This is a genomic window from Methylophilus luteus (assembly GCF_042676265.1).
Lineage (GTDB): Bacteria > Pseudomonadota > Gammaproteobacteria > Burkholderiales > Methylophilaceae > Methylophilus > Methylophilus luteus.
Genome location: NZ_JBHTKB010000002.1, coordinates 1 through 56,613, shown reverse-complemented (window position 1 = coordinate 56,613; position 56,613 = coordinate 1). Strand labels below are relative to the sequence as shown.

The 56,613-nt window shown below is 52.9% G+C and carries 56 protein-coding genes (1 of these 56 only partly in view); 26 read left to right on the top strand and 30 right to left on the bottom strand.

Annotated features, from left to right (window positions below):
- Positions 1–548: the 5' portion of a YebC/PmpR family DNA-binding transcriptional regulator gene (locus tag ACFQ1Z_RS09770; protein ID WP_379057285.1), read on the bottom strand. 181 nt of this gene lie to the left of the window's left edge; only the first 548 of its 729 coding nucleotides appear in the window; its start codon is at positions 546–548; the stop codon falls past the left edge of the window.
- Positions 549–909: 361 nt separating this feature from the next.
- Between ACFQ1Z_RS09770 and ACFQ1Z_RS09765 the strand changes: the two genes are divergently transcribed.
- On the top strand, positions 910–1,971 hold the full coding sequence (locus tag ACFQ1Z_RS09765) for a hypothetical protein (RefSeq protein WP_379057284.1): 1,062 nt from the start codon (positions 910–912) through the stop codon (positions 1,969–1,971).
- A gap of 40 nt (positions 1,972–2,011) precedes the next feature.
- Here the strand turns inward: ACFQ1Z_RS09765 and ACFQ1Z_RS09760 are convergent, their stop codons facing one another.
- The 5 genes from ACFQ1Z_RS09760 to ACFQ1Z_RS09740 all read right to left on the bottom strand — a co-directional run bounded on the left by ACFQ1Z_RS09760 (position 2,012) and on the right by ACFQ1Z_RS09740 (position 5,607).
- Positions 2,012–2,920, bottom strand: coding sequence for a DMT family transporter (locus ACFQ1Z_RS09760; RefSeq protein ID WP_379057282.1), 909 nt, complete (start codon positions 2,918–2,920; stop codon positions 2,012–2,014).
- A gap of 41 nt (positions 2,921–2,961) precedes the next feature.
- On the bottom strand, positions 2,962–3,339 hold the full coding sequence (locus ACFQ1Z_RS09755) for a YybH family protein (RefSeq protein ID WP_379057280.1): 378 nt from the start codon (positions 3,337–3,339) through the stop codon (positions 2,962–2,964).
- 28 nt (positions 3,340–3,367) lie between these two features.
- Complete coding sequence (locus ACFQ1Z_RS09750) at positions 3,368–3,880, bottom strand: MarR family winged helix-turn-helix transcriptional regulator (protein ID WP_379057997.1); 513 nt, start codon at positions 3,878–3,880, stop codon at positions 3,368–3,370.
- Positions 3,881–3,972: 92 nt separating this feature from the next.
- The gene (locus tag ACFQ1Z_RS09745; RefSeq protein WP_379057279.1) at positions 3,973–4,932 is read right to left on the bottom strand and encodes an LLM class oxidoreductase; all 960 of its coding nucleotides are present in this window, start codon (positions 4,930–4,932) and stop codon (positions 3,973–3,975) included.
- A gap of 72 nt (positions 4,933–5,004) precedes the next feature.
- Complete coding sequence (locus tag ACFQ1Z_RS09740) at positions 5,005–5,607, bottom strand: short chain dehydrogenase (protein ID WP_379057277.1); 603 nt, start codon at positions 5,605–5,607, stop codon at positions 5,005–5,007.
- 108 nt (positions 5,608–5,715) lie between these two features.
- Here ACFQ1Z_RS09740 and ACFQ1Z_RS09735 point away from each other — a divergent pair, with 108 nt between their 5' ends.
- Positions 5,716–6,594, top strand: coding sequence for a LysR family transcriptional regulator (locus ACFQ1Z_RS09735; protein WP_379057275.1), 879 nt, complete (start codon positions 5,716–5,718; stop codon positions 6,592–6,594).
- A gap of 75 nt (positions 6,595–6,669) precedes the next feature.
- Complete coding sequence (locus ACFQ1Z_RS09730; RefSeq protein ID WP_379057273.1) at positions 6,670–7,101, top strand: CBS domain-containing protein; 432 nt, start codon at positions 6,670–6,672, stop codon at positions 7,099–7,101.
- A gap of 79 nt (positions 7,102–7,180) precedes the next feature.
- Here ACFQ1Z_RS09730 and ACFQ1Z_RS09725 read toward each other — a convergent pair whose 3' ends face one another.
- The 7 genes from ACFQ1Z_RS09725 to ACFQ1Z_RS09695 form a co-directional block, all read right to left on the bottom strand.
- A complete protein-coding gene (locus ACFQ1Z_RS09725) occupies positions 7,181–7,600 on the bottom strand; it encodes a secondary thiamine-phosphate synthase enzyme YjbQ (RefSeq protein WP_379057272.1) in 420 nt (139 codons plus the stop codon).
- Positions 7,601–7,722: 122 nt separating this feature from the next.
- Positions 7,723–8,523, bottom strand: coding sequence for a quinoprotein dehydrogenase-associated SoxYZ-like carrier (locus ACFQ1Z_RS09720; RefSeq protein ID WP_379057270.1), 801 nt, complete (start codon positions 8,521–8,523; stop codon positions 7,723–7,725).
- A gap of 106 nt (positions 8,524–8,629) precedes the next feature.
- Positions 8,630–9,061, bottom strand: a complete 432-nt coding sequence (locus ACFQ1Z_RS09715) for a VOC family protein (protein WP_379057268.1) — start codon at positions 9,059–9,061, stop codon at positions 8,630–8,632.
- 77 nt (positions 9,062–9,138) lie between these two features.
- Positions 9,139–9,666, bottom strand: coding sequence for an adenine phosphoribosyltransferase (locus ACFQ1Z_RS09710; protein ID WP_449288891.1), 528 nt, complete (start codon positions 9,664–9,666; stop codon positions 9,139–9,141).
- A gap of 93 nt (positions 9,667–9,759) precedes the next feature.
- The gene (aspS, locus tag ACFQ1Z_RS09705) at positions 9,760–11,550 is read right to left on the bottom strand and encodes an aspartate--tRNA ligase (protein ID WP_379057264.1); all 1,791 of its coding nucleotides are present in this window, start codon (positions 11,548–11,550) and stop codon (positions 9,760–9,762) included.
- A 31-nt stretch (positions 11,551–11,581) separates the two neighbouring features.
- Positions 11,582–12,181, bottom strand: coding sequence for a DUF502 domain-containing protein (locus ACFQ1Z_RS09700; protein WP_379057262.1), 600 nt, complete (start codon positions 12,179–12,181; stop codon positions 11,582–11,584).
- An 18-nt stretch (positions 12,182–12,199) separates the two neighbouring features.
- Positions 12,200–12,475, bottom strand: a complete 276-nt coding sequence (locus ACFQ1Z_RS09695; RefSeq protein WP_379057261.1) for an FmdB family zinc ribbon protein — start codon at positions 12,473–12,475, stop codon at positions 12,200–12,202.
- A gap of 130 nt (positions 12,476–12,605) precedes the next feature.
- Here ACFQ1Z_RS09695 and ACFQ1Z_RS09690 point away from each other — a divergent pair, with 130 nt between their 5' ends.
- Entirely contained in the window at positions 12,606–12,800 is a 195-nt protein-coding gene (locus tag ACFQ1Z_RS09690; RefSeq protein ID WP_379057260.1) for a hypothetical protein, read from the top strand.
- 37 nt (positions 12,801–12,837) lie between these two features.
- Here ACFQ1Z_RS09690 and ACFQ1Z_RS09685 read toward each other — a convergent pair whose 3' ends face one another.
- Complete coding sequence (locus ACFQ1Z_RS09685; protein WP_379057258.1) at positions 12,838–13,197, bottom strand: glycine cleavage system protein H; 360 nt, start codon at positions 13,195–13,197, stop codon at positions 12,838–12,840.
- Between the two features lie 239 nt (positions 13,198–13,436).
- Here ACFQ1Z_RS09685 and pbpG point away from each other — a divergent pair, with 239 nt between their 5' ends.
- Complete coding sequence (pbpG, locus tag ACFQ1Z_RS09680) at positions 13,437–14,510, top strand: D-alanyl-D-alanine endopeptidase (RefSeq protein WP_379057995.1); 1,074 nt, start codon at positions 13,437–13,439, stop codon at positions 14,508–14,510.
- Positions 14,511–15,200: 690 nt separating this feature from the next.
- Here pbpG and metH read toward each other — a convergent pair.
- Together metH and ACFQ1Z_RS09670 are read right to left on the bottom strand one after the other, a co-directional pair.
- Positions 15,201–18,989: a methionine synthase gene (metH, locus tag ACFQ1Z_RS09675; RefSeq protein WP_379057257.1), complete on the bottom strand. Its 3,789-nt coding sequence runs from the start codon at positions 18,987–18,989 to the stop codon at positions 15,201–15,203.
- Between the two features lie 58 nt (positions 18,990–19,047).
- A complete protein-coding gene (locus ACFQ1Z_RS09670; RefSeq protein WP_379057255.1) occupies positions 19,048–19,749 on the bottom strand; it encodes a DUF2490 domain-containing protein in 702 nt (233 codons plus the stop codon).
- Between the two features lie 85 nt (positions 19,750–19,834).
- Between ACFQ1Z_RS09670 and ACFQ1Z_RS09665 the strand changes: the two genes are divergently transcribed.
- Both ACFQ1Z_RS09665 and ACFQ1Z_RS09660 read left to right on the top strand, forming a co-directional pair.
- A complete protein-coding gene (locus ACFQ1Z_RS09665; RefSeq protein WP_379057254.1) occupies positions 19,835–20,215 on the top strand; it encodes a CidA/LrgA family protein in 381 nt (126 codons plus the stop codon).
- The gene (locus ACFQ1Z_RS09660; RefSeq protein WP_379057252.1) at positions 20,208–20,948 is read left to right on the top strand and encodes an LrgB family protein; all 741 of its coding nucleotides are present in this window, start codon (positions 20,208–20,210) and stop codon (positions 20,946–20,948) included. Before ACFQ1Z_RS09665 ends, ACFQ1Z_RS09660 begins: the two co-directional genes overlap by 8 nt.
- Before the next feature lie 89 nt (positions 20,949–21,037).
- On the opposite strand, the gene ACFQ1Z_RS09655 is transcribed toward ACFQ1Z_RS09660, so the two are convergent.
- The 3 genes from ACFQ1Z_RS09655 to ACFQ1Z_RS09645 all read right to left on the bottom strand — a co-directional run bounded on the left by ACFQ1Z_RS09655 (position 21,038) and on the right by ACFQ1Z_RS09645 (position 22,564).
- Entirely contained in the window at positions 21,038–21,433 is a 396-nt protein-coding gene (locus ACFQ1Z_RS09655) for a DUF3106 domain-containing protein (protein WP_379057994.1), read from the bottom strand.
- Positions 21,434–21,611: 178 nt separating this feature from the next.
- Positions 21,612–21,983: a DUF3619 family protein gene (locus ACFQ1Z_RS09650; protein WP_379057251.1), complete on the bottom strand. Its 372-nt coding sequence runs from the start codon at positions 21,981–21,983 to the stop codon at positions 21,612–21,614.
- Positions 21,980–22,564 (bottom strand): RNA polymerase sigma factor, encoded by a 585-nt coding sequence (locus tag ACFQ1Z_RS09645; protein WP_379057250.1) that lies wholly within the window; start codon positions 22,562–22,564, stop codon positions 21,980–21,982. The genes ACFQ1Z_RS09650 and ACFQ1Z_RS09645 overlap by 4 nt, the downstream gene beginning before the upstream one ends.
- Before the next feature lie 276 nt (positions 22,565–22,840).
- Here ACFQ1Z_RS09645 and ACFQ1Z_RS09640 point away from each other — a divergent pair, with 276 nt between their 5' ends.
- Positions 22,841–24,454 carry a two-component system sensor histidine kinase NtrB gene (locus ACFQ1Z_RS09640; protein WP_379057249.1) on the top strand — a complete coding sequence of 538 codons (1,614 nt, stop codon included), beginning with the start codon at positions 22,841–22,843 and terminating at the stop codon, positions 24,452–24,454.
- Complete coding sequence (locus ACFQ1Z_RS09635; protein WP_379057248.1) at positions 24,454–25,944, top strand: sigma-54-dependent transcriptional regulator; 1,491 nt, start codon at positions 24,454–24,456, stop codon at positions 25,942–25,944. Before ACFQ1Z_RS09640 ends, ACFQ1Z_RS09635 begins: the two co-directional genes overlap by 1 nt.
- Positions 25,945–26,014: 70 nt before the next feature.
- Here ACFQ1Z_RS09635 and ACFQ1Z_RS09630 read toward each other — a convergent pair whose 3' ends face one another.
- Positions 26,015–27,025 carry a sodium:calcium antiporter gene (locus ACFQ1Z_RS09630; RefSeq protein ID WP_379057247.1) on the bottom strand — a complete coding sequence of 337 codons (1,011 nt, stop codon included), beginning with the start codon at positions 27,023–27,025 and terminating at the stop codon, positions 26,015–26,017.
- 126 nt (positions 27,026–27,151) lie between these two features.
- Between ACFQ1Z_RS09630 and ampD the strand changes: the two genes are divergently transcribed.
- Positions 27,152–27,700, top strand: coding sequence for a 1,6-anhydro-N-acetylmuramyl-L-alanine amidase AmpD (ampD, locus tag ACFQ1Z_RS09625; protein ID WP_379057246.1), 549 nt, complete (start codon positions 27,152–27,154; stop codon positions 27,698–27,700).
- 19 nt (positions 27,701–27,719) lie between these two features.
- Here the strand turns inward: ampD and ACFQ1Z_RS09620 are convergent, their stop codons facing one another.
- The gene (locus ACFQ1Z_RS09620) at positions 27,720–28,658 is read right to left on the bottom strand and encodes a DMT family transporter (RefSeq protein WP_379057245.1); all 939 of its coding nucleotides are present in this window, start codon (positions 28,656–28,658) and stop codon (positions 27,720–27,722) included.
- 1,174 nt (positions 28,659–29,832) lie between these two features.
- Positions 29,833–30,309 carry a cyclic pyranopterin monophosphate synthase MoaC gene (moaC, locus tag ACFQ1Z_RS09615; protein WP_379057244.1) on the bottom strand — a complete coding sequence of 159 codons (477 nt, stop codon included), beginning with the start codon at positions 30,307–30,309 and terminating at the stop codon, positions 29,833–29,835.
- Between the two features lie 114 nt (positions 30,310–30,423).
- Between moaC and ACFQ1Z_RS09610 the strand changes: the two genes are divergently transcribed.
- The 4 genes from ACFQ1Z_RS09610 (at position 30,424) to ahpF (ending at position 35,333) form a co-directional block, all read left to right on the top strand.
- Complete coding sequence (locus ACFQ1Z_RS09610) at positions 30,424–31,983, top strand: beta-barrel assembly-enhancing protease (protein ID WP_379057243.1); 1,560 nt, start codon at positions 30,424–30,426, stop codon at positions 31,981–31,983.
- 18 nt (positions 31,984–32,001) lie between these two features.
- Positions 32,002–32,793: a thiosulfate oxidation carrier complex protein SoxZ gene (soxZ, locus tag ACFQ1Z_RS09605; protein ID WP_379057242.1), complete on the top strand. Its 792-nt coding sequence runs from the start codon at positions 32,002–32,004 to the stop codon at positions 32,791–32,793.
- A 201-nt stretch (positions 32,794–32,994) separates the two neighbouring features.
- Positions 32,995–33,558 carry an alkyl hydroperoxide reductase subunit C gene (gene ahpC / locus ACFQ1Z_RS09600; protein WP_055828833.1) on the top strand — a complete coding sequence of 188 codons (564 nt, stop codon included), beginning with the start codon at positions 32,995–32,997 and terminating at the stop codon, positions 33,556–33,558.
- Positions 33,559–33,767: 209 nt separating this feature from the next.
- Entirely contained in the window at positions 33,768–35,333 is a 1,566-nt protein-coding gene (ahpF, locus tag ACFQ1Z_RS09595) for an alkyl hydroperoxide reductase subunit F (protein WP_379057241.1), read from the top strand.
- A 73-nt stretch (positions 35,334–35,406) separates the two neighbouring features.
- Here ahpF and ACFQ1Z_RS09590 read toward each other — a convergent pair whose 3' ends face one another.
- Positions 35,407–37,038: an NAD(P)/FAD-dependent oxidoreductase gene (locus ACFQ1Z_RS09590; RefSeq protein WP_379057239.1), complete on the bottom strand. Its 1,632-nt coding sequence runs from the start codon at positions 37,036–37,038 to the stop codon at positions 35,407–35,409.
- Positions 37,039–37,225: 187 nt separating this feature from the next.
- Here ACFQ1Z_RS09590 and ACFQ1Z_RS09585 point away from each other — a divergent pair, with 187 nt between their 5' ends.
- Positions 37,226–38,323 (top strand): diguanylate cyclase domain-containing protein, encoded by a 1,098-nt coding sequence (locus ACFQ1Z_RS09585; protein WP_379057238.1) that lies wholly within the window; start codon positions 37,226–37,228, stop codon positions 38,321–38,323.
- Positions 38,324–38,336: 13 nt separating this feature from the next.
- Here ACFQ1Z_RS09585 and ACFQ1Z_RS09580 read toward each other — a convergent pair whose 3' ends face one another.
- On the bottom strand, positions 38,337–38,942 hold the full coding sequence (locus tag ACFQ1Z_RS09580; protein WP_379057237.1) for an HdaA/DnaA family protein: 606 nt from the start codon (positions 38,940–38,942) through the stop codon (positions 38,337–38,339).
- Between the two features lie 26 nt (positions 38,943–38,968).
- Positions 38,969–40,099 carry an AI-2E family transporter gene (locus ACFQ1Z_RS09575; protein WP_379057236.1) on the bottom strand — a complete coding sequence of 377 codons (1,131 nt, stop codon included), beginning with the start codon at positions 40,097–40,099 and terminating at the stop codon, positions 38,969–38,971.
- 175 nt (positions 40,100–40,274) lie between these two features.
- On the opposite strand from ACFQ1Z_RS09575, the gene purM reads away from it, so the two are divergent.
- From purM to ACFQ1Z_RS09555, 4 genes are read left to right on the top strand one after another with little or no spacing between them, the layout of a single operon-like run.
- On the top strand, positions 40,275–41,321 hold the full coding sequence (purM, locus tag ACFQ1Z_RS09570) for a phosphoribosylformylglycinamidine cyclo-ligase (protein WP_379057235.1): 1,047 nt from the start codon (positions 40,275–40,277) through the stop codon (positions 41,319–41,321).
- Complete coding sequence (locus ACFQ1Z_RS09565) at positions 41,321–42,019, top strand: DUF3108 domain-containing protein (RefSeq protein ID WP_379057234.1); 699 nt, start codon at positions 41,321–41,323, stop codon at positions 42,017–42,019. The genes purM and ACFQ1Z_RS09565 overlap by 1 nt, the downstream gene beginning before the upstream one ends.
- A 27-nt stretch (positions 42,020–42,046) precedes the next feature.
- A complete protein-coding gene (locus tag ACFQ1Z_RS09560) occupies positions 42,047–43,105 on the top strand; it encodes a DUF3108 domain-containing protein (protein WP_379057233.1) in 1,059 nt (352 codons plus the stop codon).
- 30 nt (positions 43,106–43,135) lie between these two features.
- Positions 43,136–44,440, top strand: coding sequence for an RsmB/NOP family class I SAM-dependent RNA methyltransferase (locus ACFQ1Z_RS09555; RefSeq protein ID WP_379057232.1), 1,305 nt, complete (start codon positions 43,136–43,138; stop codon positions 44,438–44,440).
- A gap of 28 nt (positions 44,441–44,468) precedes the next feature.
- Here ACFQ1Z_RS09555 and ACFQ1Z_RS09550 read toward each other — a convergent pair whose 3' ends face one another.
- Both ACFQ1Z_RS09550 and ACFQ1Z_RS09545 read right to left on the bottom strand, forming a co-directional pair.
- On the bottom strand, positions 44,469–44,837 hold the full coding sequence (locus ACFQ1Z_RS09550; RefSeq protein ID WP_379057231.1) for a helix-turn-helix domain-containing protein: 369 nt from the start codon (positions 44,835–44,837) through the stop codon (positions 44,469–44,471).
- A 2-nt stretch (positions 44,838–44,839) separates the two neighbouring features.
- Positions 44,840–45,142 carry a type II toxin-antitoxin system HigB family toxin gene (locus ACFQ1Z_RS09545; protein WP_379057230.1) on the bottom strand — a complete coding sequence of 101 codons (303 nt, stop codon included), beginning with the start codon at positions 45,140–45,142 and terminating at the stop codon, positions 44,840–44,842.
- Between the two features lie 98 nt (positions 45,143–45,240).
- Here ACFQ1Z_RS09545 and ACFQ1Z_RS09540 point away from each other — a divergent pair, with 98 nt between their 5' ends.
- Positions 45,241–46,482: a dicarboxylate/amino acid:cation symporter gene (locus ACFQ1Z_RS09540; protein WP_379057992.1), complete on the top strand. Its 1,242-nt coding sequence runs from the start codon at positions 45,241–45,243 to the stop codon at positions 46,480–46,482.
- Positions 46,483–46,492: 10 nt separating this feature from the next.
- A complete protein-coding gene (locus ACFQ1Z_RS09535; RefSeq protein ID WP_379057228.1) occupies positions 46,493–47,020 on the top strand; it encodes a GNAT family N-acetyltransferase in 528 nt (175 codons plus the stop codon).
- 77 nt (positions 47,021–47,097) lie between these two features.
- Here the strand turns inward: ACFQ1Z_RS09535 and ACFQ1Z_RS09530 are convergent, their stop codons facing one another.
- Both ACFQ1Z_RS09530 and ACFQ1Z_RS09525 read right to left on the bottom strand, forming a co-directional pair.
- A complete protein-coding gene (locus tag ACFQ1Z_RS09530) occupies positions 47,098–48,108 on the bottom strand; it encodes an NAD(P)/FAD-dependent oxidoreductase (RefSeq protein WP_379057226.1) in 1,011 nt (336 codons plus the stop codon).
- A 149-nt stretch (positions 48,109–48,257) separates the two neighbouring features.
- Positions 48,258–50,234, bottom strand: coding sequence for a cation:proton antiporter (locus ACFQ1Z_RS09525; RefSeq protein WP_379057225.1), 1,977 nt, complete (start codon positions 50,232–50,234; stop codon positions 48,258–48,260).
- Positions 50,235–50,455: 221 nt separating this feature from the next.
- On the opposite strand from ACFQ1Z_RS09525, the gene ACFQ1Z_RS09520 reads away from it, so the two are divergent.
- The 5 genes from ACFQ1Z_RS09520 to ACFQ1Z_RS09500 are packed head-to-tail and all read left to right on the top strand — an operon-like array spanning position 50,456 to position 55,151.
- Complete coding sequence (locus ACFQ1Z_RS09520; RefSeq protein WP_379057224.1) at positions 50,456–51,457, top strand: KpsF/GutQ family sugar-phosphate isomerase; 1,002 nt, start codon at positions 50,456–50,458, stop codon at positions 51,455–51,457.
- A gap of 20 nt (positions 51,458–51,477) precedes the next feature.
- Complete coding sequence (gene lptC / locus ACFQ1Z_RS09515) at positions 51,478–52,140, top strand: LPS export ABC transporter periplasmic protein LptC (protein ID WP_379057222.1); 663 nt, start codon at positions 51,478–51,480, stop codon at positions 52,138–52,140.
- 30 nt (positions 52,141–52,170) lie between these two features.
- On the top strand, positions 52,171–52,836 hold the full coding sequence (lptA, locus tag ACFQ1Z_RS09510; protein WP_379057220.1) for a lipopolysaccharide transport periplasmic protein LptA: 666 nt from the start codon (positions 52,171–52,173) through the stop codon (positions 52,834–52,836).
- Positions 52,837–52,847: 11 nt separating this feature from the next.
- On the top strand, positions 52,848–53,594 hold the full coding sequence (gene lptB, locus ACFQ1Z_RS09505; protein WP_379057219.1) for an LPS export ABC transporter ATP-binding protein: 747 nt from the start codon (positions 52,848–52,850) through the stop codon (positions 53,592–53,594).
- A 6-nt stretch (positions 53,595–53,600) separates the two neighbouring features.
- Positions 53,601–55,151 carry an RNA polymerase factor sigma-54 gene (locus ACFQ1Z_RS09500; RefSeq protein ID WP_379057218.1) on the top strand — a complete coding sequence of 517 codons (1,551 nt, stop codon included), beginning with the start codon at positions 53,601–53,603 and terminating at the stop codon, positions 55,149–55,151.
- 1,209 nt (positions 55,152–56,360) lie between these two features.
- On the opposite strand, the gene ACFQ1Z_RS09495 is transcribed toward ACFQ1Z_RS09500, so the two are convergent.
- Positions 56,361–56,613, bottom strand: a 253-nt coding sequence (locus ACFQ1Z_RS09495) for a hypothetical protein (RefSeq protein WP_379057143.1), incomplete at its 5' end; no start/stop codon positions are given.

Genomic DNA, 56,613 nt, shown 5'->3' with positions numbered 1-56,613 from the left:
ACTGTCACAAAATCATTCGGCGCGGTGATCACTTCTATACTGCCATCTTCATCGGTGATGATATCTTCTGCGCCGGCTTCCAGTGCGGCTTCCATCACCGCATCTTCTGACACACCCGGTTCAAATACCAGCTGGCCACAGTGCTTGAACATAAATGCCACGCTACCGTCTGTGCCCAGATTGCCGCCGTGCTTGGTTAGCGCATGACGCACATCCATCACCGCACGCTGCCGGTTATCGGTCAGGCAATCGATAATGATAGAGGCACCATTGATGCCATAACCTTCATAACGTATCTCTTCGTAGTTCACACCTTCCAGCTCACCAGTGCCTTTTTTGATGGCACGCGTGATATTGTCCGAAGGCATGTTTTCTTCTTTGGCAGCGGCAACGGCTGCCCGCAGGCGCGGGTTCATCGCGATATCACCGCCGCTCAGCCTGGCTGATACGGTGATCTCTTTAATCAACTTGGTGAATATTTTGCCGCGCTTGGCATCCTGGCGACCTTTACGGTGCTGGATATTGGCCCATTTACTATGTCCCGCCATGGAATGTCCTTATCAGTCTATGCTGCAATGGTTGTTATCTTAAAAATGGCGATTTTACCACAGCGCACGCAGCGGATTTTCATTGTTCAGCCACAATCATCCCACTGTGCAATCCTTTATATCCTGCTATTCACAAGCCCAAATAACAAACCCGGCTTGCGATTTTTCACCACGCAACTTCGGAATTTACATATGCAAAACTGGTTTTTTTGCATAATAAAGAAATGTTAGTATTTGTTTCCCCTTGTAACCAGACATCCTGATTTCGTTGCAAGGGGAATCTTTATAGCGATGTTTCTACTCACGATAAATATCGCCATAAAGCCTGGAGAAGTAAAGAAAACAAATTAAGGAGAAGTGTATGGCATTACTCAAAACCCTGACTTTTGGATTATTTGGCACCGTCAATGATGTGATTGATGGTACCCAGGCGAAGTTGAATAGCTTACTTCCGCAAGTCATCACCCCGGTGGATAACACTGTAGACCATTTGCTCGCTGGTAGCGGCAGCCTGTTAAATGTGGGAGGCTTAGTGAACACAGTGACGGGTACTGTCGGTGGTGTGGTCAATACGGTTAACCAAACCGTCGGCCATAGTGTCGCAGAAGTAGGTACGCTGGTAAACGGAACCACTGCTTTGGCTGGCGATGTGGTGGCGGGCACCGGAGATTTGCTGGAGGACGTCACCGGCGTGCTGGCCAATACCACCACGAAGCTTGGTGAGGCGGTCGGCAGTACCACCAGCCTGGTGGATGTTGAAGCCGTGGTAGGTACCGTCAACAATATCGTGGGTGACGTAGTGCATGCTACCAATACGCTGCTGGATCAGACAGCTACCACTGTCGGTGCTACTGTGAATGGCGCGACCGCTACTGTGGGCACTTTGTTGACCGATGTCACGACAGAAATCGCCGCACTCGTGAATGGCGCCGGCGATGGCGCACCAGCAGATGTCACATCTGTAGTGGGTGGCGTGGTTGGCACGGTTTCAGGTGTAGTAGCAGGTGCGCCAGAAACCGTGGGCAATTTGCTTGATAGTGCAACCGGCCTGGTGGATATCAGCGGTTTACTGGGTAGCGTCACCAATGTGGTGGACAATGTGACCAGTCAGGTGGATGTGGGTGGATTGCTCGGCAATGTCACAGGTTTGCTGGATGTGAATGGTGTGGTCAACACCGTTAGCGGCGTGACTCAAAGTGTCACCGGCGAAGTGCTGAATGTTGCGGACGTATTGTTTGAAACCACCGATGGTTTGCTGGACAGCGTGATTGCTGCTGCCGGCGACATTACTGCCACAACACCAGCCGTGACTGCCGGCTTGACACATGCAGTAGGTGATTTAACCCATGCAGTGGGCGACTTAGGTTCAGTACTCGGCAATCTGCTGGGTGGAGTAAACAACGGCTTGCACGAACTGGCTTGATAGCCAGCATGAATGGAAAAGCCCGCATCTGCGGGCTTTTTTATATGGCTTTCACCGGTTTCGGCTGCTCGCGGATAGTAACCCACGAGATCACCAGCAGCGCAAATGCAATCAATACCATACCGATAGACTCCATCGCATCGGGCACTTCACCCAGTTGTATCCAGGCAGCAATCACTCCTATCACCGGCGCCAGCATAGAACCCATGCTCGCGACACCTGCGGTTAATCGTTGCAGGGCAAACAGCCATAACAGCCAGGCAAATGCGCCACAGAGAATCACATTGAACAACACCGCACCTATCAAATAGGGCTGCCACATAATGGGCGGCGCAGGCACCAAGAAAGCAATCGCGATCATCGGTAGTGAGCCCAGCAACATCGGCCAGGCAGTGAGATTGATCAGATCCAGCTCAGGGTGGCGTCTGTGCAGTTTTTTGGTCATGATGACTGATAATGACCAGGAGATGCCGGAAATCACTGCCAGTGTCATGCTGAAAGCATCGGCCCGGATATGCAGCGGATCAAAGATAAACAGCATGCCGAGCACGGCAGAGATCACCGCCAGCCATTGCCAGCCATGCACGCGCTCACCGAGCAAGGGCCACGCGAATAATAATGTCCAGAACGGCATGGTGTAAGTGAGCACCGCTGTTTTACCTGCGCCGCCCTCCACCAATGCCCACATCAGCACGCCGGTAAAGCCTACATTCTGCAGCAGGCCCAGCACCAGCATGGTTGGGAATTCTGTCAGCCGCATTGAACGCCGCATGACATACAACACCAGAAACAGCACCAGCGCACCGAAAAAAGTGCGCATGGCGGCAAACTGGAACGGCCCGGCATAATGCAGCGCACTCTTCATCACCACCCAGTTGTAGCCCCAGATGATGGCAAGGGCTAACAAGGCGGTAAGTGCCTGTGAACGCTGTTTAACCAGTTGATCCATTTTGTTTGTCTCTGGTGGTTGTGTTTAGGAAAAGCGGGGGATCAGTTCCAGATATGCGTCACAGCCAGCCACTGACCATCGGCCTGTTTCTGGAATACTACTTGCACATTGCCGCCAAACTGCTGTTTGACACCGTCTTCACCGACCATCGCGCCTGCCCAGTTACCTGTTTGCGTAGCCAGGCTGTCAGTTACGATCGCTTCTTTCATGGTCAGCGCGTGCTCAATCACACCGGCCTGTATCAAACCGCCAAAAAAATCAGCGATCGCCTGGCGGCCTTTGACTGGCTCACCGGCCGGGGCTGGCAATGCGATGGCAGTTTCAGCATATAAAGCGGCGATCGCCTGGGTGTTTTTGCTGTTGAAAGCGGCATCAAATTGCGTGTTCAATGTTTTTAAAGTGTCTACTACTGTGGTCATGGCAAAACTCCTTGGTAAATCTTATAAATTACTGATTGAAATCCCAGGCCGATATCCCATCGTCTATCACGCCCAAAATACTTTGCAAATCACTACGCTGGCTCTCTGACAAGCCCTGCATGCACAAACGCAGACGGCTGTAATAATCCGGCATCACCGCATCCAGCTTGGCCTGCCCGGCAGCAGTCAGTTTGATCTGCACACTGCGCCTGTCCTGCAGCGCAGAAACACGTTGCACCAAACCGCCTTGTTCCAGGCCGTCAAGCAAACCGGTCATGGTGGCGCGTGTCACCCCCAGCTTTTCTGCCAGCACCGAAGGTTGTGAGGTCAGATCACGCTCACGCATCAGCAGGATCAGCACCCACCAGCGCCCCTGTAACAGCTCATGCTTGCTCAGGCAGGCATCCAGCGCTACTGACAGATCAGTTGCTACCCTGAGCAACATCAAAAAGCTGGCAATCGCAGTCACGTCAGCAGCAGGGTAACGCTCAGCAAAGCGCTGTAGTACTTCTTGCGAGGGAAGGTCTCTAAGCTGCAACATAATTAGTGACATTATAGTTAGCTTCCTAACTATGTCAAGTGCAACTAAAAGTTTGCAAGTTAACAAGTGCCTATAAAGTTTGGAAACTGGGATTACTTAAACTGCGGTAGCACGAATTCGCACAATTCCTGAAGTACTTCTTTTGCAGGGCGTTTTCCAAACTTCAAATTAAACATGATGTGATCGATACCAATCTGCTGTGTCCCTTCCAGGTATTTCATCAATAGATTTCTACCCAATCGATACCCCAAGTGGATCGGGGATGGCCCTTCGTCAGGATCATCAGCTAGGTCAACCATAAATGACTGAGAAATTGGTTTGTAAATGCCCTGGTGGCGTTTCGACAGCTCTTTCCACTGTCGAATCAGATTGGCTTGAGCTTCAAAATTTCTTGGATAGGTGATCCAGCCATCTGCATTATCAGCAACCCATTCCAGGTTTTGCTGACTGAAGCCTGTAATCAAAATTGGTGGCCTGACGGAAACAGGCTTGGGTACGACATCTGCACCGGCTAGCAGTCCGTAGCGGCTCTCAATGTTTGGGTATTGTTTTTCCCAAACGGCTTTCAATATCTCCAGATTCTCTCTAAATGCTTGGCCTCTTGATTCAAAATCTACCGCAAAAGCTGGAAATTCAACGACTCTATCGCCTGAAGCAACGCCAAGTAACAATCGACCATTGGATAATTGGTCTATACTCGCAGCCGCTTTGGCTGTATGTAATGGATGTCTTAAGGGCAGTACGATTGCTCCAGTCAGCAAAGCAATCTCTTTCGTGTGTGCTGCCATATAACCCAGGTAAGTCCATACATCGTAAATCTGGCCATTATCACCAAAGTTTGGATCTCGTAACGGCACATCTCTGAATAGCAGGCTAGAGAAACCATTTTGTTCCGCATACTGTGCAAGCTCAACCTGGCCCTGCATAGTCGGCTGATCACCGGTATAGGCTTCGATAGGCTGGAATAGCCCAAAAGTTAACTTACCTGGCATGAAAGCCTTCAGATATCCGTGGTTGGCTGTTGGTTGCTGAGACGCATTCGGGGTAAGCATGATAGGTATTCGAGAGTTTAAGAGTGGATGACCCACTTCGGGCCATCCAATCGAGGCGCTATAAAACTGGAATTACCAAACTTGGTAAGTTTGACCTGTTTGATGACCTTCAACGCTCTTCCGGTAAGCTTTAGCAACCAGAGCGGCAGGCACTGGAGTAGTCCCAGGTACACCTAAACCGTACAGGTGCCAGGACTCTTCCAACACATTTGGACTGACGGAGTTGATACGACGACCTCCTTCGAGCTCTACAGATACGCCACGGATGAAACCATCTACGGAAGAGTTAACTGTAGTGAAGCTTGCCCCACCGCGATGTGGATCATGGCTCAAGCTACCGCTGGTCAAAGTGATAGAACCACCTTCATTCAGGAATTTCTGACCTACCAGAGTCAGGTTAACCTGGCCCAGCAGTTTTTCGTTGATACCAATTTTGAATTCATCGGCTGTCATGTCTTTAAATGAACCCCAATGCACGTTACCAGCAGCGGCAATGATCGCATCGACTTTACCAACTTGATTAAACAAGTTCTCTACGCTTTGCACGCTAGTTAAATCTACATTGTGTTGGCCACTAGATTTACCAGCCGTGATAATTTCATGTTGTTGACCCAGCTCAGCAATGATTGCTTTACCGATAGTACCTGATGCGCCGACTAATAGAACTTTCATCATATTCTCCTTGAGTGAAATTGCTTGTTTGTTGCTGGAGTGAATTATGTGACTATAATTACCAATGATAAATGGCGTAATATTAAAAATATATTTTACTGGGAGTAAAAGGTGGATCGCTTATTAAGCATTGAAGTCTTTGTGACAGTAGTGGAACTCGGTAGTTTTTCAGCTGCGGCAAATGTGTTTGATATCACGCCCGCCATGGTTAGCCGTCACGTCACCAGTTTGGAGGCTCAGCTTGGTGGAACCCTGTTAGCCAGAACGACGCGTAGTATGAAGCTGACTGAACTCGGGGATAACTATTATAAAAACTGCAAACACATACTAGGTTTGCTTAATGACGCTAATGCTGGCGCTGAGGCGATGACAAGCAAGCCAAGAGGAAACCTCAAGGTTAGTGCATCGTTAGGGTTTGGGGCTTTGGAGCTCGCCCCAAAAATAGCTCAATACTTGAAGCTTTTTCCTGAGGTCAACATTGAGTTATCTTTGACTGATCGTTATGTTGATATTATTGAAGAAGGCTTTGATGTGGCTATTCGCATTGGTGAGTTGAAAGACTCCTCGCTCAAAGCAAGAAAAATAGCCAACTTTGAGCTAATCATGTGCGCTTCACCTGAATATCTTCAAGAGCATGGCACGCCTCAGACCCCAGAGGAATTAATTGATCATGAGTGCCTGGAATTCACCAGCTGGGCAAGTAATGGCGGCTGGCATCTGATTGGAAAAACAAAGTCTAATAAAGTGCCAAGATTTATTGCTAATAACGGCCATGCATTACGCTTTGCAGCACTCGATGCTATCGGACTTATTTTGCAACCGAAAGGCTTGCTGAAAGCGGATTTGGCAAGTGGCCAGTTAGTAGAGATACTCAAAGCTTATGCACCCAAACCAAGGCCAGTGTATGCCGTGTACCCAAGCGAAAAGCATTTAGCACCCAAACTGTCTTCATTCGTTGATTTCTTAAGCAACTCTTTCAACAATCAATAATGCCCGACAGACTTTATTCATTTTCATCAAACATGGGTGTATATTAGTTATCCGAGATCATGGAAGGAGGAAGCGATGAAGACTCTTCAACAAGTACTCAACCTGAAAACACACCAGGGCATTATCAGCATTGCGCCCAACCGGCCGGTGTTTGATGCATTGGTGATTCTTGCCGAATACAAGATAGGCGCGCTGGCAGTGATCAAAGACGGCGAGCTGGTCGGTATTTTTTCTGAGCGCGATTATGCGCGCGAGATCATCCTCAAAGGCCGTTCCTCCAAAACCACCGAGGTGGCTGAGGTGATGACACAAAAGGTCATTACCGGCAAACCGGATGATCTGGTGGAATCTGCGATGAACACCATGCTGGAAAAACGCTTCCGGCACTTACCGGTGGTAGATCACGGCAAAATGCTGGGCATGCTGTCTATAGGCGATATCCTGAAAGAAACCATCAGTTATCAGCAAGAACTGATCAAACAGCTGGAAAGCTATATCCATAGCTAGCGACTATGCCCTGATACAGCTTGCAGCACTTGTATCAGGGATTTAAAAGCTGGCGTGACTACTTACTCGCCTGTGATGGTTACTCACCTATGATTTTGACCAGCACGCGCTTGTTACGCCTGCCATCAAACTCGCCGTAAAAGATCTGTTCCCACGGGCCAAAATCCAGCTGGCCTTCGGTCACCGCGACCACCACTTCCCTGCCCATGATTTGGCGTTTGATATGCGCATCTGCGTTATCCTCGCCGGTGTCGTTATGGCGGTAACCACTGACCGGCTCATGCGGCGCTAACTTTTCCAGCCAGATCTTGTAATCATGGTGCAGGCCACGCTCATCATCATTGATAAAAACGCTGGCAGAAATATGCATGGCGTTGATCAATACCAGGCCTTCTTTTACGCCGCTTTCGCGCACGCACGCCACCACATCCTGCGTGATATTCTTAAAATCCATACGCGCCGGAATGTTGAACCACAACTCTTTACGAAAACTTTTCATGCTGATCTCCTATCCCCAAGTAGTGGGATTTTAACATCTGCCACCCGGTTGAGTAGCTGCTGAATTCAAATGCCATAAAAACAAAAAGGCCTCGCTTGAGGCCTTTTTTGTGTCATGCCAGATTAACTATGCACATCTACCGTTTGCGTAAATGACTTGCCTTCATTATCGGTGGCAACGACTTCCAGCTTGCCTGGTGCATCGGGGATAAAGCTGAATTTCATATACGGGTCTTCACTGGTGCCTACGCCCACATCTACTGTCATCACCTCTTTGCCATTATAGGTAAAAGTCGCCTTATTGATATAAAACGCAGGCACATAGCCTTGCGATACCAGGTCGCGCTGCAGGCCGGTACGCATCACATGCTTGATGTTAAAAGTGGTGGTGGCGGGCTCGCCAAACTTGGACGCGTCTACATTGAGTTTGATCTTGCCTGCGGCAGCGCGCACTTCGGATTCATTATTGTCTACCGTACCGCCACAGCCACCGGCAGCGCGTATCTCGCGTTTGGTCATATACAGCTTGCCTTCCGCCGTCTCGCCGATCAGGCGCACAAACGAATCAGATTCCTGGCGTATCCTGGTCGCCAGCTGAAAGCCGTTTAAACGATCGGTCAAATGGTAGGTTGAAGCCAGCTGGATAGGGTTGGCATCGACGATCACATATAGTTTCTTGATCGCCACGCCGTTGGCCGCCGCTTTATCATAGATCAGCGTCACCGGCACCTGGGCACCGCTCTCGGCACGTCGAGGCGCTTCTATCTTCAGAAAATCCACTTCCTGAATATCGCGTTTGGGAAAGAATGCTTCTTTAACCACCGTCCACAGTTTCGGGTCTGCCTCAGCCTGCGCCAGGCCACTAAAACCCAGACTACTTAAACATAAGGCAGAAATGCCTGCCCAGCTCCATATTGTTTTCATCGTTTTCCCCATCCATGTCGTCTTGTAATTATTGCTATTGCATTGCAGCCATTCTCTACCGAAAACACAAATTCAATCTGTGATTGCCATCACACATTTGCCAGACTTATGCCAGCTTGCTGGGGTCACCCGAAGGACGCATTTCGTAGCTGGGGTCGGCAAACTCTTCAAAATTCAGTTCTACACCGTTGCCTGCCGGGTCGCGCAGGTTGATCTGGCGTATGCCATTAGCCAGCGTGCGGCTGGTGTAGGCCAGGTCATGCGCTTGCAGGCGCGCTTCCATCTCCGGCATATCGGTACAGGTGAACGACACATGGTCGAAAGTGCCATGCACATGCAATTGCGGCGCTTCTGCAGTTTTATATTCGGCCAGGTGTATCACGTCGTTATCGCCTATATACAGCCAGTAGCCGTAGGTGGTGCTGGCGACACGCTTGCCAACCGTGAGCCCCAGCACATCGCAATAAAAATCACGCAGCTTGTGCATGGTGTCTCTATCGGAGCGGAAATTGACATGATTGATTTCGGTCAGTGGCATGATTACCTTATGAATTCATTGTTGCAAGTGGGCAACTATAGTACAAAACTGGTTGCGGACAAACTAATGCGTTGCTATCAATGCCCTGAAAATTGACACAAGGCAAATCCGTGTACGCCGGCGCTGGCCAATTGTTGCATGCCGCCTAGCTCTGGCAGGTTGATGACGAACGCCGCCTGCTCTACCACGCCGCCTAATTGACGTACCAGGGCCACTGCTGCCAGCGCGGTGCCGCCGGTGGCGATCAGGTCATCCACCAGCAATATGCGCTCTCCCGGCGCTATGGCGTCCTCATGCACCTCTAGCGCGTCACTGCCATATTCCAGCTGATAGGCTTGCGAAATGGTGGCCCATGGCAGCTTGCCAGGTTTGCGCGCAGGCACAAAACCGGCGCCCAGCCTGACTGCCAGCGCCGCACCTATGATAAAGCCACGGGCTTCCATGGCGACCACCTTATCGAACTGATGGCCGGCATAGGCTTGGGCCAGCGCGTCAATCGCTGCGGCAAAGCCTTGTTTGTCCTGCAACAAGGTGGTGATATCCCTGAACTGGATACCCGGTTGCGGATGGTCAGGGATAGTGCGTATCAATGCCTCAAACATAATCACCTTTATTTAATTTAAAATAAAAAAGCGCGCCCGGATGGACGCGCTTTGCATGAAGCCTGGCCAGTGCGGCCTATGCCGTTACCAGCATGCTTAGCTGGCAGCGGTATTTTGCTGACGTACGCGTATATGTAACTCGCGCAACTGTTTCTCATCTACCTCGTTAGGGGCATTGGTCATCAGGCACTGCGCGCGCTGCGTTTTCGGGAAAGCGATCACATCACGGATAGATTCAGCGCCTGTCATCAATGTCACCAGTCTATCCAGGCCAAAAGCCAGGCCGCCGTGCGGTGGTGCGCCGTATTGCAGGGCGTCGAGCAGGAAACCGAATTTCTCCTGCGCTTCTTCCTTGCTGATCTTCAATGCATCGAATACTTTGGATTGCACGTCCTGTTTGTGGATACGCACAGAACCGCCACCCACTTCCCAGCCGTTCAACACCATGTCGTAGGCTTTGGATAAGCAGGCACCAGGATTGCTGACCAACAGGTCTTCATGGCCGTCTTTAGGCGCGGTGAACGGGTGATGCAAGGCCACCCAGCGGTCATTTTCTTCATCATGCTCAAACATAGGGAAATCAACCACCCACAATGGTGCCCACTGGCGTCCATCGACATGGCCTTTTTCGTGACCGACTTTGCTGCGCAATGCGCCCAGCGCTTCGTTGACGATCTTGGCCTTGTCGGCACCAAAAAACACGATGTCGCCGTTTTGCGCACCGGTGCGCTCAATGATGGCCTGCAACGCATTGACGTGTATATTCTTGACGATAGGGCTTTGCAGACCTTCTTCGTTCAGTTTGCTGATGTCGTTGATCTTGATATAGGCCAGGCCTTTGGCACCGTAGATTTTGACAAACTCGGTGTAAGCATCGATCTCGGAACGGCTGATAGCGGCACCGTTAGGTACGCGGATCGCCGCCACGCGCCCACCGGCCATATTGGCGGCACCGGCAAACACTTTAAAATCGACATCTTTCATGACATCGCTCAGTTCGGTGATCTCCAGCGTCACGCGCATATCCGGCTTGTCCGAACCGTAACGATTCATCGCTTCGCTGAATGGCATACGCGGGAACTGGGCTGGCAGGTCTACATCCTGCACCTTTTTCAGCATGCGGCGTATCATTTCTTCCACCAGGTCCATGATGTCGTTTTCTTCAAGGAATGAAGTTTCGATATCCACCTGGGTGAATTCCGGCTGGCGGTCTGCACGCAGATCTTCGTCACGGAAACATTTGGTGATCTGGAAATAACGGTCAAAACCGGCCACCATCAACAACTGCTTGAACAATTGCGGTGATTGCGGCAAAGCAAAGAACTGGCCGTGATGCACGCGTGAAGGCACCAGGTAGTCACGGGCACCTTCTGGCGTAGAGCGCGTCAGCATCGGGGTTTCTACTTCAATGAAACCGTTTTCGTCCAGGTAATCGCGCAGGTTTTTTGCGACCTTGTAGCGCAGCATCAGGTTTTTCTGCATGGCCGGGCGACGCAGATCGATATAGCGATGCTCCAGGCGCACGGTTTCTGTCAGGTTGTCATCATCCAGCATGAATGGTGGCGTCAGTGAAGCATTCAGCACTTCGATCTCAGTGGCCAGCATCTCGACTTCGCCGGTAGGCAGATTGGTGTTCACTGTGCCTTCAGGACGGGCACGCACTTTACACACCACGCGCAGCACAAATTCGTTACGTACGGTTTCTGCAATAGAGAACGCTTCCTTGGTGTCCGGGTCGATCACGATCTGCGCCAGGCCTTCACGGTCACGCAAATCAATAAAAATCACGCCCCCGTGGTCGCGACGCCTATGGGCCCAGCCACACAGTGTCACGGTTTGTCCGATATGTTCGCGGTTCAGGTGACCGCAGTAATGTGTACGCATCATATATATTTTTATAAAGTTAAAAGGGTTGCGATTAGTGCTGTTTTGGCAAAGGCGCCACTGTACCCATGCTAATGATGTATTTCAAGGCTTGATCCACACTCATATCCAGCGTGATCACGTCTGATTTCGGCAACATCAGGAAAAAACCCGAAGTCGGGTTAGGCGTAGTCGGCACATAGACGCTGACATATTCACCCTGCAGGTGATTGGCCACATCGCCGCCCGGTGTGCCGGTGAGGAAAGCGATGGTCCATACACCTTGCCGTGGATACTCGATCAACAGTGCCTGGCGGAATGCATTGCCGGAATCCGAAAACAAGGTGTCCGACACCTGCTTGACGCTGGAATAGATGGATTTCACCACCGGCACGCGTATCAGCAGACCTTCCCACAGTTCTATCAATTGCTGGCCGAAAATATTGGTCGCCACCAGGCCGGTCGCCAGCACGATGACTACGGTCAGGATCACGCCAAAGCCAGGGATATCTATGCCGAGCAAGGCCACCGGGCGCCAGGCGGTCGGCAGCAAGAACAGGCTCTGGTCCAGCGTCTGCACTAAAGTTTTAAGCACCCATACCGTAATGAATAACGGGACCAGCACCAGTAAACCTGTAATGAAATATTTTTTCATGGTGATTGCTTTTCGCTGTTAGTGGCAGGCACAGCCGGTAGCGCACTTGGCACCGCTGGAGGCTGTTTCTGTGCTGGCAGACTCGGCGGGCTTGCTGCTTGTTGCAGAACTGCCGTTTTTAAAATCAGTCGCGTACCAGCCACTGCCGCTGAGCTGAAAGTTAGGTGCGGAGACTTTTTTAGAAAAAGTCTGCTGTTTGCATTGCGGACATTCGTCCACGCTGGGAGCAGAAACTTTGCGCATCAGCTCTTGCTGATGACCGCATTCGCTACATTGGAAATCGTAGATAGGCATATGTAAACGCAACCCGAAAGACAACTTGCTGAAAAAGATTTACTAAGCGGCAAATTATACCTGATTCGCGCTGCAAAACATCAAAACAGCGGCGATGTAATTGAATTAAAAAGACTTTAAGGACACATGCATGCAACAAACAAATGTTAAAACCGTGGCACTTTCCACCCTGTTTGTATTTTTGGGATTCGTCAGCCGCGACCTGAATGCGCACCATCAACGTTTGTCATTGCATAGCACGCCACAAAAACCGCGTTCATTTGCGGTAGCAGTCACCGACCTGCTCTACGCAGAACCTACACTGACCATACGCAAACTGAAATAAGCCACGGCGAGCAAACCATACACACTGGCAAAATGGGTCAGACTTGTGCTTCGTATGTCGCCTGGTCCAGCAATGCTTCAACACCAGTGGCATTGGCTTCAAGCTTGAATATCCACGTCGCGTAGGGGTGGTCGTTCACTTTTTCCGGTGCCGCTAAGGCCGCGTCGTTCACTTCCAGCACTGTGCCGGTCAGCGGCGCATAAATATCAGAACCGGTTTTCACCGACTCTATCAAACCGCAAACCGCAAACTGCTCTACCGCCTGGCCGACCTTGGGCGGGTCAATAAACACCACATCCCCCAGCATATTCTGCGCATATTCGCTGATGCCGACCAGCCATACCCCATCTTCTGCTTGCGCCGCCCAAGTGTGTTCTTTAGAAAAGAGGTATTTCAAGCCTGTTGACATATGAATAGAAATCAAAAAATTAGGTGATAATAATTGTGCCATAGTCTATTGGCCACACCAAAGCTTATTCCGCATTCGCTTACAGCAACAGTTGTTGTAAGGTTTAACTTGTTACACTAAAAAATTGCGATAAGTGATTGACGCTGAATAATAACTGGGCAATAATAAAACTGGTTTCTGGAAGGTGGATTATGAGTTTTTTCAAGCATTGTCTTAAAGTTTTACTGGTGAGTTCCATCGCTTTTGCGCCAGCAGGCCAGGCGATCGCAAAATCCCCATCTAAAAAACAGACTGTCTCTGCCAGCAAACATAAAAAATCCAGTGCGCGCGTGTCGTCCGAATATCGCGTTAACCCGAGCAAAACCAAATCCATGCGCCCGACCAAGGTGCATGCCAGAAAACTTGCCAAACCTGCAGCCGATGCAGAGATGTTTGATTCTTTCACTGGCAAATCAAGCAACAGCAATCTGGCCATCGCTTCAACCAAAGCGCTGGTGATGAACCAGAATACGCACGAGATCATCTACTCCAAGAATTTAGACACCCCCACCCCTATCGCCTCTGTCACCAAACTGATGACGGCCATGGTGGTGCTGGACGCCAAACTCAACCTGAATGACGAAGTCTCCATCACCGAGATGGACGTGGACTACCTGAAAGGCACCTCCTCACGTCTGCCAGTGGGCACCACCATGACACGTGAAGACCTGCTCAACCTGGCATTGATCGCTTCCGAGAACCGCGCCGCTTCCGCTCTGGCCACCCATTACCCGGGCGGCAAACAACGCTTTATCCAGGACATGAACGCCAAGGCCGCCAGCCTGGGCATGATGAACACCCACTTTGAAGACTCCACCGGTCTCAACAGCAACAACGTTTCTACCGCGATGGACCTGGCAAGAATGGTACATGCGGCTTACCAGTACCCGATGATACGTCAGATCACCACCACCTCTGACTACGACCTCAACGTACACAGAAGGCAGCCGCTGCATTTCCACAACACCAATGCACTGGTCAGGGAAAGCACCCACAGCAGCTGGGAGATAGGCTTATCAAAAACCGGCTACATCAGCGAAGCCGGACGCTGTCTGGTGATGCAGGCGACGATCGCCGGCGAACCGCTGATCCTGGTGCTGCTGGATTCTGTCGGCAAACTGACCCGTATCGGCGATGCCAAACGTATCAAAAAATGGATGGAACACAACTACAGCACCCTGTCTTCGCAGAAGAATGGCGGCGGTGATATCGTACTGACCGGCTTGTCCATGAGCAAGACCCTGAGCGAAGACGCTAACTGATCAGCTAAAATCAAAAAAAGTCCGCGAATATCGCGGACTTTTTTTTGCCCTACCAACACAATGACCCAAAGCGTGCTGAGATCAGGCAAACTCACTCTGCCAACAACGCGTAGTGCTTTTAACGGGCCCCTATCTGACGCGCCGAGTAGCGCAGTCAGCGTGGGAGGGGTCGGCCAGCGTCTGTTCGAGTTCCGCGGTGGCTTGCGCAGTGTGCAAGCCGCTAGGGCGAGTTTCGTTGGACGCCCACGTTAAGTCCGGCAAAGCAACGGACGAAAGTCCTAGGTCGAGCAACGCAGGGAAAAAGCGGATGCTAGGGTGCCCTTTCTTTTGGTTACTTATTCTTTGGGCAAGCAAAGAAAAGTAACTCGCTGAGTGGCGAAAGAAAATGCCGAAACAGATTACTGAACTCATCAAAAGAATTACCGATTAGATATTCATAGAAAGTGCAACGACGGTTCTTTATAGTAACCAAGCTAAGCATGAACCTTGCCTGGATTCCGTCCTCCGACGGAATGACGGACTCAGGAAATGCAGATCATTCGCGCATTTGTCAGCATGCTTGCAAATGTACAACCGCTGCAGCGCTTTTTTACCCCCCCGCCTACGAATGACCCAAGCCAACATCCAATAGCAAAAAAGCGTACTTCCCAGTACGCTTTTTATCCTGCCCACTACACCAACCCTGATAAATCAACCCAGGTTAGGCGCCAACCATCTCTCCAGCCAGGCTTTTTCCACCTGCCTCCGCTTGGCCATGTCTTCCAGCTGGTCATCAGCGATCTTGTCTACACTGAAATATCTGGATTCAGGATGCGCCAGGTAGAAGCCACTCACCGCCGCTGCCGGCAACATGGCGTAGCTATCCGTCAGTTGCATGTCTATCTCTTCGGCCTGCAACACCCTGAACATATCGGCTTTCACCGTGTGATCCGGGCAGGCCGGGTAGCCTGGCGCCGGGCGTATGCCCTGGTATTTCTCCTTGATCAGGGCTTCACTATCTAGCTGCTCGCTGGCGACATAGCCCCACAAGTCTTTACGCACGCGCTCGTGCATATACTCGGCAAACGCTTCCGCCAGACGGTCAGCCAGTGATTTAAACATGATGGCGTTGTAGTCATCGTGGTTCTTTTCATAGTCAGCCAGGCGTTTTTCCATGCCCAGGCCAGCGGTGACGGCAAACAGGCCTATGTAATCGTCTACCCCTTTAGGCGCAATAAAATCGGCCAGGCACTGGTTAGGCCGTGCCACACCGTCTATCACCGGCTTTTGTGTCTGCTGGCGCATGCCGTACCAGGTCAGTGCCACCTGGCTGCGGGATTCATCGGTGTAGATCTCGATATCGTCACTGTTGACCTGATTGGCCGGGAACAAGGCGATCACGCCATTCGCGGATAACCAGCGCCCATCAATGATGCGTTTCAGCATGGTCTGTGCTTCGGCAAACACTTTGCTCGCGGCTTCGCCGACCACTTCATCTTTAAGGATAGCGGGATAAGGGCCTGCCAGATCCCAGGTCTGGAAGAACGGGCCCCAGTCTATATATTGGGCAATCAGCGCGAGGTCGATATTCTTGAACACCCGCCGGCCTATGAATTTGGGTTTTACCGGCTTGCCCGCTCCGGCAAAATCGACTTTGGCAGCATTGGCGCGCGCATCGGCCAGGCTCAGCATAGGCACGCCTTTTTTATTGGCGTGCTGGTGGCGCGCTTTGGCATAATCGGCCTGTATCTCGGCCAGGTAAGCACCGCGTGTCTCCGGCGTCAGCAGGTTCTGCATGACGCTGACCGAGCGCGAGGCATCAGGCACATAAATCACCGGGCCTTCGTAATGCGGCGCAATTTTCACGGCGGTATGCGCGCGTGATGTGGTCGCACCACCGATAAGCAAAGGTGTCTGGTTTTCAACAAAGTGCGGGTCGCGCTGCATCTCCCTGGCGATATAGGCCATTTCTTCCAGCGACGGCGTGATCAGGCCGCTCAGGCCTATGATATCGGCATTCTCAGCCTTGGCCATGGCCAGGATCTCAGCGGCGGGCACCATCACTCCCATGTTCACGACTTCGAAGTTGTTGCATTGCAACACCACCGAGACGATGTTCTTGCCGATATCGTGCACATCGCCTTTTACCGTCGCGATCACGACCTTGCCCTTGGGCTTGGCCACCACACCGGTGCGTTTTTCTTCGAGGGCTTTTTCTTCTTCAATAAACGGGATCAGGTGCGCAACCGCGGATTTCATCACGCGCGCCGATTTCACCACTTGCGGCAAAAACATCTTGCCCTGGCCGAACAGGTCACCGACCACATTCATGCCATCCATCAGCGGCCCTTCGATCACATGGATAGGGCGGCCGCCGTTGTTCATCACTTCCAGGCGCACTTCTTCGGTATCGGCCACGATAAAGTCGGTAATGCCATGCACCAGCGCATATTCCAGGCGCTTGCTGGCAGGCACCGGGCTTTCGGGTGTGCCGCGCCAGGCCAGTGTGGCTTCAACTTTTTTGCCACCGGCAACCAGGGTACCGGCGATCTCTATCATGCGCTCAGTCGCCGCCAGCGGGTTGTCAGGGTCTACCACGCGGTTCAGCACCACGTCTTCTACGCGCTCGCGCAATTCAGCGGGGATATCGTCATAGACACCGACCATACCGGCGTTGACTATACCCATGGTCATGCCGGCCTGGATGGCGTGATAGAGGAATACGGTATGTATCGCTTCGCGCGCGGGCTCGTTGCCGCGGAAACTGAAACTGACGTTGGAGACACCGCCGGAAATGCGCGCATAGGGCAGGTTCTGCTTAATCCAGCGCGTGGCTTCGATAAAGTCCACCGCGTAGTTGTTGTGCTCTTCGATACCGGTGGCTACGGCAAAAATGTTGGGGTCAAAGATAATGTCTTCCGGCGGGAAACCCTGGCCTACCAGCAGATCATAAGCGCGTTTGCAGATCTCGGTTTTGCGCGCATAGGTATCGGCCTGGCCGGTCTCATCAAACGCCATCACCACCACGGCGGCACCATAGCGCTGGCATAATTTTGCCTGGCGCAGGAATTCGGCTTCGCCTTCTTTCATCGAGATAGAGTTAACGATGGCTTTGCCCTGCACGCATTTGAGGCCGGCCTCTATCACTGCCCATTTGGACGAATCTATCATGATAGGCACGCGCGCGATATCCGGCTCTGAAGCGACCAGATTGAGGAAATGCGTCATCGCCTTGACCGCATCCAGCATGCCTTCATCCATATTGATATCGATGACCTGCGCGCCGTTTTCTACCTGCTGGCGGGAGACACTGAGCGCTTCCTCGTATTGCTCATTGATGATCATGCGCGCAAACGCTTTAGAACCGGTGACGTTGGTACGCTCGCCTACATTCACATACAGCGAGTTTTCATCAATGATAAAAGGCTCCAGCCCTGACAGCTTGGTAGCCACTGGTAGCTCAGGCACTTCGCGTGGCGGCAGGTCTTTGATCGCGTTATAAATGGCGTTGATATGGGGTGGCGTGGTACCGCAGCAGCCACCGGCAATATTGATAAAGCCACTTTGCGCAAACTCTCTGACCAGGCTGGAGGTCACATCCGGCGTTTCGTCAAAGCCGGTATCTGACATCGGGTTAGGCAAGCCGGCGTTAGGGTAGATGCAGACGAAGGTATCTGCCACCTTGCTCAGCTCTTCGGCATAGGGGCGCATCAGCGTCGCACCCAGTGCACAGTTGAGCCCTACCGTCAGTGGTTTCACGTGCCGCACAGAATGCCAGAACGCAGTCACGGTCTGGCCGGAAAGGATACGGCCGGAGGCATCGGTGACAGTGCCTGAGATCATGATAGGCCAGGTCTTGCCCTGCTCGTCAAAGAAAGTCTCTATCGCAAACAAGGCGGCTTTACAGTTGAGAGTATCAAAAATGGTTTCCACCATCAGGATATCGGCGCCGCCATCAACCAGGCCACGTATCTGTTCGTGGTATGAAGTCACCAGCTGGTCAAAGCTCACATTACGGGCGGCGGGGTCGTTTACATCGGGAGAGATAGACGCGGTTTTTGGTGTAGGGCCCAGGGCGCCAGCCACAAACCGGGGTTTATCCGGCGTGCTGTATTTGACGCAGGCAGCCTTGGCCAGCTTGGCCGACTCTACGTTCATCTCGTACACCAGGTGCGCCATATGGTAATCGTCCTGCGCGACACTGGTGGCACCGAAAGTATTGGTTTCGACGATGTCGGCACCCGCAGCCAGGTATTTCTCGTGTATCTCCTGTATCACCTGCGGCTGGGTCAGTGTCAGCAGCTCGTTATTGCCTTTGACAAACAACTCGCGCTCACCGGGCGGGCCCTGAAAATCCTTGAAACGCTCGCCACGGTAGTCAGCCTCGGTCAGCTTGTATTGCTGGATCATGGTCCCCATCGCGCCATCCAGGATCAGGATGCGTTTGGCCAGGGCTGCACGTAGCCATTGCTCGGTAGCGGAGACTGACAGTTGCGTCATGCGTATCAACTTGAAAATAAAAGCGCTATTTTAACACAGCGGGTTTCAAGCTCTGCTGCTAGAAATTGAAGCGGAAAGTCGTCATCAGCACATGGTTTTCGCGGTCTACCGTGCGCGTGTTGATGTACTGGTTGAGATAGCCGACATCGACATTGGAAAAGTCGCTGAATTTCCAGTTGACGCCCAGGAACAGGCGATTCTGGTCTATGCCACGGCGCACACCCCACTCGGTCTGGTTAAAGTTGATGAACAACTCGTCGTACACCAGCCATTGCAATTGCGGGTGCAGCGTACTCGGGGTGGTTGCCCTGACCATTTGCCGCATACGGTGCCCCACATCCTGAAAATCTTCACGCCGCCGCTGTTCAAAGCGCGTGCGGCTGGTCAGGGTGATAGAAGCCACTTCGTCAAACTGGTATTGAAACTGTTCCCATAAGCGGTTCTCGCGAAAGCTGGATTGCCCGGCGGGGTGAGTGATCACTGTGTCATAACCCAGCCAGGCGCTGGCTTTGGGGTTGAATTTGTAAAACACCGCCGGGCGCAGGATCAGCTGGTCAAAGTCCCGCCCTTCCTCGCGCCAGCGCGGGTGCGTATCCATACTCCAGAAAAAATTGTCTGCCGGTAGCTTGCCCTGGGTATACACACTGAGCCAGTAGCGGCCGTCTTCATCGGTCTCGGCAAATGCAGACGCGCAAGCCAGCAATAGCAGCAGCAAAAAAACACGGTTGAAAAAAATATGGTCGAATCGGGAAAATGACATTAACATCGCGGACATTCTATTGGTGTAAATCAGTGTGACATGAAAATCGGCTGCCGTTGAGCGACCGACTATGTAAGGGGATTGCATGATATCAGGTTTGGTTCAACTCTTTTTGTGGCAGGGCCTGGGCGAACTGCTCAGCAAATTCTTCCTGCCCGGTATTCCGGGGCCGGTGCTGGGCTTGCTGTTATTACTGGCATTTTTATGTTTAAAAGGCCAGGTAGATACTGACCTTGCCACCGTGGCAGACGCTTTCCGCCAGCATCTGGGATTACTGTTCGTGCCTGCTTCGGTCGGCGTATTGATGTTTCTGCCCGAGTTACAGACGCATGCCCTGGCCGTTGGCACCGCCTTGCTGGTCAGCGTTATCCTGACCATTGCGGTGACGGCCATCGTACTGAAAATGTTCTGGTATTTTTCACTCAAGCGCAACAAGGGCATAGGCAGGGAGCAGCGCCATGAATAACCGCATCCCTATTTCTGAGATCTGGGTCTACCTGTCGGGCGACCCGCTGTTTGCGCTGATCATCACGCTGGCGACCTACCAGCTGGGCTATCTGCTGTATGTGCGCGCCAAACGGCATCCGCTGGTCAACCCGGTGGCGATCGCGGTGATACTGACCTGTTTGATCATTGAAGCGCTAAATATGCCGTATGAGAAATATTTTGAAGGTGCGCAGTTCGTGCACTTTCTGCTCGGCACAGCCACGGTGGCTTTGGCAGTGCCTATCTACCACGGCTTCAAGCGCATGCAGGGTAAGATCTTCCATATCTGGGTGGCGCTGACTGCGGGTAGCACGGTTTCGATAGTCAGCGCGGTCGCCATCAGCAAACTGATGGGTGCTTCTGACAATATCGTCGGCAGCATGTATGCCAAATCGGTGACCGCCCCTATCGCCATGGGCATCGCCGAACGGCTGAGCGTATCGCCCACTCTGACTGCGGTGTTCACGGTGATCACCGGCATGCTGGGCGCTATCCTGGCGCCTTATATCCTCAACGCCAGCAAAGTCCAGCAATGGTGGATACGCGGTACCGCTATCGGTGTGGGTGCACACGGCCTGGGGATCACACGCGCGTTCAGCGTGAATGAAGAAGCCGGCATCTATGCCAGCATGGCCATGGGCTTGAACGGGGTGATCAGTGCGATCGGGTTGCCTATCGTATTGACTTACTTAAGGCCGTATCTGGGCTTTTAACGCTGGCAGGGGGCTGGGCCCAGTCAAAAACAGCATACACCAGCTGGCTTTAGGCCGGCCTGAGATGCCGGCCCGCGGGCTAAGCCGAACTAAGGCTCGGCTCCGTCAAACTCCGGATCATAACCTTCGCTAGCCGCCGCTTTACGCTGATGCTCTTTCCACTGTTTGCGCAGCGCTTCTTTTTTCTCCGGCGTCAGGCTCTGAAACTGCTGGTAACGTTTACGCGCATTTTCACGCTCGTAAGGCGTCATGCGGCTCCACTTGACCAGCTGCTTTTGCACACGCTGCTGTTTCTGCGCGTCCATTTTCGGGTATTGGTGGGCGATATCCAGCATCTTTTCACGCTGCCACGGGCGCAGGGTATCCCACTCTGATTTTAACGGCGCCAGCACCACACGCTGCTGTTCGGTCAGTTGCGCCCAGGTCACATTGGCAGCAGGGTCATCCGGTGACAGGTCATTCTTGATCGCACCAATATCCGCCATTGCCAACATTGCAGTGCCAGCATGTTCATCAGCCGCACCCGCTGGCGCGGCATGCAAACTGCCCATTACACTCAAAGACAATACCACCCAGCCTAATACCAACGAATGATTTCGCATCACTTCTCATTGTTCCATTGATTTAATACACACCATTGATTTAATACACATATAGTGAAAGTCAGATATGCTCTGAATAATGCCACGGCTCAAAGCCGTTATCGACAAACGCCTCTACCGGCAAGTCTGCGCTCAACAGCATGGCATCATCATTGTGCTGCGCAGATATCATCAACACACCCAACGCCAGGCACACAGACAATGCGGCTGCGCCCATCATGCGTGGATGGCCGAATGACGCCCACGACAAAATGTCACCTACTACGGGTGACGTTCGTTTAGTTTCGGCGAAGCGCCTTAAGGCAGCCTGCCTGGCTGCAGTTAGACGGGTTTCAACCTCTGCGGATAATGGCTGGACATCATTTTTCAGTAACTCCACACATTCGCGCAAAGGCAGAGGCAAGTCGTCTTCCGGATGACGTTGTTTACTCATGGCTTTACTCCTCTTTTTTGCAACTTCTGGACGCCGAGACCAGCCTGGCCTAATGACAATGACAAAGCACCGACCGCGCGTGAGCAATGTGTTTTGACACTCCCCTCCGAACAACCCATCGCGGCCGCAGTTTCAGCTACGTCCAATTCTTCCCAATAACGCAATACGAATGCTTCTCGTTGACGTGCTGGTAATTTTTCTAGCGCTTTTTCAATCAGTTTCATGGTTTGCGAGCGCTGCAACTGTTCAGCAGGGTCAGTTTCAGGCCCTTCTACATCTATGGTTTCCAGCAGGTCGAATTCTTCATCGTCTTGCGAACCAAACGAAGAAAATAAAGAGGTCCATAAATTACGGACCTTTTGCCTGCGCCAGAAATCGCGCGTGGTGTTTTGCAGAATACGCTGAAACAGCATAGGGTATTCCGCTATCGGTTTATTGGCGTATTTGTCTGCCAATTTCAGCATGGCGTCCTGCACGATATCCAGCGCGGCATGGTCATCGCGCACGGCATAGGCAGTTTGCCTGAATGCCCGCTTTTCAATCTGACATAAAAAATCTGATATTTCTTGCGCACTCGCCACTACGGTTCCTAATCCCCGAGATAATCAAAGTTTTCAACTCGACGATCCCTGTCACTCCGCTGCAGGTATGTTTGTTATTGGCAGTCAAAGAAACAGGTATCGTTTATCTCCCTGTTGAGCTGAGTATATCAGTTTTAATTTTATTACTGATAGAATAAGGCTTGATGGCTGCAAAACGATGGTTTACCTGATGACACCCAAACAAAAATGCACTCAACTTTATGCCATGCAGTCGCATCGCTTAGCGCTGGCTAATGCTGACCGGGAGCCTGTGTGATGGCCACTGCCCTGACTGCCGCCCTGCCTGAAAAAACACCAGACGTGCAACATCTGCGGCTATACAGCCTGTATAGACTGTGCGCCTCTGGCATGTTGCTGGGCAGCCAGTTATGGCCGTTCTTCAGGCACACGTTTGCAGAGCCTGCTTATGTATTCTGGGCACTGGTGGTGTTTTTCTTATATGCACTGACAGTCAGCCTCAGTTTCAGGCATCTGCAAGCCAAAAGTGGCATCGCGCTCAAGCTGCAAACCAGCGTGGATATCGCGGTGATCGTGGTCATGATGCATTTCCTGCAAAGCAGCCAAAGCGGTATCGGCTTGCTGCTGATCATTAATATCATCTTTGCCGGCCTGATCAGCGATGGCCGTTTTGCCATGTTTTACGCAGCGATCGCCACTATAGGTATCTTGCTGGAAAACACCCACCAGGTGATCAAACACAACCAGCTTGGTGATAACTACAATGATTACAGCAGTGCGGTATTACTGTCTATCAGCTGCTTTGCCACCGCCTGGCTGGCGCAAACACTGACCACCCGCATGCAAAGCAGCGAGAAACTGGCCACCGAGCGCGGCCAGGATATAGAGCAGCTGGCCAGGACCAATGCGCTGATCACGCAGGAGATGCCCAACGGCGTGCTGGTGATAGACCAGCATCAGCGCTTGAAGCACTACAATTTCCAGGCCTGCAAATTACTGGGGCTGGAAGACAGCCAGTGCCTGGAAGCCGTGCGCTCACAGGCGGCGCTGAGTCTGCTGACGCCAGCCATCACCCAACTGTTGCAAACTGCGCCCACCAACAAGCTGGCACCGCAGGACGCCACCAAACTCACCATCAACAACCGTGACCTGGGCATACGCTTTCATGCCATTTCAGAGAACATAGATAATGGCGTGGTGATCTTCATTGAAGACTGGTCGCAGATCCAGACCCAGGCGCATCAGGTGAAACTGGCGGCGCTAGGCAGGCTGACCGCCAATATCGCGCATGAGATCCGCAACCCTTTGAGTGCTATTAGCCATGCCACGCAGTTATTACAGGAAGACTCCATAGAGCCGGGCACCGAGCGCATGCTGCAGATCATTTCTGATAACGTGCAGCGGCTGGACCAGATCATCAAGGACGTACTCGAGCTCAACCGCCGTGACCGCACCAACCAGGAACAATTCAATATCAAAACCTTTATCCAGGAGTTCTACCAGCAGTTTTGCGCGGTAGAAAAGATAGACCCGCACAACTTCACGCTCAGCATCCCGGAAAAACACGCCACTATCGTATTTGACCGCCGGCATATCAACCAGATACTGTGGAATCTATGTAAAAATGGCTGGCGGCACAGCAAGCAACAGTCACGCAGCCTGCAACTGAAAGTGACAGGCGACAAAAGCGGCCAGTTCATCCACATGACGATCAAGGATGATGGCAATGGCATAGACCCGAAAATCCAGCCGCACCTGTTTGAGCCGTTTATGACCACGGAAAAAACCGGCACCGGCCTGGGTCTGTTTATTGCGCGCGAGCTGGCCGAAGCCAATGGCGCAAAACTGGATTATTCGAGCACGGCCAGCGGCACACAATTTTCACTGACAATTAAGAAGGTAATCGTTTAATGGCAAATTCCTATCGATGTCTGGTGGTCGACGACGAGACCGATATCCGTGAACTGGTCGTCCTCACCCTGGAGCGCATGGGTATACAGGCCGAGAGCGCCAGCAATATCACTGACGCCAAACATATGCTGCACTCTTTCAGCTATGACCTGTGCCTGACCGACATGCGGCTGCCGGACGGACTGGGGCTGGAACTGGTGCAACATATCAATGCCCAGTTTCCTGGCTTGCCGGTCGCCGTCATCACCGCCTATGGCAGTGCAGAAAATGCAGTGTCGGCGTTAAAAGCCGGGGCATTTGATTACATCACCAAACCGATCTCGCTGAAACAACTGCGCCCGCTGGTCGAATCTGCCCTCAAACTTTCACTGCAGAAAGAATCGCAGGGTGCGAATACCGTAGACCTGATAGGTGCCTCTCCGGCCATGAGCTATGTGCGCACCATGATCGCCAAACTGGCACGCAGCCAGGCGCCGGTGTATATCAGCGGCGAATCAGGCAGCGGTAAAGAACTGGCCGCCAGGCTGATCCACCAGAACAGCTCGCGCAAAGACCAGGCTTTTATCGCCGTTAACTGCGGCGCCATCCCTGAGAACCTGATGGAAAGCGAATTCTTCGGTTATAAAAAAGGTGCGTTCACCGGCGCTATCCAGGATACGCAAGGCCTGTTTCAGGCTGCCAACGGCGGCACTTTATTTCTGGATGAAGTCGCCGACCTGCCGCTGGCCATGCAAGTGAAGTTATTACGCGCCATCCAGGAAAAGAAAGTAAGAGTGGTAGGCAGCACCGTGGAAGAAACGGTAGATGTGCGCATCATCTCGGCCACCCACAAAAACCTGAATGCCATGATGGAAAAAGGCGAGTTCAGGCAGGATTTATATTACCGCCTGAATGTGATCCAGCTCAAAATGCCTTCACTGCGCGAACGGCCTGAAGATATCCCGGAACTGACCGAGCGCTTGCTGGGCAAACTGTGCCTGAACCAGAGCATCAGCAAACCCGGCATTGCGCCTGAAGCCAAAGTCTATATCCAGCAACTACAGTTTCATGGCAATGTACGCGAACTGGAAAACATGCTGGAACGCGCGCTGGCATTGTGTGATGGCCAGACCATTGCGGTGGGTGATCTATCACTGGAAGACATGCCGGAAGCACCCATCAGCGACAGGCCGGCCATGCCATGGGACACCCCCGCCATAGAAGAACGCGTGGCTACACCGCATGCCGAGGTGGCGTTGCCGCTGGAATATACGACCAGCCCGTCAGCAGCAGCTGGCAGTACCATGTTACCTATGGATGTCAGCTTGTCTGACTATCTGGAAGATATTGAGAAACGCACCATATTGCAGGCGCTGGAGAAAACCAATAACAACAAAACCGCCGCTGCCAAACTGCTGGGCATCAGCTTCCGTACCTTGCGCTACCGCTTATCCAAACTGGGCCTGTCCAAAGAGCAGGATGTAGAGGATGCCGACGGCGAAGAGGAATAAGGTTTAAGGGAATCTTGTGTGAGGATAGTAAGCGCATGCACTTGCTATCCTCCGACGGCAAACACTGGCTTTAACTGAGTACGATAGCCAGATATAAAATATACAGCAGGCCATTGACCAGCAGGTGCCATACCAGCAAACCACCCCGGGCCACGCGGTAACGTAACCATATCGCCGCCAGCAGGGTGATCAGAATACCCAGCGCCACTTCTGTTCTTGGTGCCCAGTCTGTCAGCATGATACCTATCGCCGGTAATAATGTGCCCTGAAACACCATGGCGCCGGTGATATTGCCAAACGCCAGCGTGTCCTTGCCTTTGCGTATCCATAAGATACTGTTCACTTTTTCTGGCAGTTCGGTCGCGATAGGGATGATCAGCAACGACAACAACAGCGCAGACACACCCAGTATGGCTGCCGCTGTTTCAACCTCATTGATAAAGCCTTTGGCGCCAAAGATCAGCAAACCAAGGCCAATCACCAGCTGCAAGGTGATGGTGATCAGATTGGTCGGCAGACCGATTTTGGCCAGCATCATCGCATCTTCAGCCTCGGTAGCATGCCCTTCCTCTACCAGCCCGCGCGAGGCCTTGATGGTCATCAGCACATAGATGAAATAGATCAGCACCATGAGTATGCTGATGCCATAACGCACCAGTGCTTCGGTGTGCGGCACAAACATGGCGATGGTGGCGAAGATAAAGGCCAGGATAAAGAAATTCAGGTCACGCACCAGCCCGCTACGCTCAGGGCGGATATGCCCGCTGCTGCCACGGCGTTTCCACACCGATAAGGCCATCAGACTCAGGGAAAGTGTGGCCAGCATCAACGGCGCACCCAGGATAGCGCCCACACCGATATCGTGACCGGCATGGCTATCGCCGCTGCTGGAGGTATAGGAAAAAATAGCCAGCAATGGCACCAATGTCTCAGGCAGGGCCGTGCCCACGGCGGCAAAAATAGAACCGGTCACGCCTTCTGAGATCCCCAGGCGCTCACCCAGGTGTTCCAGCGCATTGGTGAATATTTCCGCTGCGATCAGTATCACCACCAACATTAAGAATAACTGCAAGAAAACCATGACTTGTTCCTGTCTGGCGGCAATCAGTTTTCCATGCGGCTTCCGCCAAAACGGCATGGAATGACAAACTTGTGGTTGCGGGCGGAATCATAACGCAATTCGCACGAATTCACCTACAATGTTGGCATGTCGCCAGAGCTACTCCCCCCTGTTGAAATTGATGACCTGGGCATGGCCAGCCCCTGCCAGGTCATCTTGTCCCCTAATACCGATAGCCGCCCTGCGGATAGCGGCATAGACATGATAGTGGTGCATAACATCAGCCTGCCGCCCAACCAGTTCGGTGGTAATGGCATCATAGAGCTATTCACCAACACACTGGATGCCACCGAGCACCCTTACTATGCAACCATCGCCCATTTAAAAGTATCGTCGCACTTTTTGATCCGCCGTGACGGCCAATTGATACAATTCGCCAGCTGCCTGCAGCGCGCCTGGCACGCCGGCGTTTCCAGCTGGCAGGGCAGAGAGCGCTGTAATGACTTCTCAATAGGCATAGAGCTGGAAGGCAGCGACGACTGCGCATTCGCTAACGCGCAGTACCTCAGCCTGCAGGCGCTGATAGACGCATTAAAAAAACGCTACCCTATCAGGCATATCGTTGGCCATTCACAGATCGCACCAGGGCGCAAAACCGACCCCGGCCCATTTTTTGACTGGCAACGCATCACCTGACCTGCCTCTCGGCACGCGTTCAGACTTCGGGCTCTGTCGCCCTGGCTGGCGGCGCAGTATCCAGACTGACCGCGATCACGCCTGTCATCACCAGCACAGTGCCTGCGCCCTGCACCCACGACAATTGCTCGCCGAGAAAAACATAGGCCAGCACTACGGTAGAGACCGGCCCTATGGCGCTGATCAGCGATGCCTTGCGGCTACCCAGTTGATGGATACCCAGATTCATCAGCATGGTGGGCAGCACCGTGGCGATCACCGCCATCAAAAACGCCAACATATACACTGGTTGCGGCAAAGCGGTGAGCGTGACAAACGAAGCATCCACGCCAAAGTGGCAAGCACTCGCCAGCGTGGTCAGGCTCATCACTATGGCGGTGAACCTGCTGGCACCCAGCTTGGGAATCAACTGCCCGCTACCTAGCAGATAAGCGGCAAAAACGATCGCACTCAGCAATACCAGCCCCGCACCATACAAGGTATCGCCGGCGTTCAGTGCTGCAAACTCAACATCGTGCCACACCACCAGTATGACCCCGGCATAACTGGTGCCCATGGCCAGCCATTCGCGCCTGGTGATATGGTGCTTTAAAAACACGGCGCCCATCACTACCACCAGGGTAGGGTAAAGAAACAGGATCACCCTCTCCAAACCGGCCGAGACATAATGCAACCCTTCAAAATTCAGCCACATCGAACCATAACCACCTGCCGTCGCCAGGATCAGCAGAAAAAACCAGTCCCTGGCTGTCATGCTCAGCGGCGATTTCTGGCGCATGGCCCACCAGCCCAAACCAATAAAGAAAGGCAGCGCGAATGCCATACGCAAAGCGATCAGGCTGGCGGTGTCTATGTGGTATACATAGGCGAGCTTGGCCATAATGGCTTTCGAAGAAGCAAAAATAGACGACAACAGCACCAGCATGGCGCCGTAATAAGGGTGTGTAGCGTGTTTCATATCAGCCCTGAAATTCATGGGCTCAACGGGAAGGGAATGCAAGATCAACCGCGGAGAGCCCGCGGTTGCAAAAGTTTAAGCCAAGCAGCAACCGCGACAGGATGTGGCGACCAGCCACAATGCCTTTCGGGTCATTGTCACAACAGAAGGTTGAGAAAAGTGCTTGTGCATAAGGTTGCGGAATTTACGCGGAATCAGCGGCAGGGTCAAGCGGGTATTGTTGCATTCCGGCAAGGTTCATGCGTGGCTTGGTTCCATGGAGAACAAATGATGCACTTTCCGTGAAGTTCTAATCGTTATTTCTTTGGATGGTTTTGTGATCTGATTTAGCATTTTATTTCGCCTGTAGGCGAGTTACTTTTCTTGGCTTGCCAAAGCTGGCGGACTGCGCAGAGTGAGTGATGCACCTGCCTGGAAGTTGTAATCTAGGTATTTCTTTGGATAGTTCAGTGCTGCATTTGTGATCTGATTCGGCATTTTATTTCGCCTCTAGGCGAGTTACTTTTCTTTGCTTGCCCAAAGAAAACGTAACCAAAAGAAATGCACCCTAGCTTCCGCTTTTTCCCTGCGTTGCTCGTCAGCGTGGGCGTCCAACGAAACTCGCCCTAGCGGCTTGCACAAAACGCAAGCCACCGCGGAACTCGAACAGACGCTGGCCGACCCCTCCCACGCTGCCTGCGCTACTCGGCGCGTCAGATAGGGGCCCAAAGTCAACATCACCACGATGAGCCATTTGTGAAACGCCATGTGTAGCAGGCGCTTAGCAACTGTGTATTTGTTTTTTGTTTTTGATTTGTTCATTCGCTGGTCGAGCGGGATGCAATGCGAGAAAGACTTCCCGCTCTAACCGCGTAGTGTCTTTCCGGGTCCCCTATCTGACGCGCCGAGTAGCGGAGTCAAAATAAGGAGGAAGGGAGCGACTGTCTGAGCTCCGCAACAAGCCACGAAGTGTGTGGCTTGTCAGGGCGAGTTTCGCGACCGCTTATTTTGACGAGCAACGCAGGAAATAAGCGGAAGCTAGGGTGCCCTTTCCTTTGGTTACTTATCCTTTGGGCAAGCAAAGGAAAGTAACTCGCCTAGGGGCGAAAGAAAATGCCGAATCAGAGCACAGAACTATCGAAAGAATACCTATAGAACGTATTTCAACGAGTGCGAAGAGCCTCAAGCTATGCCCCTAAGCCGCTACCCAATCCCCACTCTTCCCACCATGCTTCTCCAGCAAGCGAATACCCTCCATCGTCATCCCGCGATCTATCGCCTTGCACATATCGTATATGGTCAACAAGCCGACCTGCACCGCTGTCAACGCTTCCATCTCCACCCCTGTCTGCCCCGTCGTTTCACATTGCACCCGGCAAACAACACTATGCTCTGCCTCATCCGCCACAAAATTCACCTCCACCCGGCTCAAGCTGAGCGGATGGCATAGCGGGATCAGCTCGCTGGTCTTTTTGCTGGACTGGATGGCGGCGATACGTGCTATCCCCAGCACATCCCCTTTTTTGGCATTGCCTTGCAAGATGGTCTGCAAGGTGGCGGGCTGCATGCGTATGCGGCCTTCAGCGATCGCTACGCGTTTGCTGTGAGGTTTGTCGGCTATATCGACCATATGCGCATGGCCCTGGGCGTTGAAGTGGGTTAATTCGGACATGGTGAAAAATGATGAACTCAAGCGATGAAGTCGTTATCATAACAAGTTTGGCTCAGCGGTTTATAGTGAGCCAGCAATAATGTCGTTTAAGGGTTGTTATTCAATCGCAGGCACATGCTTTCTATTCCATTCAAATTGATGCATCAGCATTCGCGCCTGGCGTACGGGCGCTGGGTGGTGGTATTCGCGTTGCTGATGCCATCCGCATTGCCCATGCCGGCACAAAGTGCCGTTGGCCAATTCTCGGGCAAACCTTACGAGCCTGACCTTGATCTGCATTTGCCAGCCGATTCTTCCAATCAGTTGCCTGAGCTGGGTGATGCATCGCAAACCGTGTTGTCGGCGCGGGATGAAGAAAAGATCGCTAACCAGATCCTCAAGCAGGTGGCCAGCAGTGAGGATGTGTTTGATGATGCCGAAGTCACTGACTATTTGCAGGCATTGGGCAAACGCCTGGGGGCCAGTAGCCCGGACAAGCAGCAGAAATTTTATTTTTTTGTGCTGCAGGAAAGAAGCATCAACGCGTTTGCCATGCCGGGTGGCGTGATCGGTGTGCATACCGGCTTGTTTACTTCATCCAATAGTGAATCAGAGTTGGCCAGCGTGCTGGGGCATGAGATAGGCCATGTCACCCAGCATCATCTGGCGCGCATGCTGGCGTCACAAAAGTACGATATGTTCAAGAATATTGCGGCGACGGCGCTGGCCTTGCTGGTGATGCGTTCCAATCCGCAGGCCGGCATGGGGGCGATGACGGCTGCGTCTGCTGCGGGTATCCAGCGCCAGATCGACTATACGCGCGAGCATGAGCGTGAAGCCGACCGGGTCGGGCTGACTATCCTGCAGGATGCCGGGTTTGATGTGCGCGCCATGCCGGCCTTTTTCAACACCTTGCAGCGCGCCACGCGTTTTTCTGATGGCAATATGCCCAGCTATTTGCGTACCCACCCTATGACCAGCGAGCGCATCGCCGATATGGGTAACCGCGTGCAGAACCTGCCGTATAAACAGGTGAGTGAGAATCCGGCTTTTTCACTGATGCGGGCAAAAATACGTGCGTTTGAGGGCAGCCCTACGCAAATGGTGGAGGAGTTTAAAAACAATCTGGAAGAGGGCCGTTTTCAGAATGAGCAATCCGAACACTATGGGCTGGCCTATGCCTATTTGCGCGCAAACCAGGCCAAAAATGCTGAGCAGCAAGTGCAATGGCTGGAGCAGCATGGCATGGTCAACCCCTACCTGGTGACATTAAAAGCGCTGACCCTGGCCAAACTGGGGCAAGTGGCCGAGGCCGAAAAGCAGTTTGTCCAAGGCTTGCAAAAATACCCGCAACACAGGATGCTGGCACAAGGTGAAGCTGAGCTCTTGATACGCAGTAACCAGTGGTCGCAGGCAGTGACCTTTATCCAGAAACAGTTGTCCATGTTTCCTGAAGACCCGAAACTGTATGACTGGCTGGCCGCTGCTTATCAGGGGCTGGGCAAGCAGACATTGCGGCACCAGGCACTGGGTGAGTCATATGTGCGCAAATATGATCTGCCACGCGCCATAGACCAATTCGACATTGCCAGCAAAGCCAAGGATGGTGATTTTTATCTGCAATCCAAGGTTGAAGCGCGGTTAAAGGCGCTCAGGCTGCAACAGGCGCTGGAAAAAGATGATGACAAAAATTAATAGGGTGAGTAGCGTCTGATGCAAAGAAGAACAGTATTAAAAGGCTGGCTGGCATTGGCGACACTGCCCTTGTGCCTGGTGATACAAAAGGTGCAGGCTGCTGCCTGGTTCGTGCAGGCGTTTGAAGCCAAACACACTGCAGAGGTGATGACGGCATTGCAGGCCAAGGCGGTACCGCTGTCGCCGGATATCCACATACTGGCCCCGCAAAAAGCCGAGAATGGTGCCGTGGTGCAGGTGGAGGTCGCCATTACCCAGGCCGCCGGTAACATCAGTACCCTGCGCTTGCTGGCGGATGCCAACCCTACACCGCTGATCGCCAGTTTTGAGCTGGGCAAGCAAGTGTTGCCGAAACTGGTGACGCGAATCAAGCTGGCGCAGTCAGGCGATCTGATCGCGCTGATCCAGCAGACTGGCGGGCAATTTCAGCAGCAACGGCGTGCAGTCACCGTGCTCGAAGATGGTTGCGCCGGCAGTGAGCGCGAAGAGCCGTTTGCCAGCAGCATGAAAATGCGGGCGCGCCCACTTGAAGATGGGACTGTAGAGCTCAAGATAATCATTGTGCACCCTATGCGTACCGGGCGCAGTAAAAATGATGACGGTGTTCTGATGCCAGCGCATTTCATGCAAATGATGCAAGTGCTGCTGAACGGACAGCTGATCGTTGATGCGCAAACCGGCACCGGCATCTCACGTAATCCTTACTTTACTTTTTATCTCAAACAGGCCAAGGTGGGCGACGTGATCGCAGTGCACTGGCAGGATAACCGCGGTTTTGAAGGGCAAGGCCAGGTCACGGTTGCACCATAAGTATTAAACAAGAGTATTAAACAAGTAGTCTTAGATAAATACTATTTAATAAATAATATTTATCAATAAAATTAATACAATCAATTATACATATGTAATAGATTTGTCTACTATGCATACATTCGCTGTGGAAACACGGCAACACTTTTAATTAACCATGATTTAAAACAACCATTTGAATCACTTATAAAGGAGAGCTACATGTCATTGATCAACACACAAGTACAACCATTCAAGGCCCAGGCATTTCACAACGGTAAATTTATCGAAGTGACAGAAGAGTCATTAAAGGGCAAATGGTCTGTGCTGATTTTCATGCCGGCAGCGTTTACTTTCAACTGCCCTACCGAAGTTGAAGATGCGGCTGACAACTACGCAGAATTCCAGAAGGCTGGTGCTGAAGTGTACATCGTGACCACCGACACACACTTCTCCCACAAGGTTTGGCACGAGACTTCACCAGCAGTGGGCAAAGCGAAATTCCCATTGGTTGGCGACCCTACTCACCAGTTGACACGCGCTTTTGACGTGCATATTGATGAAGAAGGTCTGGCATTGCGTGGTACTTTCGTTATCAACAACGAAGGCGTGATCAAGACTGCTGAAGTACACAGCAACGAGATCGCCCGTGATGTAAAAGAAACCTTGCGCAAGTTGAAAGCGGCTCAGTATACCGCTGCCAACCCAGGCCAGGTTTGCCCGGCCAAATGGAACGACGGTGCTGCAACATTGACACCATCATTGGACCTGGTGGGTAAAATCTAAGTTTAAGATCTAAGTTTAAGATCTAAGTTTAGTGTTTTGAGCAAAGCCCTGCGTAAGCAGGGCGCTCAGGTAAACTCACCGGGCTGCGATTCAATGGCCGTGGTTTTACCTGAGCGAGCTTCCCCCCAACAATTTTTGATTGCCATATGTATGGCCACGGCTGCTTGTCGCCGCAAGAATCAGACAAGCATGTCATTTGGAGAGTAAAAATGTTAGACGATACCTTAAAGACACAACTGCAAACCTACCTCGGTATGCTGCGTCAGCCTATCCGTCTGATCGCATCCCTGGATAACAGCGACAATGCTGCGAAAATGCGCGAACTGCTGCAAGAGATCACTGCCTTGTCCGACAAAGTCAGCCTGGACGAAAGCGGCGACGATGCACGCAAACCGTCATTCGTGATCGCCAGAGAAGGTGAAACGCATGGCGTACGCTTTGCGGCTATCCCCCTGGGCCATGAATTCACTTCACTGGTACTGGCTTTGTTATGGACCGGCGGCCATCCACCAAAAGTGGAGCAGGATGTGCTCGACCAGATCAAGGCGCTGGATAGCGACCTGAACTTTGAAGTGTATATGAGCCTGTCATGCCATAACTGCCCGGACGTAGTCCAGGCCACCACGTTGATGACGGTATTCAACCCGCGTATCAATGTGACGGTGATCGATGGCGGCTTGTACCAGGACGAAGTCAATGAGCGTAATGTCATGGCGGTACCGGCGACATTTCTGAATGGCGAAATGTTTGCCTCTGGCCGCATGCTGGTTGAAGAGTTCCTGGCCAAGGTAGATACCGGTGCGGTTGCCAAAGAAGCGGAAAAACTCAACGCCAAAGCGTCATTTGATGTACTGGTGGTTGGCGGTGGTCCGGCCGGTGCATCCGCTGCGATCTATGCAGCACGTAAAGGCATACGCACCGGCATAGTGGCCGATCGTTTTGGTGGCCAGGTCAATGACACCTTGGCGATTGAAAACTTTATTTCTGTCAAGGAGACCGAAGGGCCAAAACTGGTCGCGGCGCTGGAAGAGCATGTGAAGACTTATGACGTAGATATCATGCCTTTACAGCGTGCGGTAGGCTTGAGTGAGCCGCAACAGGCTGACCATAAACATGGCGGCCTGATCGAGGTCAAGCTTGAGAGTGGTGCGGTGCTGCGTAGCAAGTCAGTGATCCTGGCGACCGGCGCACGCTGGAAAAACCTGAACGTGCCTGGTGAAGCAGAGTACAAAAACAAAGGCGTAGCTTATTGCCCGCACTGTGATGGCCCGTTGTTCAAAGGCAAACACGTTGCAGTGGTAGGCGGTGGTAACTCCGGCGTGGAAGCGGCGATAGACCTGGCAGGTGTGGTTGGCCATGTCACTTTATTGCAGTTTGATACCGAGCTGAAAGCCGATGCCGTGCTGCAACGCAAATTGCGCACGCTGCCAAACGTCACTATTCTGACCAGTGCACAAACCACCGAGATCACCGGTGATGGTACACGCGTCAATGGCCTGACCTATACCGACCGGGTCAGTGGTGAAAGCAAGCAGGTGGCACTGGAAGGCGTGTTTATCCAGATCGGCCTGGTGCCAAATACGGATTGGCTAAAGGGCACTGTAGACCTGAGCAAATATGGTGAAATTGAAATCAACAACCATAATGCCACTTCGCTGCCTGGCGTGTTTGCCGCAGGGGATGTCACCACTATCCCTTACAAGCAGATCGTCATCGCCATGGGCGAAGGGTCAAATGCTGCCCTGGGTGCGTTTGATTACCTGATCCGTCAGTAAATCAGTAAATAACGTAGTAACAATAAAAAAACCTGCTGCGGCAGGTTTTTTTATATCTGCATATTCCGTGTGGCTAGGCTAGCAATGACAATGAAACCGCTTCCGCCACTTTGATGCCATCGACAGCGGCGGATAAGATGCCACCAGCATAGCCTGCCCCTTCACCACATGGGAACAAACCTTTGGTATTGATGCTCTGCAACGTGTCGTCGTCACGCTTGATACGTATCGGGCTGGAGGTGCGGGTCTCGACCCCGGTCAGGATGCCATCGGCCAAGTCAAAATTAGGGATCTGTTTGGCAAACGCCGGGATCGCTTCACGGATAGCGTGAATGGCAAATGCAGGCAACGCCGATTCAAGATTGGTGAGATGGACGCCTGGCGTGTAAGAAGGGGTGACTGCGCCAAACTCGCTAGACGGCCGGTTGGCCAGGAAATCACCTATCAGCTGGCCGGGGGCAGAGTAATCGCTGCCACCGAGTACAAAAGCATGGCTTTCCAGCTGGCGTTGTAACTCAATGCCAGCCAGCGGGTGGCCTGGGTAATCCAGTTCTGGCGTGATACCGACCACGATGCCGGCGTTGGCGTTGCGCTCGTTGCGGCTGTACTGGCTCATGCCATTGGTGACCACGCGGTTAGGTTCGGAAGTGGCCGCCACCACCGTGCCGCCCGGGCACATGCAGAAGCTGTATACACTGCGGCCATTTTGCGCATGATGCACCAGTTTATAATCGGCAGCGCCCAGCTTTTGCAGAATATCGTCGCTATAGCTTTTGCCATAACGCGCGCGGTCGACCAGGCTTTGCGGGTGCTCGATACGAAAACCGATAGAAAACGGTTTCGCTTCTACATAAATGCCTTTGTTGTACACCATTTCAAACGTATCACGCGCACTATGTCCGACTGCCAGCACCAGGTGACGGGTGGGCAGGTATTCGCCGGTTTGCAGGCTCACGCCTTGCACCTGTCCATCCTGGATATCTATCTCGGTGACGCGGCTGCCAAAGCGGATCTCACCGCCCAGGCTGGTGATGGTGATGCGCATCTGTTCTACCATGCTCACCAGTTTGAAGGTGCCTATATGCGGATGGCTGACGTAGAGGATCTCTTCCGGCGCGCCGGCTTTGACAAACTCCTGTAATACCTTGCGGCCGTAATGCTTGGGGTCTTTGATCTGGCTGTAAAGTTTGCCGTCTGAAAAAGTGCCGGCGCCGCCTTCACCAAACTGCACGTTGGATTCAGGGTCCAGTTTGCGTTTACGCCACAAGCCCCAGGTGTCCTGCGTGCGCTGGCGTACTTCTTTACCGCGTTCAAGCACGATAGGTTTAAACCCAGCTTGTGCCAGTATCAAGGCGGCAAAGATGCCGGCCGGGCCAAAACCGACCACTATGGGCCGCTGTTGCAGTGGTTGTGTATTGCTGGCGACAAATTTGTAACTGGTGTCAGGTGCCGGTTTGATATGCGGGTCTTTTTTAAACCGGGCGAGCACTTTCGCCTCGTTCCTGATCTCGACATCGATATTGTAGACAAACAGGATCGCATGCGTTTTGCGGGCATCCACGCCGCGCTTGAAGATCTCGAAACGTATCAGGTCAGTTTCCGGGATCTCCAGGCGTTTGAGCAGGGCGGCCTTGATCTGGTCGTCCTGATGTATCAGTGACTCGGCTTCAATAAGGGGTAGTTTGATTTCTGTGATTCTTAGCATAAAGGGCTCGCGGATAGTGGTTATCTATCAAAAACGTATTTTATTACATTCGCTATCGTCGTATGATAGATTTTAATAACCGCTGGATTTAATTCACAGCAGAATTGGTCGTTATCAATGTATGTTTAATTACAAGCGACGAATACTTATCCCGTTAATCATTGCCGCGACCATACTGTGCGGTTCAATGCTATGGCTATTTATTGCCATGTATCAGCTGGTATCTTTCTCGGAACAAAAAGATTCGGTAGACCGTCAGCGCTATGACGTCGCCGCCCTGGCCAGAGCCATCACCAATGCCGAAAGCGGCCAGCGTGGCTATTTGCTCACCGGGCATACTTTATTCCTGGACACCATGGAGCAAGGCCGGGCAGATACGCATACTCTGGTCGCACGTCTGGACAGCCAGGCCAGCGATTTTGAACTGATACGCCCGGAGCTGGGCAAGGTCAAACAGCTGATCCACCGCAAATTTGATGTCATGGACAGGAGCATACAGGTGCAGATGCGTGCCGGGTCTTATGCTTCACACCTGACGGTGAGCAAAGATAAAAGCCGCGAGCTGATGAAGCTGATCAACGACCAGCTGGCGCAGATGGATAGCAAACTGCAGCACCTGAGGAGCGATTACGCGCAGGAGATACGCCAGCGCGTGATAGAGTCAGTGATAGGTGCCGTACTGCTGTGCATACTGATCATAGGCGTGCTGCTGTTTTCATACCGCAATACCACCGATCTGTTAGGCCAGATGCTGGAGACCCAGGCCGTCACCGAACAATTGAGCCATCAGGTCGATCACGACCTGCTCACCGGCTTGCCCAACCGCCGCAGTGTAGATGAGCATCTGGAAAACGTATTCCAGCGCGCCAGACATGTCTCAAAACCGTTCGCTATCTTTTTTATGGACCTGGATGGCTTTAAACACGTCAATGATGAATATGGCCATGAAATAGGCGATGCCCTGCTGATAGAAGTGGCCAGCATGTTTCAGCGCGTGCTCAGGCAAACGGATTTTCTGGCCAGGCAAGGGGGTGATGAATTCGTGCTGGTGGTCGGCAGTTATCTGCACCGCATGGAACTGGTGCAACTGGCGCAACGCCTGATACAGTTATTCGCGCGGCCGGTGATAGTCAGGACCATGGCGCTCAATATCGGCGTCAGTATAGGCATTGCCGAATACCCGCGGCATGGCAAACAGGTAAAGCAGCTATTGCATGCGGCCGATCAGGCCATGTATGTGTCCAAGAAAAACGGCAAGAATTCTTACAGTTTTGATGGCGAATGATGGCTGAACCAGCCTAATGCGTCAGCTCAAGTTGCAGCATGTTTTTCAGCAGCGGCACGGTGACCGGCTTTTTAGTCGTCAGCGACCACTGGTCCAGCGCATCTAGCACTGATACCAGGGTGGGCAGGTCGCGGCGCAGGTATTTCAGGCAGTAAGCGATCACTTCATCAGGCAGTTTCATGCCGCGGTCACTGGCATGGGCGCGCAAGGCATCGGCTTTTTCACTATCACTGAGCGGCTGCAACTGGTAGACCAGCCCGAAGGCCAGGCGGGTGGCCAGATCATCGCGCAAACCCATCTGGGTGGGCGCATGGCTACCGGCAGTGACCAGCACGCCACCTTCGGCTTTAATATGGTTAAAGGTATCAAACAGGATGATCTGCGACTCGGCATCCAGAGTGTGTACATCGTCGGCAATATGCGCGCCCATGGCCTGGGCCGCCAGCAACAGATGGGTTTTGCCGCTGCCCGCAGCCCCCCACAGGTAGATGAATGGCGTAGGCGTTTGGCCGGCCAGCACAGCTTGCAGGCTGCTCAGGGCTTCGTCGTTCTGGCCTATGATAAAATTGTCAAAGCCGGGTGCAGCAGGCGGCTGGATATTAAGCAATAATTGTTTCACAGCAAAAGCTTTAATAGGTTTGGGGATCAGTCATCCGCCAGGTGGATCACTGATGTCTGGCTGTGCAAGTAGGTCTCGCTACGCAAGTAACTTTTTTTGACGTAACGCAAGCCGACGGCGATCGCGGCGCTGACAGGCAACGCCAGCAACACACCGGCAAAACCGAATAATTGCCCGCCTGCCATCAAGGCGAGTATCACCAGCACAGGGTGCAGGCCGATACGGTCACCAACCAGGATAGGTGTCAGGAAAAAACTTTCTACAAACTGGCCTACCCCAAACACCAGCAGCACCGGAACCACTTCTGGTAATGAGGCGAACTGTAATAATGCCAGCATGATGGCCAGGATAAATGCCAGGGCGAAACCAAGATAAGGCACAAAGCTGAGCAAGCCGGCGATCATCCCTATGGACAATGCCATATCCAGGCCCACCAGCCATAAGCCCACGCTATAAAACACGCACAGTGACAACATCACCGATAGCTGGCCACGCAAGAACTCGGCCACCACACTGTCGATATCTTTGGCGATCTTTTTGACGCGGCCTATCAGGTCGCGTGGAATCAAGCCGCCTATTTCAGTCATCATGTCATCCCAGTCGCGCAAAAAGTAGAACAGCACCACCGGTAACAGAAGAATATTGGCGAGCATGCCTATCAGGTTGAGGCCTTTCTGGCCTGCGCTCAGCAATACGCTGCCGACAAAGCTGCTCGCTGTCTGCCAATGCTCAGTCACCAGCTTTTGTATATAGGCAGGGTTCACATTGAAGCGTATGCCAAACCGCTGTTGCAGCCACGGTTCCACCTGCTGATGAAAATGATCCACCACTGCGGGCAAACGTTGCACTATGAGCATGGATTGTTGTTGCAACAGTGGAATGATCACCAGCATCAGGCCTATCAGCGCCAGGATCACTCCAGCCATGACTAACAGGGTCGCCAGGGTGCGGCCTACTCTCCAGTGGCGGAATCCGGCTTCACTTAAGCGGTCCACCAGCGGGTCCAGCATATAAGCGATGACCATGGCCGCCAGGAAAGGCGTCAGCACCGGCTCCAGCAGATAAAACAGGTAGATGAAAAGCGCTGCCACTATCCACCAGCGATTGTCACTGACAAACTGAGTCACACTGGACTTTTGATACTCGTGATCTGACATGGGCGCCTATCATGCATACTCGTAATCCGGCATAGGTCGAACTGGCAAGATGCGTTAAAATAATGGTTATTCCTAAAATTATACTGAATTTCATGGCTAGCACGCGCTTTGTTGCCATATCCATGAATTTATATTGAATTTAATATTCATAAGCATAGAAAGAAACGAGAGTACTTTGACCACTTCTTCTGATAAAACTTCTGTCACCTATCGCGATGCCGGTGTGGATATCGAGGCAGGTGATGCCCTGGTCGAGCAGATCAAGCCATTTGCAAAACGCACCATGCGCCCTGAAGTCATGGGTGGCATAGGCGGCTTTGGTTCATTGTTCGCCATGCCTAAAAAATTCAAGGAACCAGTACTGGTTTCCGGCACCGATGGCGTGGGCACCAAGCTCAAGCTGGCCTTCCAGCTCAACAAGCACGATACCGTAGGCATAGACCTGGTCGCCATGAGTGTGAACGACATTCTGGTGCAGGGCGCAGAGCCGCTGTTCTTCCTCGATTATTTTGCCTGCGGCAAACTTGAAGTCGGCACTGCGGCTGCCGTGATCAAAGGTATCGCACAAGGCTGTGAAGAATCTGGCTGTGCGCTGGTAGGTGGCGAAACTGCTGAAATGCCAGGCATGTACCCGGCCGGCGAGTATGACCTGGCAGGCTTTGCCGTCGGTTGTGTCGATAAAGCCAACATTATTGATGGCACCACCATCGCGGCTGGTGATGTGGTGCTGGGGCTGGCTTCCAGTGGCGCGCACTCCAACGGTTACTCACTGATACGCAAACTGATCGAGACTTCGGGCATTGATATGGAATCCGATTTCCATGGCCGTAAATTCAAAGACGTGGTGATGGCACCGACCAAGCTGTACGTGAAGTCAGTGCTCAAATTGCTGGAAGCACTGCCGGTTAAAGGCATGGCGCATATCACTGGCGGCGGCATCACCGAGAATATCCCGCGCGTATTACCAGCCGGCCTGACTGCCGAAGTGCAGAAATCGAGCTGGACATTGCCACCGCTGTTTCAGTGGTTACAGGCACAAGGCAATATCGCACCTCTAGAAATGTACCGTACCTTTAACTGCGGCATAGGCATGGCCATCATCGTCGCCGCCGAACACGCGCAGCAAGCTGAAACGCTGCTGGCTGAGTCTGGCGAAACGGTTTACCGCATAGGCCAGATCCGTGCGCAACAGGCTGGCGAAGCGCCGACCGTGGTGGTGTGATGCATCTGTTACGCTTGCATAGACTGCTCGCCGCTTGCCTGGCGGCAGCCCTGTTGGTTGCTACTAGCGGCTTAGCGGCCGCGCCCAAGCAACTCAGCCTGAAATATGACCTGCTGCAACAGGGCGTGACCTTCGCCAGCGTGAAAGACCAGCTGACAGTGACCGGCAATAAATACCAGATAGATTCACTGGCTGAAGGCAAAGGTATTTACAAGCTCATGGGTGAGCGCACACTCTCCAGCCAGGGCGATGTGGCAGACAACAGCCTGCGCCCTGCTCACTTTGAATCACGTCAATCCAAGCATGCTGACAAGGCCTTGATCAGCGATTTTGACTGGGGCAAAAAAGTGCTGAAGATGCAGGTCAAAGGCGAGCAGCAAAGCGAAAAGCTGAGCAAAGGCACGCAAGACCTGTTGAGTGTGTTGTATTGCTGGATGTGGCAACCACCCAAAGGCAAACAGGTGAAACTGGCAGTGGCTAACGGTAAAAAACTCTCGCCGCATACCTTTGTGGTGACAGAGGAAACCACGCCACTGCAGACCGAGGCGGGAACATTCAACGTGATCAAACTGACCGACAGCGACGGTGAAAAAACGCTTTATCTGGCCAAGGATAAAGGCTATCTGCCGGTCAAGCTGGTGGTGATGGATGATGGTAAACGCATGGAACAAGTGATTACCAGCATCACTGGTCAGTAACGGGTATTCTGCACATCGGGAAATCGCGTGACTAAGAAACAGGGCCTGCACAAGTGGATACGGCAACATGTTTCCTGGTCACTGGGGCTGGCGTTGTTGCTCTCTTTGCTGGTGCATGTGCTGCTGTTGCAAGAAGCCGCCTGGCAAAGCTGGTTTGCAGAAGATGAAAAACCACCCGCCCCATTAAGCGCGCAGTTGCAAGCCGCGCCGAAAAAACCGCTATTAAAAGCACCTGTGAAAGCAGCCCAGGCAAAAAAATCGCCTGCCGCCAGGCCTGCTGATCCTGCACCTGTTGCTTCTGCGCCGCAACCGGTCGCCGAAGCAACACCGCCCACAGACGCCATTGCAGATACAGCAGGCGCTACTGAAGCGGCGCGCCAGGCAGAGATAGACGCCTGGCATAAAACAGATGCAGTCGTGGCAGAGCCCGAGCCCGACTTGCCGCCGGCTTATCAACGCGTGAGCACTGAGTTCTCGGTGTTTGTGAATGGCGAAAAACAGCCTGCCGGCAGTGCCAGGATAGATTATGTGCAACAGCCTTCTGGCCAGTACGCGCTAGATTGGGTGGTTAAAGGGCGCGGCCTGTTAAAATTGCTCTACCCGACGCTGGAGCAGCAAAGCCGCGGCGAGATAGGCCCGCATGGATTAAAACCGCATTTTTACCGCTATGCGTTCGGCAGCAAGGCAGACAAGATATATGAAGCTGATCTGGATTGGGAAAGCAACTTTATTACCCTGAAAACCGCCAAGGGTGAGCAACGTTACGAACTGCCTGGCAACACGCAGGATATCCTCAGCTTTATGTACCAGTTTATGTTTGTGCCACCCTTGCAGGAAATGCAGGTGGCATTGACCAACGGTAGACGCCTCAACACTTACCAGTATGAGTTTGAAGGCGAGGATGCAATGGTGATCGCAGACCAGACCATACAGACCGTGCACATCGCCCATACCCGTGGCGAAACGGACGAAAAGATAGAATTATGGCTGGCCAGCGATTATCGCTATGTGCCGGTCAAGATCAGGAAACAGGAAAAGAACGGCATGGTGATAGAACAAGTCGCCACGCGCTTAACGACTGAATAACGCAGTACGCAATCTATTTGAAAGACATTGATGAATTCCACCCTTATGCGCCAGACGGCGGCTTTATTAAACGACATGCTGCAATTCGAAAGCCCGGCCGATGGCAAACTCAGTGAGTTCTTTCGCCAGCATAGGGAGCTAGGCACCAAAGAGCGCGCCTGGATCGCCGAAACCGCCTATGGCGTGTTGCGTCGTTACCGCTATCTGCGCGAGATCAGCATCGCAGAGCCTGATGAGCAGGAAGACACGCGTAAACTGATCCTCGCCTACCTGATCAAGATCGAAGGCAAAAGCATACGCGACCTCGACGACATGCTGGACGAGCGCCAGAAAGAATGGGCGGTACAGATCAAAAGCAAAACCAGCGAAGGCTTCTCCCCGGCCATTCTGGCCGATGTACGCGACTGGTTCTGGGACAAGCTGGTCGCCCAATATGGCGAAGCCGAAGCCATGACGATTTGCCGCAGCATGTTCGAGCAAGCCAGCCTGGACCTGCGCGTGAATACCATCAAAGCGACGCGTGAAGAGGTGCTGGCACGCATGCTGGCCGAAAATACCGTTAAAGACAACGTCATCACCACTACGCCATACTCGCCAGTGGGCATTCGCATGGGCTCGCGCCTGAATATAGGCAAACATATCCTGTTTACCGAAGGCAAGATAGAAGTGCAGGATGAAGGCAGCCAGTTACTGAGTTACCTGGTTGCACCCAAGCGCGGCCAGATGGTGGCCGACCTGTGTGCCGGTGCCGGTGGCAAAACGCTGGCACTAGGCGCACTGATGAAAAATACCGGCCGCTTATATGCCTTTGATGTGTCTGAAAAACGCTTGAACAATTTAGGCCACCGCCTGAAGCGCAGCGGCTTATCCAACCTGCAGGCGCAGCTGATCAACAACGAGAATGATTTAAAACTCAAACGCCTGAACGGCAAGTTCGACCGCGTGCTGGTCGATGCGCCATGTAGCGGCCTGGGCACTTTACGCCGCAACCCGGACTTGAAATGGCGGCAAACCGAACAGGATGTCGCCGAGTTGAATGTCAAACAGAGCAATATCCTGGCGCGTGCCGCCAAGCTATGTAAAGTCGGCGGCCGGGTCATCTATGCCACCTGCAGCTTGTTACGCGATGAAAACGAATCTATCGCTGAAGCTTTTCTGCAAGCGCACCCGGACTTTAAACTGATCCCTGCCAGTGAAGTAATGGCGCAGCAGAATATCGAGCTGGATACCGGTGAGTATTTAAAACAACTGCCGCACCTGCATGGCACAGATGGTTTTTTTGCGGCGGTGTTTGAGAAAACTGGCCCAGCAACCGATACTGCAAAGCCTGACTGATTATCCAGTTTACCTGCGTCCGGGTGGATCAACCTGCACTCGGACGAATCAAGCTTTCTGCTGATATCCCCAGATCCTGATGTAATCTCCACATCATTTTGGTCGTCAGTCCCCGTTTGCGGTTGAGCACTTCGTACACCCTGTTGACTTGCCCTATCATGGGTACCAGATCTTTTGCAGTCAGCCCTTCTTGCTCCATCCTGAATTTAATCGCCTCGATCGGATCTGGCGGATCGATCGGGTAATGCTTGGTTTCATAGGCTGCTATCAGGGTCAGCAACACTTCAAAGCGGTCACCTTCGGGCGTATTTAATTCCGGCTCGTTCTCAAAGTATGCAGCCGCCGCATGCAAAGCTTGTTGGTAGTCTTGCTCATTGTGTATCGGTTTAATGTGCATGTTTACTCCAGTTCGATAGTTTGCGCATTGATTGCATCATAGTGTTGGTGAGTCCCAATAAATTTGATGTAAACAGCGCCAAAACGATAAGCGATTGCAACGATCAATCGGTAATGGTTGCCCTTGATATTAAAAACGACACGTTTGTTTTTTAACACGCTGGCATGTCTATATTTATATTTGATATCAGAGGGTTGCAGCCAGTGGGCGTGTTTGACCTCATCTACCCAGGCTTTCAAGTGTTGTTCACTATCCGGGTGTTCCTGCCAAAAATCCTTAAGTATTTTGACCGAAATTATTTTCATAAGGCATCTTAAGTCCCATTTTGGGATATGTCAATATCGGGCTTTTGGGTTATTCTTAAAGCCAACGCCACTGCCCGGCTTTTAAGATCTCAGACATGATGAAACTCTCCTTGAATTTGCAAATACTGATCGCTGCGCTGCTGGGAGTCGCTGGCGGTTGGGCGGTGCATGGCTGGCCGGCGGATTCAGCGGCTGTGCAGTGGAGTCTGTACTCAGCCAACCTGATAGGCACGCTGTTTATAGACCTGCTTAAAATGGTGATGATCCCGCTGGTGTTCTGCGCCATCGTGACTGGCATTGCCAACCTGCGCCAGCATAGCCAGATGAATGCCGTGTGGAAGACTACATTATTGTTTTTTGCCACCACCACCATTATTGCCATCGTGATCGGCCTGGGTGCCACGCATATCGTGCAACCCGGGGCCGGTTTGCATCTGGATATGTTTGCCGATGCCATGCAGCAGTTTGAATCCAAGCAACTGACCTTGCCGGAATTTTTCACTCAGTTTCTGCATAGTATTTTCATGAACCCGTTCAAGGCGCTGGCCGATGGCAATATCATCGCTATTGTGGCGTTTGCATTAGTGCTGGGCATTGCACTGGTGATGGCAGCTGACCGTTATACGCAACTGTTGGGCCTGTTTGAAGAAGGCATGACGGTGTGCATGCAGATCATCAACTGGATCATGCGGCTGGCGCCTTTTGGTATCGCGGCCTTGCTGTTCAAACTGGTCGCCACCCAGGATGTGGGCCTGTTTGCGACGCTAAGTAAATTTATTTTGCTGGTGATGGGCACTACTTTGCTGCATGGTCTGGTGGTGTTGCCAGCCCTGCTCTATCTGCTCACCGGCAAGCGGCCGCTATGGTTCTTGCGCAACGCGCGTGAGGCGCTGTTGACGGCGTTTGCCACCAGTTCAAGCAATGCCACCATGCCGGTGACCATGCGCTGCACCACGCAGAACATGCAGGTGAAACCGGAGATCGCCGGTTTCGTCGTCCCTCTGGGGGCGACCGTCAATATGGATGGCACCGCGCTTTACGAAGCCTCTGCCGCCTTGTTTGTGGCGCAACTGGCAGGCATAGACTTGTCACTGGGTCAGCAGCTGGTGGTGTGTTTTACCACCATGATCGCCGCCATGGGTGCTCCTGGCATCCCCAGTGCCGGCATGGTCACCATGGTGATGGTGCTGCAAAGCGTAGGCCTGCCGGCAGAGGCGATCGCCATCTTACTGCCTGTAGACCGCTTGCTGGATACGGTCAGGACCGCCGTCAATGTGGAAGGTGACATGATAGGCAGCCTGGTGGTACAACACGTGACTGCATCCAACTCTTCAAGCTAAAATCAAGCCCATGCTAGAACAACGCATCGCCCAGGTTTCAGATACTCCCGTCATTTGCGCATTGGTGAATGCAGCTTATCGCGGCGAGACCAGTCGCGCCGGCTGGACCACCGAAGCCGACCTATTGACTGGTGTACGCACCAGTGAGCGCACCATACAGGCGCTGATCGAAAGCGAGCATGCCTGTATCCTGCTTGGTGAAGAAGCGGGCGGCGTGGTGTCAGCGTGTATCTGCCTGGAACGGCATGCCGAATCGCCAGAAACCGTGCACCTGGGCATGATCGCGGTTTCGCCGCTGCTGCAAAACCGCGGCTATGGCAAAACCATGATAGTCGCAGCCGAAAAGCTGGCAAAAGCGCAGTGGCAGGTGCAAAAGGCGGAGATGATGGTGATCAGCCTGCGTGAAGAGCTGATCGCGTTTTATCAGCGGCTGGGCTATCAGCCGACCGGGGTGATAGTGCCGTTTCCGCAGCAACCGGATATGTGGCAGGCACAGGTGGAGAATATGCAGTTGAATATTTTACAGAAGGTACTATGACCGGCCCCTCAGCGGTTTTTCTGTGGGTGATTTAAAACTACCCTTAAACCCAGCAGCAAAAAAAATCGCTGGCACCGTCAGGCAAGCAACGCCACTATCCTGCGCGCGCATTCCGGCGCCATCGTCACCCCATAGCGAAAATGCCCGGTATTCAGGTACAGATTCTCTATCTGCGGGTGCCGCCCTATCATAGGGATATTATGCGGCGTTCCCGGCCGCAGCCCGCTCCAGTGTTTGATGATAGGCCGGCCTTTTAATGCTGGCAATATGGCCTCTGCCTTGGCCTGCATTTCTTCACGCATGCTCTCGGTCACCCCGCTATCAAAGCCTACATCTTCCAGGCTGCTGCCGGCCAGCAAATGACCATCTGCGCGTTGCAGCATATAAAAACCATCGCGGTAAACGATATGCGGCAACAGGCCAGCCTGCAGCTGGTATAGCAGCATCTGCCCGCGCATGGGCTTGATATCCAGCGTGAGTGCGGTTTGTTCCAGCAGTTCAAAACTCCAGGCCCCAGAGGTGACCACGTAGGTATCTGCGTGCAGGGTGTCACCTGCGGTGGTCTGCCAGCCGGATATAGGTGACCGACCTTCTTGCAGCGGCAGCAATCGCGTTTGCTCGCGTAGCTGGACGCCGTGTTTGATCAGCCAGGCTTTCAGGGCCTGCAACAGGCGCGGATTGCGGATCTGCACCACTTCGGGGATAAACAGGTTTTCGCCTTGCGCTTCTGCTGCCAGGCCGAATCTGCTACACCATGCCAGTGCCTGTGCGCGCTCAAAGGGTGGCTGTATCAGCATGCCACTCTGTATACATTCGGGGTCTATGCCGGTTTCTGCCAACAGCTCGGCGCTGAGCGCCGGATAAGCCCGGGCGCCGGCCAGCGCTAGCTCGTTGACCACATCCTGGTAGAACCACGGCAACAGCGGAAAAGCGATGCCTGCCCCGGCCCAGGAAGCCTCACCCGAGGTTTGGGCAGCAATGATATTGCGTTCGACCACCGTGACCTCATGACCTTGCTTGCGCAACTGCATGGCGGTCAGACAACCGACGATGCCGCCGCCGACGACTAATACCGAAGTGTTTGCCATAAAGATTTTTTCAGGAAAAAAACGCGTGTATTTTACAAGTGGGTTGAACCAGCACTGAATTTAAACCAGCACTGAATTTAAACCAGCGGCAGACCAAACCGGCTGCCAACTTTACCCTGTTAGCAGCTGGTTTGAAATCAGAGTGGGGATCAAGGTTTGCGGCCAGAAATCAAATAGACTTCCATGGCGATCAGGGCGGCATTGCTGCCCAGCAGCACCAGCACATCACCTTCAACCAGAACGATATCGCCTCTGGGCACTATGGGTTCTGGCATATTCGGCCGGCGCAGTTGTTTGACCTCGACCGCAAAATCTTCAAACGGGATATGGTCCAACCGCAGGCCATGCGCATAAAAGTTCTTATACATTTCCACTGAATGCAATTGCGGCAATGAAGCGGTAGAAGCATCTGCGTCGCTGACGCCGCGGAAATAACCCTTGAACATTTTGTAGCGCTCTTCGCGGAACAGGCGGATACGCTTGACCACGCGGTTCAACGGCACGCCCAGGGTGACCAGTGCGTGTGAAGCCAGCATCAGGCTACCTTCCAGTATCTCTGGCACGACTTCGTGCGCACCGGCGGCGCGCAACTCATCCATCTCGCTGTCATCATGGGTGCGCACGATCACCGGCAGGTTGGGATGCCGTTCTTTGATCACATCCAGTACTTTCATGGTGCCACGCGTTTCGGCATAGCTGATGATGACGGCTTTGGCACGCGCCAGTCCGGCGGCTTCCATCACCGAGCGCCTGCTGGCGTCACCATAAATCACATTCTCACCCGCTGAGGCTGCTTCCTGCACGCGGCTGGCATCCATATCAAGCGCGACATAGGGGATATTCTCTTCACGCAGGAAACGGCCCAGGTACTGGCCGCTACGGCCATAACCGCAAATAATGACGTGGTCCTTCAGCTCCTGGCTGTGCTCCTGTATGGTGTCTACGCCTTTAATGCTATTGCGGGTATAGCTTTTCACCAGGTAACGTGCGATGCGGCCATTGTATTGAATGATAAACGGCGCCACCAGCATGGAAAGCACGGCGACCGACAACACCAGTTGCAAGGCATCGCCATCGATCAAACGCGTCTGCAAGCCCAGGGCCAGCACCACAAAAGTGAACTCGCCGGCCTGGCCGAGGATGATGCCGGTACGCACACCCACACCCATCTCAAAACCGTAAAACTTGGTCAGCGCCGCGATCAGCCCCATTTTGAACAGCAGGTATAAGGCCAGCAACAGCACCACCAGCATTGCATTATCCAGGATCACCCTGACATCGAGCAGCATGCCGACACTGATAAAGAACAGGCCGAGCAGGATATCGCGGAAAGGCGCGATATCTGATTCCACCTGGTAGCGGTATTTGGTCTCAGAGATCAGCATGCCGGCGACAAACGCACCCAGCGCATAGGACAAACCGGCAAAATTGGTGGCTGCAGACATCAGCAAGGTCACCATCAGCACGTTTAATACAAACAGTTCACGCGAGCGTTGTTTGGCAACCAACTCAAACCAGAAGTTGAGGATGTTTTTGCCAAACTTGAATAACAGGAATAACAGCACTGACGATTTCAGCAGGGTCAGACCCAGCACATCCAGCCAGTTATTGCTGTGCGCACCCAGAGTCTGGATCAGCACCAGGATAGGGATGACCGCCAGGTCCTGGAACAGCAGCACACCTATGCTCAGGCGGCCGTGGCGGGAGTTAAGGTCCACGCGTTCCATCAGTATCTTGGAAACAATAGCAGTTGACGACATGGTCAGCGCAGCGCCGATAATAAAGGCGGTGGTCAGGCTCAGGCCGGCCATTTTTCCTAGCACCAGGCTGACCAGCAGCGTCAGGATCACTTGCCCGCCGCCTAAGCCGAACAGGGTCTTGCGCATGGCGTAAAGCTTGGGCAGGCTGAATTCCAGGCCTATGCTAAACATCAGGAACACAATGCCGAACTCGGCCACCTGGCGACCGGTTTCTTCATCCTGTATCAGGCCCAATGCGTGCGGGCCCAAGACTATGCCTATCATGAAATAAGCCAGAATGGCAGGCATGCCCAATATGCGGAATAAACCGACGGCGAATACCGAACTGGTGAGCAACAAGAGTAAATGGATTAGGGAGTCAAACATGCAAAAATTCTAAAGCAATTAATTAAGACCACGCTGCGCTACCGGTAGTGATTACAGCTCGCGTGGTCTGATGATCTTATGATGAAACAGAATTGTTTCAGCCTGATTATGCTGCCACAAATCTTTGTTTAATGCAAAAAATGTGCCTGATATTAAAAAATCATTAAAAAAGCTGCGTTTTGCTTTCTTGCCGGGGCGGTCACTTGCTATACTTAGCGACCATGAGTATAGCAAAATCAGGTGTCAAACTTGCTGAAAGTTCTGACATCGTGGAAAAAGCGCGCAATGTGTTATTGCACGAAGCAGACGAGATCCGCCAGCTGGCCGGACGCCTGGGTGCTGCGTTTGAAGCTGCTGTGCATATGATCGTTGCCTGCCGTGGCCGCGTAGTGGTGACTGGCGTGGGCAAATCCGGCCATATCGGCGGCAAGATCGCCGCCACCTTTGCCAGCACCGGCACCCCGGCTTTTTTTATGCATGCCGCTGAAGCCAGCCACGGTGACCTCGGCATGATCACGGCTGAAGATGTGGTGATCGCGCTTTCTAACTCCGGCGAGAGCGATGAGATCATTAACATATTGCCTTCGATACGCCGTCTGGGTGCGCGAATTTTAAGCATCACCGGCAGCACAGATTCGACTTTATCGCGTGAATCGCAAGTGCATTTGAGTGCAGCAGTCAGCCATGAAGCCTGTCCGCTGGGCCTGGCCCCTACCGCCAGCACCACTGCTGCATTAGCTCTGGGTGACGCACTGGCCTTATGCGTGCTGGAACTGCGTGAATTCACCGCAGAAGACTTTGCCCACTCCCACCCCGGCGGCAGCCTGGGGCGGCGCTTACTGGTCAGGGTCAAAGATGTGATGCGTAGCGGCGATGCAATCCCCAGCGTGAAAGAAAACGCCACGCTGCAGCAAGCCATACAAGAGATCTCCAGCAAGGGCATGGGTTTTACTGCCATTGTCGATGCAGAACAGCAGCCGGTGGGCGTGTTTACTGACGGTGATATACGCCGTTTGTTCGTGCAAGGCCTGACCGATCATCAGGCGCCTATCACCAGCGTCATGAGCCGGCAACCCAAGTTGCTGGGTACGCAGCAGATGGCTGTTGAAGCGATCAGCCTGATGGAACAACACCGCATCAACGGTTTTCTGGTGGTGAACGAGCAGCGGCAATTGGCAGGGGCATTCAATATGCATGACTTGCTGAAAGCGAAAGTGGTTTAGGCTAGCCGGGGTCTGTATCTATGCTTAAATATCCGATTCTGCTACCGATCAGCCTGATGGTGTTTCTGGCTTTGCTGACCTTCTGGATCAACCAGACGGTGCAGGAGGAAGCCTCGCGCATGACTGGCGTCAGCCGGCATGCGCCAGATTACATGCTTTATAATTTTGTCAGCACGCGTACCGACGCCAGTGGCCGTATCAAATATGTACTGGCCGCCTCGCAAATGCGCCATTATCCTGACAGCGATTACACTGAACTGGACCGGCCGCGCTTCACCCAGTTTGGCGAGAACATGCCTTACACCCAGATTTATGGCCAGCGCGGCAAAATATCCGGCAATGGTAAACTGGTGGAGTTTGTAAAGCAGGTGAAAGTAGTGCGCCAGGCCACCGCCGAAAAAGGCGAAATGCAACTAAAGACAGAACAGTTGTTTGTTGAACCGGACACGGATATCGCTTACACCGATCTGCCAGTGACTATACTGCAGCAGCCGGGTAGCGTGGTCACAGGCACTGGCATGCGCTTTGATAAAAAATCCGAAACCATGCAATTATTCAACCGGGTGCATGTACATTATGAACGCGCGCCGGTGGCAGTGAATGCAGCGCCTGCCGCCCAGGCTGGCAAACCGAAAAAACCGGCCCGCAGCAGCAAAAAAACCAGGCCTGACACAGGTCAATAATCAAGGATAGATGATTCCTGGAGAGATGAGTTGAAAACGCACAAGCAATTATTTTATGTGACCTGCCTGCTACTGGCTACGCTGTTGCAGTGGTCAAACACCGTCAGGGCCGAAGAGTCTGACCGTGAACAACCGATAGAGCTCGAAGCCGACACCGTGAGCGTCAACGATGCGAAAAAGATCAGCACCTACACCGGCAACGTCATCCTTAACCAGGGCACGCTGCAAATCAAGGCTGACAAAATGATAGTGCGCGAAGACCAGGACGGTTTTCAGCATAGCACCTGCATAGGCAGCCCGGCTACGCCGACCACTTTCAAGCAAAAGCGCACCGGCAAGAACGAGTGGATGCAAGGCAGTGGCCAGCGCATTGAATACAACGGCCGCATGGATAAAGTGCAACTGTATACCAATGCCTGGGTCAAACGTGGCGAAGACATAGTCACCGGTGATTACATCAGCTATGACGCCAATGCGGAATATGCCGAAGTGATAGGTGGCACCAAAGCCAACCCTAACGGCACTGCCAACAGCCGGGTCAAGGCGATCATTCAGCCCAAGAGTAAAACCACGCCACCGGTCATAGATAACAAGGCCAATGCACAGCAAGGGTTGCGCATGAACCGCTCGTTACAGATCAGGCCTGAACCGGCAGCCAGCGGCACCAGCAACGAAACCAAGAAAGAACCTCAGTAAAGACTGGCAATATGCAAACCACTGCTTCACCAGACAATAGCCATTTAAGCGTCAGCCATTTAAAAAAAGCTTACCAGGGTCGCACCGTGGTCAGAAACACGACGCTGGAACTACATAGCGGCGAAGTCATAGGCTTGCTGGGCCCGAACGGGGCAGGCAAAACCACCAGCTTTTACATGATAGTCGGCCTGGTCGCCCTAGACGACGGCCATATCACCCTGAACGGCACCGACGTCAGCCACGCCCCCATGCATGAACGGGCGCGCATGGGCCTGGCCTACCTGCCGCAAGAAGCCTCTATTTTCCGCAAGATGACGGTGACCGATAACATACTGTCTATCCTGGAAACCCGCCCTTATACCGCAGAAGAGCGTGAAGCCAAACTGGAGTCATTGCTGGACCAGTTGCATATCCAGCACATACGCAACAGCCAGGCGGTCAGCTTGTCCGGCGGTGAACGTCGCCGGGTAGAGATCGCCCGTTGCCTGGCCACCGACCCGAAATTTATTTTGCTGGATGAACCGTTCGCCGGCATAGACCCGATCGCGGTGATAGAGATCCAGAAAATCATCCGTTACCTGAGCAGCCAGAATATCGGCATCCTGATCACAGACCACAACGTGCGTGAAACGCTGGATATCTGTGACCGCGCCTATATCGTCAACGAAGGCGCAGTGTTTGCGGCCGGCACCCCCGATGAGATCATTCAGAATGAGGGTGTGCGTGAAGTCTATCTGGGCAAAAATTTTAGGCTGTAAGTCCTTATGAAGCAAAACCTGCAATTACGCATGTCGCAAAACCTGGCACTGACGCCGCAGCTGCAGCAGTCTATCCGCCTGTTGCAACTGTCGACGCTGGAACTGAGCCAGGAGCTGGAAGCCATCTTGCAGGAGAACCCTTTGCTCGAGATGGCCGACAATAATGAAGAAGGCGAGTTTGAAGACAACACGCCAGACGCCCCGTTAGCGGCACAGGCAGAAGTCGAAGACGCCAGCTCATTTGATGTCGCCACCCAACAGGATATCCCCTCGCCGGCCGACACCTTGCGCGAAGAGTTGCGCGATGACCTCAGCGGCAATGAAGGCGAACTGCCCAACCTGAATGAAGAATTCACGCCGCCGGAGTTTGAAGACGATTACGGCGAGTTTGGCAGCACCAGCAACTGGGATGAGGCAGGCCGCAACAATACCGACGATGAAGACGGCGATTTTTCACGCCAGGACGCCAGCAGCATCAGCCTGCGTGAGCACCTGATAGACCAGATACAGCTGGCGCACCTGTCGCACCGCGACATGAGCCTGGTCAAACTGCTGCTGGACAGCATCAATGACGACGGCTACCTGGAGCAAGACTTGCAGGAAGTGGTAGACAACCTGCCGCTGGAACTAGAAGTCGACCTGCTGGAACTGGAAACAGCGCTCAAGCTGATCCAGAACCTGGACCCCATAGGCATAGGTGCGCGTGACCTGCGCGAATGCCTGTTGCTGCAACTGCAGGCCCTGCCGGCCAGCACGCCCTACCTGAAAATTGCGATCGCGCTGGTGAAAGACCATCTGGCGTTGCTGGCCAATAAAGATTTTATCAAGCTGCGCAAACAGCTCAGTTGCGATGAAGCCTCACTCAAAGGCGCGCAGCAACTGATACGCCAGCAAAACCCGCGGCCGGGCAGCGAGTTCTCCAACTTTAGCCATGACCATTTTATCCAGCACGATGTGGTGGTGAAAAAGATCAAAGGTATCTGGGTAGCAACCCTCAACGACGGCGTGATCCCCAAACTGCGCATCAACCAGATGTATGCCGACATCCTCAAACGTAACCGTGAAAGCTCGGGCCAGTACCTGCAAAGCCAGATGCAGGAAGCCAAATGGATGATCAAGAATATCCAGCAACGCTTCTCGACCATATTGCGCGTATCACAAGCCATTGTAGACCGGCAGCGTAACTTCTTTGAGCACGGCGATATCGCCATGCGACCGTTGGTGCTGCGTGAGATCGCCGAAGAGTTAGACCTGCATGAAAGTACTGTTTCGCGCGTCACCACCCACAAGTACATGCTCACTCCACGCGGAGTTTATGAGCTTAAATACTTCTTTGGCAGCTCAGTCGCTACCGATGCTGGCGGTTCCTGCTCGGCAACCGCCATACGCGCACTGATCAAGCAAATGGTGGCAGAAGAGAACGAGAAAAAACCGCTTTCTGACAACCAGATCACCGATACCCTGGCGCAACAGGGCATAGTGGTGGCACGGCGTACCATTGCCAAATACCGTGAGTCATTGAGCATACCGCCAGCTAATCTGCGCAAATCGCTTTAATTTCCCAGCATCACGCCACTGCATAGCCGGTGTTATCCTCGGCATTGAGGAGTGCGCAACTTGGCTAGCGCAACCTGTGCGGACCGTGCAGCGCGAGTGATGCACTTACTGGAGTTGTAGTTAGGTATTTCTTTGGGTGGTTTAGTGATCTGATTCACCATTTTCTTTCGCCTCTAGGCGAGTTACTTTTCTTTGCTTGCACAAAGAAAACGTAACCAAAAGAAATGCACCCTAGCATCCGCTTGTTTCCTGCGTTGCTCACCTCAGGACTTTCGTCCGTTGCTTTGCCGGACTTAGGCATAAGCGGTCGCGAAACTCGCCCTGACAAGCCACACACACTGTGGCTTGTTGCGGAGCTCAGACAGTCGCTCCCTTCCTCCTTATTTTGATTCCGCTACTCGGCGCGTCAGATAGGGGCCCGGAAAAACACACGCCCTTAGTGAAGCTGGGGTTTTTCATATTTATTCCCGCGCAACCATTGCCATAGAATCGGTATTTGTTTGGATAGTTTTGCGCTCTGTTTCAGCGTTCTTTTTCGCCTCTAGGCGAGTTACTTTTCTTTGCTTGCACAAAGAAAACGTAACCAAAAGAAATGCACCCTAGCATCCGCTTGTTTCCTGCGTTGCTCGTCAAAATAAGCGGTCGCGAAACTCGCCCTAGCGGCCTGCACACTGCGCAGGCCACCGCGGAACTCAGACAGTCGCTCCCTTTCTCCTTATTTTGACTCCGCTACTCGGCGCGTCAGATAGGGGCCCGAAGTCAACACCACCACGATGGCCCATTAGTGAACCACCAAAAGCAGCGAGCCGCTTAGCAACCGTGTATTTGTTTTTGGTTTTGATTTGTTACGCTGGTTGAGCGGGATACGATGCGAGAAAGACCCACCTAAATAACCGCGTAGTGCCTTTCCCGGGTCCCCTATCTGACGCGCCGAGTAGCGCAGGCAGCGTGGGAGTTTTCGGCCAGCGTCTGTTCGAGTTCCGCGGTGGCTTGCGCACTGTGCAAGCCGCTAGGGCGAGTTTCGTTGGACGCCCACGTTGACGAGCAACGCAGGAAACAAGCGGATGCTAGGGTGCCCTTTCTTTTGGTGTCTTTTCTTTGGGCACGCAAAGAAAAGACACTCGCCGAGGGGCGAAAAAGAACGGTTAAATCATCCAGAGAAATACCAATTAGAACGTCACCCTACTCCCCAGCCCCTAGCCCCTAATCCTACATATCCCACCTCAAATGCACCTGTGCCGTCACACTCTCCAAATCACTCTGCTCTATCGCCTTCTGATAACTCATGCTACCCGCCAAGCTAAGGCCATACTTAAACGTCATCCGGCTAGCCAGCCCCACTTGCAGGCTGGTGTTAGCAAAGTCTGCCTCTACCCTGCTCTGCGCTGCCGGGGTGCTGAAACGCACGCGCTGTTCGCCGCCACTGCGGTGCCAGACGTTGAATAAGGCTTCTGTCACCCAT

What these genes read in the sequence shown, in the direction of transcription:
- moaC (WP_379057244.1), bottom strand. Translation starts at nt 30,309, where the DNA reads ATGTCCGAATTAACCCACTTCAACGCCCAGGGCCATGCGCATATGGTC.
- ACFQ1Z_RS09555 (WP_379057232.1), top strand. Translation starts at nt 43,136, where the DNA reads ATGAATTCCACCCTTATGCGCCAGACGGCGGCTTTATTAAACGACATG.
- lptB (WP_379057219.1), top strand. Translation starts at nt 52,848, where the DNA reads ATGCAAACCACTGCTTCACCAGACAATAGCCATTTAAGCGTCAGCCAT.
- ACFQ1Z_RS09700 (WP_379057262.1), bottom strand. Translation starts at nt 12,181, where the DNA reads ATGAAAAAATATTTCATTACAGGTTTACTGGTGCTGGTCCCGTTATTC.
- ACFQ1Z_RS09585 (WP_379057238.1), top strand. Translation starts at nt 37,226, where the DNA reads ATGCTATGGCTATTTATTGCCATGTATCAGCTGGTATCTTTCTCGGAA.
- ACFQ1Z_RS09720 (WP_379057270.1), bottom strand. Translation starts at nt 8,523, where the DNA reads ATGAAAACAATATGGAGCTGGGCAGGCATTTCTGCCTTATGTTTAAGT.
- ahpC (WP_055828833.1), top strand. Translation starts at nt 32,995, where the DNA reads ATGTCATTGATCAACACACAAGTACAACCATTCAAGGCCCAGGCATTT.
- ACFQ1Z_RS09550 (WP_379057231.1), bottom strand. Translation starts at nt 44,837, where the DNA reads ATGCACATTAAACCGATACACAATGAGCAAGACTACCAACAAGCTTTG.
- ACFQ1Z_RS09740 (WP_379057277.1), bottom strand. Translation starts at nt 5,607, where the DNA reads ATGATGAAAGTTCTATTAGTCGGCGCATCAGGTACTATCGGTAAAGCA.
- ACFQ1Z_RS09635 (WP_379057248.1), top strand. Translation starts at nt 24,454, where the DNA reads ATGGCAAATTCCTATCGATGTCTGGTGGTCGACGACGAGACCGATATC.
- ahpF (WP_379057241.1), top strand. Translation starts at nt 33,768, where the DNA reads ATGTTAGACGATACCTTAAAGACACAACTGCAAACCTACCTCGGTATG.
- ACFQ1Z_RS09590 (WP_379057239.1), bottom strand. Translation starts at nt 37,038, where the DNA reads ATGCTAAGAATCACAGAAATCAAACTACCCCTTATTGAAGCCGAGTCA.
- ACFQ1Z_RS09760 (WP_379057282.1), bottom strand. Translation starts at nt 2,920, where the DNA reads ATGGATCAACTGGTTAAACAGCGTTCACAGGCACTTACCGCCTTGTTA.
- ACFQ1Z_RS09640 (WP_379057249.1), top strand. Translation starts at nt 22,841, where the DNA reads ATGGCCACTGCCCTGACTGCCGCCCTGCCTGAAAAAACACCAGACGTG.
- ACFQ1Z_RS09655 (WP_379057994.1), bottom strand. Translation starts at nt 21,433, where the DNA reads ATGGCGGATATTGGTGCGATCAAGAATGACCTGTCACCGGATGACCCT.
- ACFQ1Z_RS09725 (WP_379057272.1), bottom strand. Translation starts at nt 7,600, where the DNA reads ATGAAAAGTTTTCGTAAAGAGTTGTGGTTCAACATTCCGGCGCGTATG.
- ACFQ1Z_RS09575 (WP_379057236.1), bottom strand. Translation starts at nt 40,099, where the DNA reads ATGTCAGATCACGAGTATCAAAAGTCCAGTGTGACTCAGTTTGTCAGT.
- ACFQ1Z_RS09665 (WP_379057254.1), top strand. Translation starts at nt 19,835, where the DNA reads ATGATATCAGGTTTGGTTCAACTCTTTTTGTGGCAGGGCCTGGGCGAA.
- ACFQ1Z_RS09620 (WP_379057245.1), bottom strand. Translation starts at nt 28,658, where the DNA reads ATGAAACACGCTACACACCCTTATTACGGCGCCATGCTGGTGCTGTTG.
- ACFQ1Z_RS09715 (WP_379057268.1), bottom strand. Translation starts at nt 9,061, where the DNA reads ATGCCACTGACCGAAATCAATCATGTCAATTTCCGCTCCGATAGAGAC.
- ACFQ1Z_RS09610 (WP_379057243.1), top strand. Translation starts at nt 30,424, where the DNA reads ATGCTTTCTATTCCATTCAAATTGATGCATCAGCATTCGCGCCTGGCG.
- ACFQ1Z_RS09745 (WP_379057279.1), bottom strand. Translation starts at nt 4,932, where the DNA reads ATGCTTACCCCGAATGCGTCTCAGCAACCAACAGCCAACCACGGATAT.
- ACFQ1Z_RS09765 (WP_379057284.1), top strand. Translation starts at nt 910, where the DNA reads ATGGCATTACTCAAAACCCTGACTTTTGGATTATTTGGCACCGTCAAT.
- ACFQ1Z_RS09660 (WP_379057252.1), top strand. Translation starts at nt 20,208, where the DNA reads ATGAATAACCGCATCCCTATTTCTGAGATCTGGGTCTACCTGTCGGGC.
- ACFQ1Z_RS09540 (WP_379057992.1), top strand. Translation starts at nt 45,241, where the DNA reads ATGAAACTCTCCTTGAATTTGCAAATACTGATCGCTGCGCTGCTGGGA.
- ACFQ1Z_RS09565 (WP_379057234.1), top strand. Translation starts at nt 41,321, where the DNA reads ATGCATCTGTTACGCTTGCATAGACTGCTCGCCGCTTGCCTGGCGGCA.
- metH (WP_379057257.1), bottom strand. Translation starts at nt 18,989, where the DNA reads ATGACGCAACTGTCAGTCTCCGCTACCGAGCAATGGCTACGTGCAGCC.
- ACFQ1Z_RS09545 (WP_379057230.1), bottom strand. Translation starts at nt 45,142, where the DNA reads ATGAAAATAATTTCGGTCAAAATACTTAAGGATTTTTGGCAGGAACAC.
- ACFQ1Z_RS09755 (WP_379057280.1), bottom strand. Translation starts at nt 3,339, where the DNA reads ATGACCACAGTAGTAGACACTTTAAAAACATTGAACACGCAATTTGAT.
- lptC (WP_379057222.1), top strand. Translation starts at nt 51,478, where the DNA reads ATGCTTAAATATCCGATTCTGCTACCGATCAGCCTGATGGTGTTTCTG.
- ACFQ1Z_RS09525 (WP_379057225.1), bottom strand. Translation starts at nt 50,234, where the DNA reads ATGTTTGACTCCCTAATCCATTTACTCTTGTTGCTCACCAGTTCGGTA.
- ACFQ1Z_RS09630 (WP_379057247.1), bottom strand. Translation starts at nt 27,025, where the DNA reads ATGGTTTTCTTGCAGTTATTCTTAATGTTGGTGGTGATACTGATCGCA.
- aspS (WP_379057264.1), bottom strand. Translation starts at nt 11,550, where the DNA reads ATGATGCGTACACATTACTGCGGTCACCTGAACCGCGAACATATCGGA.
- ACFQ1Z_RS09695 (WP_379057261.1), bottom strand. Translation starts at nt 12,475, where the DNA reads ATGCCTATCTACGATTTCCAATGTAGCGAATGCGGTCATCAGCAAGAG.
- ACFQ1Z_RS09730 (WP_379057273.1), top strand. Translation starts at nt 6,670, where the DNA reads ATGAAGACTCTTCAACAAGTACTCAACCTGAAAACACACCAGGGCATT.
- ACFQ1Z_RS09690 (WP_379057260.1), top strand. Translation starts at nt 12,606, where the DNA reads ATGCAACAAACAAATGTTAAAACCGTGGCACTTTCCACCCTGTTTGTA.
- soxZ (WP_379057242.1), top strand. Translation starts at nt 32,002, where the DNA reads ATGCAAAGAAGAACAGTATTAAAAGGCTGGCTGGCATTGGCGACACTG.
- ACFQ1Z_RS09535 (WP_379057228.1), top strand. Translation starts at nt 46,493, where the DNA reads ATGCTAGAACAACGCATCGCCCAGGTTTCAGATACTCCCGTCATTTGC.
- ACFQ1Z_RS09520 (WP_379057224.1), top strand. Translation starts at nt 50,456, where the DNA reads ATGAGTATAGCAAAATCAGGTGTCAAACTTGCTGAAAGTTCTGACATC.
- ACFQ1Z_RS09500 (WP_379057218.1), top strand. Translation starts at nt 53,601, where the DNA reads ATGAAGCAAAACCTGCAATTACGCATGTCGCAAAACCTGGCACTGACG.
- ACFQ1Z_RS09670 (WP_379057255.1), bottom strand. Translation starts at nt 19,749, where the DNA reads ATGTCATTTTCCCGATTCGACCATATTTTTTTCAACCGTGTTTTTTTG.
- ACFQ1Z_RS09750 (WP_379057997.1), bottom strand. Translation starts at nt 3,880, where the DNA reads ATGTTGCAGCTTAGAGACCTTCCCTCGCAAGAAGTACTACAGCGCTTT.
- ACFQ1Z_RS09530 (WP_379057226.1), bottom strand. Translation starts at nt 48,108, where the DNA reads ATGGCAAACACTTCGGTATTAGTCGTCGGCGGCGGCATCGTCGGTTGT.
- ampD (WP_379057246.1), top strand. Translation starts at nt 27,152, where the DNA reads ATGTCGCCAGAGCTACTCCCCCCTGTTGAAATTGATGACCTGGGCATG.
- ACFQ1Z_RS09650 (WP_379057251.1), bottom strand. Translation starts at nt 21,983, where the DNA reads ATGAGTAAACAACGTCATCCGGAAGACGACTTGCCTCTGCCTTTGCGC.